Annotated in this window: 55 protein-coding genes (2 of these 55 only partly in view); 25 read left to right on the top strand and 30 right to left on the bottom strand. The window is 71.4% G+C overall.

Annotation, left to right across the window (positions count from 1 at the left end):
* Positions 1 to 1,402: the 5' portion of an aldehyde dehydrogenase (NADP(+)) gene (locus CP984_RS31540; protein ID WP_030180543.1), read on the bottom strand. Its footprint begins 176 nt before the window's first position; only the first 1,402 of its 1,578 coding nucleotides appear in the window; its start codon is at positions 1,400 to 1,402; its stop codon lies off the left edge, out of view.
* A gap of 139 nt (positions 1,403 to 1,541) precedes the next feature.
* Here CP984_RS31540 and CP984_RS31535 point away from each other — a divergent pair, with 139 nt between their 5' ends.
* The 5 genes from CP984_RS31535 (at position 1,542) to CP984_RS31515 (ending at position 6,083) form a co-directional block, all read left to right on the top strand.
* Positions 1,542 to 2,312 (top strand): IclR family transcriptional regulator, encoded by a 771-nt coding sequence (locus tag CP984_RS31535; protein ID WP_003985682.1) that lies wholly within the window; start codon positions 1,542 to 1,544, stop codon positions 2,310 to 2,312.
* A 17-nt stretch (positions 2,313 to 2,329) separates the two neighbouring features.
* The gene (locus CP984_RS31530) at positions 2,330 to 3,589 is read left to right on the top strand and encodes a sensor histidine kinase (protein WP_003985681.1); all 1,260 of its coding nucleotides are present in this window, start codon (positions 2,330 to 2,332) and stop codon (positions 3,587 to 3,589) included.
* Positions 3,586 to 4,284, top strand: coding sequence for a response regulator transcription factor (locus CP984_RS31525; protein ID WP_003985680.1), 699 nt, complete (start codon positions 3,586 to 3,588; stop codon positions 4,282 to 4,284). Before CP984_RS31530 ends, CP984_RS31525 begins: the two co-directional genes overlap by 4 nt.
* A 375-nt stretch (positions 4,285 to 4,659) precedes the next feature.
* Positions 4,660 to 5,163 (top strand): hypothetical protein, encoded by a 504-nt coding sequence (locus tag CP984_RS31520; protein WP_003985679.1) that lies wholly within the window; start codon positions 4,660 to 4,662, stop codon positions 5,161 to 5,163.
* 200 nt (positions 5,164 to 5,363) lie between these two features.
* Entirely contained in the window at positions 5,364 to 6,083 is a 720-nt protein-coding gene (locus CP984_RS31515) for a class F sortase (RefSeq protein ID WP_003985678.1), read from the top strand.
* A 24-nt stretch (positions 6,084 to 6,107) separates the two neighbouring features.
* Here the strand turns inward: CP984_RS31515 and CP984_RS31510 are convergent, their stop codons facing one another.
* The 3 genes from CP984_RS31510 to CP984_RS31500 form a co-directional block, all read right to left on the bottom strand.
* Positions 6,108 to 7,016 carry a DUF7916 family protein gene (locus CP984_RS31510; protein ID WP_003985677.1) on the bottom strand — a complete coding sequence of 303 codons (909 nt, stop codon included), beginning with the start codon at positions 7,014 to 7,016 and terminating at the stop codon, positions 6,108 to 6,110.
* A gap of 232 nt (positions 7,017 to 7,248) precedes the next feature.
* Positions 7,249 to 8,499 carry a hypothetical protein gene (locus CP984_RS31505; RefSeq protein ID WP_003985676.1) on the bottom strand — a complete coding sequence of 417 codons (1,251 nt, stop codon included), beginning with the start codon at positions 8,497 to 8,499 and terminating at the stop codon, positions 7,249 to 7,251.
* Positions 8,499 to 9,446, bottom strand: a complete 948-nt coding sequence (locus CP984_RS31500; RefSeq protein WP_030180554.1) for a 5-dehydro-4-deoxyglucarate dehydratase — start codon at positions 9,444 to 9,446, stop codon at positions 8,499 to 8,501. Before CP984_RS31500 ends, CP984_RS31505 begins: the two co-directional genes overlap by 1 nt.
* Positions 9,447 to 9,752: 306 nt before the next feature.
* Between CP984_RS31500 and CP984_RS31495 the strand changes: the two genes are divergently transcribed.
* From CP984_RS31495 to CP984_RS31485, 3 genes are all read left to right on the top strand, one after another.
* On the top strand, positions 9,753 to 10,562 hold the full coding sequence (locus CP984_RS31495; protein WP_003985674.1) for an NAD-dependent epimerase/dehydratase family protein: 810 nt from the start codon (positions 9,753 to 9,755) through the stop codon (positions 10,560 to 10,562).
* Positions 10,563 to 10,675: 113 nt separating this feature from the next.
* Positions 10,676 to 10,948 (top strand): GlsB/YeaQ/YmgE family stress response membrane protein, encoded by a 273-nt coding sequence (locus tag CP984_RS31490; RefSeq protein WP_003985673.1) that lies wholly within the window; start codon positions 10,676 to 10,678, stop codon positions 10,946 to 10,948.
* An 82-nt stretch (positions 10,949 to 11,030) separates the two neighbouring features.
* Positions 11,031 to 12,284 (top strand): TerD family protein, encoded by a 1,254-nt coding sequence (locus CP984_RS31485; protein WP_030180558.1) that lies wholly within the window; start codon positions 11,031 to 11,033, stop codon positions 12,282 to 12,284.
* 167 nt (positions 12,285 to 12,451) lie between these two features.
* Here the strand turns inward: CP984_RS31485 and CP984_RS31480 are convergent, their stop codons facing one another.
* Positions 12,452 to 13,390 carry an alpha/beta fold hydrolase gene (locus CP984_RS31480; RefSeq protein WP_003983991.1) on the bottom strand — a complete coding sequence of 313 codons (939 nt, stop codon included), beginning with the start codon at positions 13,388 to 13,390 and terminating at the stop codon, positions 12,452 to 12,454.
* Positions 13,391 to 13,624: 234 nt separating this feature from the next.
* Here CP984_RS31480 and CP984_RS31475 point away from each other — a divergent pair, with 234 nt between their 5' ends.
* Both CP984_RS31475 and CP984_RS31470 read left to right on the top strand, forming a co-directional pair.
* A complete protein-coding gene (locus CP984_RS31475) occupies positions 13,625 to 14,209 on the top strand; it encodes a TetR/AcrR family transcriptional regulator (RefSeq protein ID WP_003983990.1) in 585 nt (194 codons plus the stop codon).
* Positions 14,210 to 14,348: 139 nt separating this feature from the next.
* Positions 14,349 to 14,708 carry a flavoprotein gene (locus CP984_RS31470; RefSeq protein ID WP_226048720.1) on the top strand — a complete coding sequence of 120 codons (360 nt, stop codon included), beginning with the start codon at positions 14,349 to 14,351 and terminating at the stop codon, positions 14,706 to 14,708.
* Between the two features lie 155 nt (positions 14,709 to 14,863).
* Here CP984_RS31470 and CP984_RS31465 read toward each other — a convergent pair whose 3' ends face one another.
* Complete coding sequence (locus tag CP984_RS31465) at positions 14,864 to 15,949, bottom strand: DUF5937 family protein (protein ID WP_003983988.1); 1,086 nt, start codon at positions 15,947 to 15,949, stop codon at positions 14,864 to 14,866.
* A 101-nt stretch (positions 15,950 to 16,050) separates the two neighbouring features.
* On the opposite strand from CP984_RS31465, the gene CP984_RS31460 reads away from it, so the two are divergent.
* Entirely contained in the window at positions 16,051 to 17,295 is a 1,245-nt protein-coding gene (locus CP984_RS31460; protein ID WP_003983987.1) for an MFS transporter, read from the top strand.
* Positions 17,296 to 17,383: 88 nt separating this feature from the next.
* Here CP984_RS31460 and CP984_RS31455 read toward each other — a convergent pair whose 3' ends face one another.
* Positions 17,384 to 18,367: an LLM class flavin-dependent oxidoreductase gene (locus CP984_RS31455; RefSeq protein WP_030180567.1), complete on the bottom strand. Its 984-nt coding sequence runs from the start codon at positions 18,365 to 18,367 to the stop codon at positions 17,384 to 17,386.
* Between the two features lie 310 nt (positions 18,368 to 18,677).
* The gene (locus CP984_RS31450; protein WP_003983978.1) at positions 18,678 to 20,129 is read right to left on the bottom strand and encodes an alkaline phosphatase PhoX; all 1,452 of its coding nucleotides are present in this window, start codon (positions 20,127 to 20,129) and stop codon (positions 18,678 to 18,680) included.
* 473 nt (positions 20,130 to 20,602) lie between these two features.
* Here CP984_RS31450 and CP984_RS31445 point away from each other — a divergent pair, with 473 nt between their 5' ends.
* The gene (locus tag CP984_RS31445) at positions 20,603 to 21,766 is read left to right on the top strand and encodes a chymotrypsin family serine protease (RefSeq protein ID WP_003983977.1); all 1,164 of its coding nucleotides are present in this window, start codon (positions 20,603 to 20,605) and stop codon (positions 21,764 to 21,766) included.
* A 23-nt stretch (positions 21,767 to 21,789) separates the two neighbouring features.
* Entirely contained in the window at positions 21,790 to 22,230 is a 441-nt protein-coding gene (locus tag CP984_RS31440) for a hypothetical protein (protein ID WP_003983976.1), read from the top strand.
* Between the two features lie 100 nt (positions 22,231 to 22,330).
* On the opposite strand, the gene CP984_RS31435 is transcribed toward CP984_RS31440, so the two are convergent.
* Positions 22,331 to 23,821 (bottom strand): hypothetical protein, encoded by a 1,491-nt coding sequence (locus CP984_RS31435; RefSeq protein WP_003983975.1) that lies wholly within the window; start codon positions 23,819 to 23,821, stop codon positions 22,331 to 22,333.
* A 248-nt stretch (positions 23,822 to 24,069) separates the two neighbouring features.
* Here CP984_RS31435 and CP984_RS31430 point away from each other — a divergent pair, with 248 nt between their 5' ends.
* Complete coding sequence (locus CP984_RS31430; protein WP_003983974.1) at positions 24,070 to 25,935, top strand: endonuclease/exonuclease/phosphatase family protein; 1,866 nt, start codon at positions 24,070 to 24,072, stop codon at positions 25,933 to 25,935.
* A gap of 69 nt (positions 25,936 to 26,004) precedes the next feature.
* A complete protein-coding gene (dapA, locus tag CP984_RS31425) occupies positions 26,005 to 26,910 on the top strand; it encodes a 4-hydroxy-tetrahydrodipicolinate synthase (protein ID WP_003983973.1) in 906 nt (301 codons plus the stop codon).
* Here the strand turns inward: dapA and CP984_RS31420 are convergent.
* The 7 genes from CP984_RS31420 to CP984_RS31390 form a co-directional block, all read right to left on the bottom strand.
* Entirely contained in the window at positions 26,867 to 27,688 is an 822-nt protein-coding gene (locus CP984_RS31420) for an EI24 domain-containing protein (protein ID WP_003983972.1), read from the bottom strand. The two genes, dapA and CP984_RS31420, sit on opposite strands and share 44 nt — an antisense overlap.
* 57 nt (positions 27,689 to 27,745) lie before the next feature.
* Positions 27,746 to 28,468, bottom strand: a complete 723-nt coding sequence (locus tag CP984_RS31415) for a hypothetical protein (protein WP_003983971.1) — start codon at positions 28,466 to 28,468, stop codon at positions 27,746 to 27,748.
* Complete coding sequence (locus tag CP984_RS41585; protein ID WP_156100262.1) at positions 28,465 to 28,629, bottom strand: hypothetical protein; 165 nt, start codon at positions 28,627 to 28,629, stop codon at positions 28,465 to 28,467. The genes CP984_RS31415 and CP984_RS41585 overlap by 4 nt, the downstream gene beginning before the upstream one ends.
* A gap of 208 nt (positions 28,630 to 28,837) precedes the next feature.
* Entirely contained in the window at positions 28,838 to 29,863 is a 1,026-nt protein-coding gene (gene dapD / locus CP984_RS31410; RefSeq protein WP_003983970.1) for a 2,3,4,5-tetrahydropyridine-2,6-dicarboxylate N-succinyltransferase, read from the bottom strand.
* A 99-nt stretch (positions 29,864 to 29,962) separates the two neighbouring features.
* Positions 29,963 to 30,976: a lipase chaperone gene (locus CP984_RS41580; RefSeq protein ID WP_003983968.1), complete on the bottom strand. Its 1,014-nt coding sequence runs from the start codon at positions 30,974 to 30,976 to the stop codon at positions 29,963 to 29,965.
* Between the two features lie 191 nt (positions 30,977 to 31,167).
* Positions 31,168 to 31,707, bottom strand: coding sequence for a TetR/AcrR family transcriptional regulator (locus CP984_RS31395; RefSeq protein ID WP_003983966.1), 540 nt, complete (start codon positions 31,705 to 31,707; stop codon positions 31,168 to 31,170).
* The gene (locus CP984_RS31390; RefSeq protein ID WP_003983965.1) at positions 31,707 to 32,027 is read right to left on the bottom strand and encodes a DMT family transporter; all 321 of its coding nucleotides are present in this window, start codon (positions 32,025 to 32,027) and stop codon (positions 31,707 to 31,709) included. The genes CP984_RS31395 and CP984_RS31390 overlap by 1 nt, the downstream gene beginning before the upstream one ends.
* Positions 32,028 to 32,136: 109 nt before the next feature.
* On the opposite strand from CP984_RS31390, the gene CP984_RS31385 reads away from it, so the two are divergent.
* Together CP984_RS31385 and CP984_RS41575 are read left to right on the top strand one after the other, a co-directional pair.
* Positions 32,137 to 34,434 (top strand): tetratricopeptide repeat protein, encoded by a 2,298-nt coding sequence (locus CP984_RS31385; protein WP_129820752.1) that lies wholly within the window; start codon positions 32,137 to 32,139, stop codon positions 34,432 to 34,434.
* Positions 34,435 to 34,586: 152 nt separating this feature from the next.
* Entirely contained in the window at positions 34,587 to 34,745 is a 159-nt protein-coding gene (locus CP984_RS41575) for a hypothetical protein (protein WP_156100263.1), read from the top strand.
* Between the two features lie 13 nt (positions 34,746 to 34,758).
* Here CP984_RS41575 and CP984_RS31380 read toward each other — a convergent pair whose 3' ends face one another.
* From CP984_RS31380 to CP984_RS31340, 9 genes are all read right to left on the bottom strand, one after another.
* Complete coding sequence (locus tag CP984_RS31380) at positions 34,759 to 35,121, bottom strand: VOC family protein (protein ID WP_003983962.1); 363 nt, start codon at positions 35,119 to 35,121, stop codon at positions 34,759 to 34,761.
* A gap of 121 nt (positions 35,122 to 35,242) precedes the next feature.
* Complete coding sequence (locus tag CP984_RS31375; protein WP_003983961.1) at positions 35,243 to 35,578, bottom strand: metal-sulfur cluster assembly factor; 336 nt, start codon at positions 35,576 to 35,578, stop codon at positions 35,243 to 35,245.
* Positions 35,575 to 36,033, bottom strand: coding sequence for a Fe-S cluster assembly sulfur transfer protein SufU (sufU, locus tag CP984_RS31370; protein WP_003983960.1), 459 nt, complete (start codon positions 36,031 to 36,033; stop codon positions 35,575 to 35,577). Before sufU ends, CP984_RS31375 begins: the two co-directional genes overlap by 4 nt.
* A 20-nt stretch (positions 36,034 to 36,053) precedes the next feature.
* On the bottom strand, positions 36,054 to 37,310 hold the full coding sequence (locus tag CP984_RS31365) for a cysteine desulfurase (protein WP_003983959.1): 1,257 nt from the start codon (positions 37,308 to 37,310) through the stop codon (positions 36,054 to 36,056).
* Positions 37,307 to 38,071: a Fe-S cluster assembly ATPase SufC gene (sufC, locus tag CP984_RS31360; protein WP_003983958.1), complete on the bottom strand. Its 765-nt coding sequence runs from the start codon at positions 38,069 to 38,071 to the stop codon at positions 37,307 to 37,309. The genes CP984_RS31365 and sufC overlap by 4 nt, the downstream gene beginning before the upstream one ends.
* Positions 38,072 to 38,077: 6 nt before the next feature.
* Positions 38,078 to 38,413 carry a non-heme iron oxygenase ferredoxin subunit gene (locus CP984_RS31355; protein WP_003983957.1) on the bottom strand — a complete coding sequence of 112 codons (336 nt, stop codon included), beginning with the start codon at positions 38,411 to 38,413 and terminating at the stop codon, positions 38,078 to 38,080.
* Positions 38,410 to 39,594: a Fe-S cluster assembly protein SufD gene (gene sufD / locus CP984_RS31350; protein ID WP_003983956.1), complete on the bottom strand. Its 1,185-nt coding sequence runs from the start codon at positions 39,592 to 39,594 to the stop codon at positions 38,410 to 38,412. Before sufD ends, CP984_RS31355 begins: the two co-directional genes overlap by 4 nt.
* A 55-nt stretch (positions 39,595 to 39,649) precedes the next feature.
* The gene (gene sufB / locus CP984_RS31345) at positions 39,650 to 41,071 is read right to left on the bottom strand and encodes a Fe-S cluster assembly protein SufB (protein WP_003983955.1); all 1,422 of its coding nucleotides are present in this window, start codon (positions 41,069 to 41,071) and stop codon (positions 39,650 to 39,652) included.
* The gene (locus tag CP984_RS31340) at positions 41,068 to 41,916 is read right to left on the bottom strand and encodes a helix-turn-helix transcriptional regulator (RefSeq protein WP_030180591.1); all 849 of its coding nucleotides are present in this window, start codon (positions 41,914 to 41,916) and stop codon (positions 41,068 to 41,070) included. The genes sufB and CP984_RS31340 overlap by 4 nt, the downstream gene beginning before the upstream one ends.
* A 316-nt stretch (positions 41,917 to 42,232) precedes the next feature.
* On the opposite strand from CP984_RS31340, the gene CP984_RS31335 reads away from it, so the two are divergent.
* The 3 genes from CP984_RS31335 to CP984_RS31325 all read left to right on the top strand — a co-directional run bounded on the left by CP984_RS31335 (position 42,233) and on the right by CP984_RS31325 (position 45,109).
* A complete protein-coding gene (locus CP984_RS31335) occupies positions 42,233 to 43,192 on the top strand; it encodes an ABC transporter ATP-binding protein (RefSeq protein ID WP_003986207.1) in 960 nt (319 codons plus the stop codon).
* Positions 43,192 to 43,998 (top strand): ABC transporter permease, encoded by an 807-nt coding sequence (locus CP984_RS31330; RefSeq protein WP_003986206.1) that lies wholly within the window; start codon positions 43,192 to 43,194, stop codon positions 43,996 to 43,998. The genes CP984_RS31335 and CP984_RS31330 overlap by 1 nt, the downstream gene beginning before the upstream one ends.
* A gap of 85 nt (positions 43,999 to 44,083) precedes the next feature.
* Entirely contained in the window at positions 44,084 to 45,109 is a 1,026-nt protein-coding gene (locus CP984_RS31325) for a COX15/CtaA family protein (RefSeq protein WP_003986205.1), read from the top strand.
* Here the strand turns inward: CP984_RS31325 and CP984_RS31320 are convergent.
* From CP984_RS31320 to CP984_RS31310, 3 genes are all read right to left on the bottom strand, one after another.
* Complete coding sequence (locus tag CP984_RS31320) at positions 45,079 to 46,128, bottom strand: hypothetical protein (RefSeq protein ID WP_003986204.1); 1,050 nt, start codon at positions 46,126 to 46,128, stop codon at positions 45,079 to 45,081. The genes CP984_RS31325 and CP984_RS31320 overlap by 31 nt on opposite strands.
* A 182-nt stretch (positions 46,129 to 46,310) precedes the next feature.
* Positions 46,311 to 46,682 (bottom strand): hypothetical protein, encoded by a 372-nt coding sequence (locus CP984_RS31315; protein WP_003986203.1) that lies wholly within the window; start codon positions 46,680 to 46,682, stop codon positions 46,311 to 46,313.
* Between the two features lie 113 nt (positions 46,683 to 46,795).
* Entirely contained in the window at positions 46,796 to 47,767 is a 972-nt protein-coding gene (locus CP984_RS31310; RefSeq protein WP_202480045.1) for a heme o synthase, read from the bottom strand.
* Positions 47,768 to 48,284: 517 nt separating this feature from the next.
* Here CP984_RS31310 and tkt point away from each other — a divergent pair.
* From tkt to pgl, 5 genes are read left to right on the top strand one after another with little or no spacing between them, the layout of a single operon-like run.
* Positions 48,285 to 50,363: a transketolase gene (gene tkt, locus CP984_RS31305; protein ID WP_003986200.1), complete on the top strand. Its 2,079-nt coding sequence runs from the start codon at positions 48,285 to 48,287 to the stop codon at positions 50,361 to 50,363.
* 35 nt (positions 50,364 to 50,398) lie between these two features.
* Complete coding sequence (gene tal, locus CP984_RS31300; protein WP_003986199.1) at positions 50,399 to 51,517, top strand: transaldolase; 1,119 nt, start codon at positions 50,399 to 50,401, stop codon at positions 51,515 to 51,517.
* Positions 51,518 to 51,523: 6 nt separating this feature from the next.
* The gene (zwf, locus tag CP984_RS31295; protein WP_003986197.1) at positions 51,524 to 53,047 is read left to right on the top strand and encodes a glucose-6-phosphate dehydrogenase; all 1,524 of its coding nucleotides are present in this window, start codon (positions 51,524 to 51,526) and stop codon (positions 53,045 to 53,047) included.
* Positions 53,044 to 54,162, top strand: coding sequence for a glucose-6-phosphate dehydrogenase assembly protein OpcA (gene opcA / locus CP984_RS31290; protein ID WP_003986196.1), 1,119 nt, complete (start codon positions 53,044 to 53,046; stop codon positions 54,160 to 54,162). The genes zwf and opcA overlap by 4 nt, the downstream gene beginning before the upstream one ends.
* The gene (pgl, locus tag CP984_RS31285; protein WP_003986195.1) at positions 54,159 to 54,941 is read left to right on the top strand and encodes a 6-phosphogluconolactonase; all 783 of its coding nucleotides are present in this window, start codon (positions 54,159 to 54,161) and stop codon (positions 54,939 to 54,941) included. The genes opcA and pgl overlap by 4 nt, the downstream gene beginning before the upstream one ends.
* A 584-nt stretch (positions 54,942 to 55,525) precedes the next feature.
* Here the strand turns inward: pgl and CP984_RS31280 are convergent.
* Both CP984_RS31280 and pgi read right to left on the bottom strand, forming a co-directional pair.
* On the bottom strand, positions 55,526 to 55,789 hold the full coding sequence (locus CP984_RS31280) for a hypothetical protein (RefSeq protein WP_003986540.1): 264 nt from the start codon (positions 55,787 to 55,789) through the stop codon (positions 55,526 to 55,528).
* A protein-coding gene (gene pgi, locus CP984_RS31275) for a glucose-6-phosphate isomerase (protein ID WP_003986539.1) crosses the window boundary here: on the bottom strand, positions 55,789 to 55,875 show its final stretch. Its footprint extends 1,563 nt past the window's final position; only the last 87 of its 1,650 coding nucleotides appear in the window; its start codon lies off the right edge, out of view; its stop codon occupies positions 55,789 to 55,791. The genes CP984_RS31280 and pgi overlap by 1 nt, the downstream gene beginning before the upstream one ends.

Raw genomic sequence — 55,875 nt, 5'->3', positions numbered from 1 at the left:
CGTGGTGCTGGGCGGGGGCGACGGCGACGCCGGTCGGCCAGCCGTTGACGACCACCCGCCCGGCCAGCGGGGTGACCGCGGCCAGCAGCCGCGCACCACGCCCCGTACCGTCCCCGGACGGCACCGGCGATCCGTCAGGCACCCCATCCTCACCCCCGCACTCCCCCGCCCCCAGCTGAAGCGTCGCCGTGAGGTTGCCGGGGAGCCGGGCCAGTACGGCGCCGATCTCGGCCTCGTCGGTGTAGCGCGCGAGGACGGTGACCGGCCCGAAGCACTCCTCCAGGAGCAGGTCGTGGGTGCCGCCGCCGTCGGCGAGCCGGTCGGCGGGCACGGTCAGGAAGCCCGCGCCGACGGTGTGCTCGCCGCCCGCGCCGGGTGTCACGGGCGCTTCGACGCCGGGCAGCGCGGCACGTTCCCGTACGCCGTCCACAAAGGCGTCCCGCATACGGTGGTCCAGCAGCACCCCGGCCTCGGTGGCGCTGACCGCGTCCGCCAGCGCCCGTTCCAGCCGGTCGCCCGCCGGGCCCCGCGGCGCCAGGACGAGGCCCGGTTTGACGCAGAACTGGCCGGTGCCGAGGGTCATGGAGCCCGCCAGGCCGGCGCCGATCTCCTCGGCGCGCTCCTCGGCGGCGGCCTCGGTGACCACGACCGGGTTGAGGCTGCCCAGTTCGCCGTGGAAGGGGATCGGGTGCGGGCGGGCGGCGGCCGCGTCGTACAGCGCGCGTCCGCCGCGTACCGAGCCGGTGAACCCGGCCGCCGCGACGAGCGGGTGCCGCACCAGCTCGATTCCCGCCTCGAAGCCGTGCACCAGACCGATCGCGCCTTCCGGTACGCCCACCTCGGCGGCGGCGCGGCGCAGCAGCGCGGCGACCAGTTCGGAGGTGGCCGGGTGGTCGGGATGGGCCTTGACGACGACCGGGCAGCCCGCGGCGAGCGCGCTGGCCGTGTCGCCGCCGGGTACGGAGAAGGCGAGCGGGAAGTTGCTGGCCGCGTAGACGGCGACGACGCCGAGCGGGATCTTGTAGCGGCGCAGGTCGGGGCGGGGCGGGGTGAGCGCGGGGTCGGCGTGATCGATCCGTACGTCGAGGAAGGCGCCCTCCTCGACCAGGTCGGCGAAGGCCCGCAACTGGTAGGTCGTGCGGGCGAGTTCACCGGTCAGCCGCGCGGGGCCGAGCGCGGTCTCGGCGTCGGCGGCCTCGACGATCCGCTCGCCGGCGCCGTCCAGTCGATCGGCGGCCCGGCGCAGCAGCGCGGCCCGTACGGTGCGGTCGGCGAGCGCGCCACGGGCGTCGTGCGCGGCCCGTACGGCGGCGTCGACCTCGGCGGACGTGGCCTCCACCGCAACCTGCTCGCGCGGCTTCCCGGTTCGGGGGTCGACACTCCAGACTGGTGCTGCTGCCACCGCGCATTCCTCCCAGTGAGCTGTCCGGCGAACTGGTGCCGCACCCAGGAGTCGTTCGATATGCTGAACGCCGTCCCAGGTGGTGAATGTGACCGTCCGCCGGGACTCTATGGCTGTCCGAACTGAGGGGTCAAGGCCGATGCCCGCTGCCGAGACCACCGGAGCGCAGGTCAAGTCCGCTGTGCGCACGGTGGAGTTGCTGGAGTACTTCGCCGGCCGCCCCGGCATGCACAGCCTGGCCTCCGTCCAGGAGGCCGTCGGCTATCCGAAGTCCAGCCTGTACATGCTGCTGCGCACCCTCGTCGACCTGGGCTGGGTGGAGACCGACGCCACCGGCACCCGGTACGGCATCGGCGTGCGCGCCCTGCTGGTCGGCACCTCGTACATCGATGGCGACGAGGTGGTGGCCGCCGCCCGCCCCTCGCTGGACCGGCTCGCCGACGACACCACCGAGACCATCCACCTGGCCCGGCTGGACGGCACCAACGTCGTCTATCTCGCCACCCGCCAGTCCCAGCACTATCTGCGCCCGTTCACCCGTATCGGCCGCCGGCTGCCCGCGCACTCCACGTCCCTGGGCAAGGCGCTGCTCGCCACGTACACCGACGAGCAGATCCGCGCCCTCCTCCCGGAGAAGCTGGACGCCCTCACCGAGCACACCGTCACCGACCGCGAGCAGCTCATCGAGGAACTGCACCTGGTGCGCGAGCTGGGCTACGCGGTGGACCGCGAGGAGAACACGCTGGGCCTGCGCTGCTTCGGTGTGGCGATCCCGTACCGCACCCCGGCGCGGGACGCGGTCAGCTGCTCGGTGCCGGTGGCCCGGCTGACCCCGGCGCACGAGCAGCTGATCAAGGACGCGCTGTTCGACGCCCGCGACCGCCTGACGCTGGCCACCCGACGCCTTTGAAGCCGGGCACCTCACGGATGCGCGGGGCCCGGCTGCTGCTCGGCCGCTGGGTGCATCTCATCCTCGGCGGCGCCCTGCTGACACCGTTCTTCCTCCTGGCGACGATCCTCATCCCGCTGGTCTTCGACGAGGTGAACCCCTTCAACGACTTCCCCTGGCAGTTCGCCGCGTTCGCCGTCGCGCTGCCGCTCGCCGCCCTCGGCGCGCTGCTCTTCCCGCTGCTGCGGACGCTGGAGGCGGCGGCGGCGCGGTCGCTGTGCGGCCTGCCCGCCGACGTGGCGGCCGAGCTGGCCGAGGAGCCCGCCGACTCGTGGGCGGCCCGGCGGCGTACGGCCCTGTGGTTCGTGGCGCATCTGACGGCCGGCGGCATCGTCAGCGGCATGACGCTGGCGGCGCCGCCCGCGGCCGTGGCGCTGCTCCTGCTGCCGGTCGCGGACCCGCTGCGGCACGAGGAGCTGGGCTGGCCGAATCTGGCCGGCGGCCTGCTCGGCCCGCTGACCGGAATCGGCCTGCTCGCCCTGGTGGCGGGCACCACCTGGGTGGGCGGGCGGCTGCTGGCCCGTGGGGCGCCCGCGCTGCTGGGCCGGACGCCCGCCGACCGGCTGGCCGCGGCCGAACGCCGGGCCGCCGACCTCGCCTCCCGCAACCGCCTCGCCCGCGAACTGCACGACTCCGTGGGGCACGCGCTCAGCGCGGTGACCCTCCAGGCCGGCGCGGCCCGCCGGGTGCTGGACCGCGACCCGGAGTTCGTACGGCAGGCGCTCACCGCCATCGAGGAGACCACCCGCGACGCGGTCGCCGAACTCGACACCGTGCTGGGCCTGCTGCGCGAGGACGGCGACGGCCGGTCCACCGCGCCCGCGCCGACGCTGGACGGCCTGGACGGACTGCTGGCCCGCACCCGCGCCGCCGGGCTCCGGATCACCGCGGACATCGACGACGGCTGCGGGCGGCTGCCGCCGCTGGTCTCACGGGAGGCGTACCGGATGGTGCAGGAAGGGCTCAGCAACGCGCTGCGCCATGCCGGGGCCGTACCGGTCGGGCTGCGGATCACGGTGGGCGCGGAGGAGTTGACGATCACGATGGAGAATCCGGTGAAGGAAGCGGTGACGTACGTGGAGGGGGACGTCGCGACGGGCCGGGCGCGTCCCGGCGGCGGGCGCGGCCTGCCCGGCATCGCCGAGCGCGCCCGCCTGCTGGGCGGCGAGGCGCGGGCCACCGGCCGGGACGGCGTGTGGCGGCTGACCGTACGCCTCCCGCTGGGAGCGGCCCGGTGAGCGGCGCGGACGGCACCGCCCCATCGGAAGGCCGCGGCCCGCTGCGCATCGTGCTCGCCGACGACGAGCGGATGGTCCGTACGGCGCTCCGCGCGATCCTCGGCGCCGAGCCGGACATGGAGGTGGTCGGCGAGGCGGCCACCGGCGCCGAGGCCGTGCCGATGATCCGTGAACTGCGCCCGGACGTCGTGCTGATGGACGTCCGGATGCCGGAGATCGACGGCATCCGCGCGACCGAACAGGTACTGGCGGGCATGGCGGAACCACCCCGCATCCTGGTGGTGACGACCTTCGAGAACGACGCGTACGTGTACGACGCGCTGCGCGCCGGAGCGCACGGCTTCCTGCTCAAGCGGGCCGGGGTGGAGGACCTTGTACAGGCGGTACGGATAGTGGCGCGCAGCGACTCGCTGCTGTTCCCCGCGGCCGTACGGGAGCTGGCCGCCCGGTACGCGGGGGCGCGGGCCGCGCGGGAGTCGGCGCGGGCGCTGCGGGCGCGGCTGTCCGACCGCGAGGCGGACGTGCTGCGCCTGATGACCAAGGGCCTGACGAACGCGGAGATCGCGGACCGGCTGGCGGTCGGCCCGGCGACGGTCAAGACGCATGTCGCGGGGGTGCTGGCCAAGCTGGGGGTACGGGACCGCACCCAGGCGGTGATCGCGGCGTACGAGAGCGGGTTCGTGCGGCCGGGGTGAGGTGCGGGAGGCGGCCGGTGTCACGTACGGGAGGCGGCCGGGGTGAGGCGCGGGAGACGCCCCGCGTTCACCCGTCCGAGCACCCTCCGTAACACCTGATTACGCAGCGCCACTATCACATTCCACGGGAAAAAGCTGTCACCCGTTCATCCCAATTTCCCCGGTCACCGAACGTCAACGCCGCCTCGCCGCTGACCTGCCCAAACGTAGCCGATCATGCGCGACACGCCGGTAAGCGCCGGGAGTTCTGACCCCACGTCAGCAGGCTCCCGGACCGCCCGGCCGCTTACCTCGGATTCAGGAGGCGCGGAACTCCCCCAACTTCCCTTGCGGTGCGCTCCTGTGCCGCGTCCGCGCTTCGTGGAGGTTCGTGTCATGCGATCCACTCGCGTTCTCACCGGTGCCGCCCTGTCCATAGCCGCCCTCGGACTGTCCGCGAGCTCCGCGTTCGCCGGGGACTTCGGCAAGATCGAAGTGACCCCGAACCCGGTCAAGGCCGGAAACTCGGTCAACCTCAACAGCAGTGACTGCGGGAAGAACGGCTCGGCCACCGTCGATGCCAGCACGCTGGGCGCCGGCAAGGTCACCCTGTCCTCGAAGGGCCAGACGCACACCGAAAACGTGCAGGGCTCCCTGCGGGTGCCGTCGAGCACGAAGGCGGGCAACTACGGCATCGGCGGCAAGTGCTCCAACGGCCGGGAGATCACCGGCACGGTGCGGGTCGGCTCCGGCCCGAGCGGCAAGACCCGGACCGGCATCGGTACCACCAGCGAGGGCTCCGACACCACGGAGATCGCCGCGGGTGTGGGCGTACTGCTGGCGGCCGCCGCCGGTGGCGTATGGATGGTGCGCCGCCGTCGTGCGGACGACTCGGCCTGACCGGTACGCCCAGCAGCGCTGGACCGGCACCGCCGGACCGGCCGCCCCCACCTCCCGGACACGCCTGCCGTGACCGGGAGGCCGGGGCGTATCCGGCGTGATCGCCGCCCGCTTCGTCCCGGCACGTCCCGGACCGTACGACCGCACGTCCCGCACCCCGGACGCAGTCCGCAGCAACGCAACCCCGGAGGCCGACAGCCATGGGAACCACCCGCCGCTTCCGCGGTGACCAGGGCCTGATAGCCCTCCTCACCGCGGCCGCGATGTGCACCGGCATATGGATGATCGGCCACGGCGCCGAGGCCCAGGCGCCGCCGCCGCAGCCCTCCGCCGACCAGGGGTTCGCCGGTTCCGGGGCCGCCCGGCCGTCCGCGACCCCTGCTCCGCCGCCCCCGCCGATGCCCGCCTCCCGGCCGCTGCGGGTCCGTATCCCGTCGCTCGGCGTCAACGCGCCGCTGACCGGCCTCGGCCTCGACGAGAACGGCAGCCTGGCCACCCCGCCGGAGGGGGACAGGAACCTGGCCGGCTGGTACGAGAACGGCACCACCCCCGGCACCACCGGCACCTCGCTGATCGCCGGCCACGTCGACACCCGGTCGGGTCCCGCGGTCTTCTACAACCTCGGCGCGCTGAAGAAGAACCACACCATCGAGGTGGTCCGCGCGGACGGCCGGACCGCGGTCTTCTCCATCGACGCCGTCGAGGTCTACGACGGCAACGACTTCCCGGACAAGAAGGTCTACGGCCCGGCCGACCGCCCCGAACTACGGCTGATCACCTGCGGCGGCGGCTTCAACAAGGCCCGGCAGGAGTACCTGGGCAACGTGGTGGCCTTCGCCCACCTCACCGCCACGAAGCGGGAACCGGGGAAGCACAAGCCGGTGCCGCACAGCAGCGGCAACCACAACGGCAGTGGCTGAGCCGCCTGCCGCGGGCCCCGCCCCTCAGGCCGGGATGCGGTTGCCGCGCCCGTTGAGCGCCATCCGGTTCCAGGTGTGGCGACGGCCGCGTACCGCCACGGAGTAGCCGTAGAGCAGTTCCGGATCGCACATGCCCGGCAGGAAGGCGTCCCCGAAGTGGTGCGCGTCCACCCCGATCTCCTTCGCGGTCAGCGCCAGTTGGGGCACGATGTCGGTGTGCGCGCCCTCCTGGCTCGTACCGATCGCCCCCATCACCACCGCCCCCGCGTCCTGCACGGCGGCGACCGCCTCGGCCGCCCGCTCCTTGGTGAGGCCGGGCATGGTGCCGGGCAGCGGCAGGACGACGCCGTCGGCGCCCGCGTCCACCAGCGCGGTCAGCCGCCCGGCGGTGACCCGCTCCGGGTGACCCGCGTGGTGCATCTTGCCGGACCACAGCGCCACATCGTCACCGAGCGCGCGGCGCAGCTCGCCGGTGACACGGGCCAGGCCGTCGAAGCTGCCGCCGGTACCGGGGTTGGCGGTCAGACAGAGCAGGGCGGCGCCCATGTCGACCAAGCGTCGGGCCTGCTCGGGCCCGGCCCGGCGGATCTCCGGCACGTCGCCCGGTTCGAGGTTGACGCCGATCGGACGTCCCACGTACGAGGCCAGGTCGGCGAAGCTGGTGAACGTGCCCAGGCCCGGTAGCCGCAGACACTCCCCGTCCCAGGCCCGCTCGATGAGGTTGAGGATGACGATGTCCGCGCCGAAGGCGGAGACCAGCTCGATGTTGTGCACGCCCGCGTCGCCGCCTGGGTGCGGGGAGAGGGCGGCGCGCTCGGCGAAGACCTCGGCGACCATCGTGCGGCCCTCCGCCGCCGCGACCGCCTCGGTCAGCTCCCGGCCCCGCAGCGAAGCCAGTTCCTCCCGGTCGAGGTCGAGGATGCGCTGTGTCATGGCGTTCCTTCCAGGGTCTGTCGTGGTCGTGCGCGGCCCGGGGCATGCCGCGTGAGGCACGGGGCCGCGGTACGGAACGCGTTGTAGTAGATCACCGCGCGGTACGGGACGGCCGGAATGGGCGGGGCGGTTTTCGTTGGCGTCCCGGGGCGGTGATCCGCGCATTCACCGTGCGACGGGATTTCGTACGTCCGGCGAGTTTTCGCCCTTTCACCACCGCTCGACGGGAATTTCAGGCCACGGAATTCCGGGCGGTATTCCGCCGTACGGTTGCCAGCTCGCGCCGTACGGCCGCCAGGTCGCCGTCACCGGCCAGGCCCGCGTGGTAGAGCCGGAGTTCGCCGGCGCCGAGGGCGGCGGCGTGCGCGGCGTCGGCGGCGAGGGTGCCGGGGCTGCCGCCCATGGCGGTGACGATGGTGAGGTTGGCGGCGAGGACGGGAGCGTCGGGCGCGGCCGGCTGCGCCCGTACCTCCGCGAACGGCGCCAGCGCGTCCGTACGGGCCGCCTCGTCACCCGTACACGGCACCACCACCCCGTCGGTGTCCGCGAGGACGTCCGCCGGGTCGGCGCCCACGTTCGCGCCGCAGCGGTGCGGGGCCGGGTCGGCGTGCAGCAGTACCCGGAAGCGGTCGCCCGCTGCGCCGCGTACGGCGGCGACGACCTCCCGCCGCAACGTGCGCGCGGCAGCCTCCCGCCAGCCCCGTACCAGCCCCGACAGCTCACCCCCGAGCAGCTTCTCCACCTCGCGCCACTCCCCCGCCCGGCCGCCGCCGGACGGCCCTTCGCTCCCACCCGCACCCGTCCACACCGGCTCCAGCGCCCGTACGACCGCGCCCCGCACGTCCCGCGCCCGCACCCCCAGCCCGTCGTACCCCGCCTCGCAGACCTCGCAGAAGCACAGCGACATCAGGTACTGGGCGGCGCCGGAGAGCGGCACGCCGGAGATCTTGTCGTGCGCGTGCAGGTGCGCCAGCCCGTACCAGCCGCAGGACTCCAGCTCGGTGCCGCGCGCGCCGGGACGCGTCGCCGCCTCCGCCGCCAGGTCGCGGAGGTAGGCACGCACCTCGGGACGGGCGATGCAGGGCGCCCAGGGGTAGCGGTCTCCGTAGGCGTTGCGTACGGCGATGGCGGGACGCTCGGCGCCCAGACGCCCGTTGTGGGCCAGCACGACCCAGCTGTGCACCTCCAGGCCCGCGTCCGTCAGCGCGCGCGCCGCCTCGCCGAAAGGGTCCGGCCCCGCCGTCCACTCCTGCGGGTACGGGCGCAGGGCGCGGCCCGCCCAGCGGTCGGCGTCGGGCGGGTACAGGACGGCCGCGTGCCTTGCGGTGACCACGCGGTGGCGGGGGTGACGCGGCGTCAGCGCGCGGGTGGAGTGGTACGCGGCGGCCAGGGTGACCTGCTGGACACCGAGTTCGGCGATGCGGCGGGCGGCGTCCGGGTCGCCCACCACGTCCCACGGGTAGAGGAACGCGGCGGTCCGCATCACCGGCCGCCCGACGGCGCGCCGACCAGCTCCAGGCCCCGTTCGATCAGTTCGGCCAGTGCCTCGACGTGCTCGGGGGCCGGTTCGCTCAGCGGCGCCCGTACCGTGCCGACGTCCGTCCCGCGCAGCCGTACCCCGGCCTTGACCAGCGAGACCGCATAGCCCTTGCCCTGGTTGCGCAGCTCGACCAGCGGCCGGTAGAAGCCGTCCAGCAGCCGCGCGACCGTCTTGTCGTCGCCGTCGGCGAGGGCGCGGTGGAAGGCCGTGGCGACCTCGGGGACGAAGGCGAAGACGGCGGACGAATACAGGCGGACGCCGAGGCCGCGGTAGGCGGGGCCGGTGAGCTCGGCGGTCGGCAGCCCGTTGAAGTACAGGAATTCCCGCCCCGGCGCCTCGGTCCGCACGGCGCTGATGGTCCGTTGCAGCAGGTCGAGGTCGCCGAGGCCGTCCTTGAGGCCGATGATGCCGGGGGTGCGCGCGAGGGCGACGACGGTGTCCGGGGTGAAGACGGCGTTGTCGCGCTGGTAGACGATGACCGGCAGGGCGGTGGCGGCGGCGAGCTCCGTGTAGTGCCGCAGCAGGCCCGCCTGGTCGGCGACGACGAGGTACGGCGGCATGGCCAGCAGGCCGTCGGCGCCCGCGTCCTCGGCGAGGCGGGCGAAACGGGTGGCGAGCGCGGTGCCGTAACCGGCGCCGGCCAGCACCGGGACCCGCCCGGCCGCCTCCTGGACCGCGGCGGCCACGCAGTCTCGAAACTCCTCGGGCGTCAGCGCGTGGAACTCGCCGGTGCCGCAGCAGGCGAAGACGGCGGCGGCACCGGCGTCGATGCCCCGGCGTACGTGGGCGCGGAAGGCGGTCAGGTCCAGGGCGCCGTCGGGCCCGTACGCGGTCACGGGGAAGAACAGCAGGCCGTGGAGGCGCTGGGCGAGCGGCGGGGCTGGGGTCACGGGCTCTCCCTGGCATGCTCGTACCGCAGGCGCGTACGTCGTGGTGACGCCACCACATGTGCACGTCCCTGACTGGTGTCCATACTCATGAACGCGCTCACGCTAGGGCAGCGCTCCCGGGCCGGTCAAGGACCCGAAACGGCCCCGGCGGCTCCGAAAACGCCTCCCCGCAACCGGATTTGGCCGACCCGTCAAGCATCTTGACCTTGCCCGGCGCGCCTTCCTACCGTGACGGCGATCGTCCACTTACCTGAACGCCGTCCGCGGATGAAGCCGTACGACCGAGCCCGCCCGGAGGAGCCTTCCATGCCCGCACCCCGCACCGTCCTGCTCACCGGCGCCGCCGGCGGTATCGGCACCCTGATGCGCGGCCTGCTGCCCCCGTACGGCTACCGGCTCCCACTGCTCGACCAGCGCCCCATCGAGGACGCGCCGGACGCCATCACCGCCGACCTCTCCGACAAGGAAGCCCTGCGCGAGGCGGTACGCGGCGTGGACGCCATCGTCCACCTCGCCGGCATCTCCCTCGAAGCGCCCTTCGAGAAGATCCTGCGCGCCAACATCGAGGGCACGTACAACCTCTACGAGGCGGCGCGCGAGGCCGGCGTACGCCGCGTCGTCTTCGCCTCCTCCAACCACGCCGTCGGCTTCACCCCGCGCCCCGCCGACGGCTCCGGCGCGATCCCGGTGGACACCCCGCGCCGCCCCGACACGTACTACGGCCTCTCCAAAGGCTTCGGCGAGGACCTCGCCTCCCTCTACTGGGACCTGCACGGCATCGAGACGGTCTCCGTCCGCCTCGGCTCCTGCTTCCCGCGGCCCACCACCGTCCGCATGCTGTCGATCTGGCTGAGCCCGGCCGACTGCGCGCGTCTGCTGCACGCCGCGCTCACCGCCGAGGGCGTCGGCCACACCGTCGTCTACGGCTCCTCCGCCAACACCCGCCTGTGGTGGGACCTGACCACGGCCCGCTCGCTCGGGTACGAGCCGCAGGACGACTCCGAGCCGTACGCCGCCGAACTGATCGCCGCGCACGGCGAACTCGACCCCGCCAACCCCGAACACACCCACCTCGGCGGCGCCTTCTGCGTGGACCCGCCCATCTGGCCGTACTGAGCGGCCGTGGCCTCGGCCACGCCGGGCCGGCCGACGCAACCCGCGTCCCCCTCGCGGCGTCCTTGTGTGCGTATCAATCATTTGCGCAACTACGCAGGAACGAGGGACGCACCATGGGCATCCTCAGCTGGCTCGTACTGGGACTGATCGCGGGCATCATCGCCAAGGTCCTGCTGCCCGGACGGGACCCGGGCGGCATTGTCGGCACCACCCTCATCGGCATCGTCGGCTCCTTCATCGGCGGCTGGCTCTCCACGAAGTTCCTCGACAAGCCGATACCGAAGGACTTCTACGACCCGTCGATGTGGATCGCCGCCATCGCCGGCTCCCTGGTGCTCCTGATCGCCTACCGCCTGCTGTTCGGCAACTCCCGCGAACGCCGCTGACCACCGGCCGGCAGTGGCCCCATCCGGCCCCCGGTAATGGAACCGCAAAGAAAGGCCGCTCGTTATCCCCGGCATGACCGCTATGACTCCTGGCTCGAACCTCCCGCTCACCGCCTCGCGGGTGGCGGTGGACGTCACCGCGCCCGTGCGGCTCGATGTGTCGGGCCTGCTGCTCACCGCCGACGGCAAGGTGCGCTCCGACGAGGACTTCGTCTTCTACAACCAGCCGGCCGGCCCGGGTGTGACCCATACGTCCGGAGCGGGCGGCGCCGGTGACACGATCACGGTGGACACCGCCGCGGTACCGGCCGGCATCGAGAAGATCGTCGTGACCGCCAGCCTGGACGCCCCCGGCGCCACCTTCGCCGGCACCGAACCGACCGGCACGGTCCGCAACGCCGACGACGGCAGCGTCATCGCCACCTTCACCCCGCCGCAGCTCGGCCCGGAGACCGCCCTGGTGGTCGTCGAGGTCTACCGCCGCAACGGCGCCTGGAAGGTCCGCGCGGTGGGCCAGGGCTACGCGAACGGCCTGGCCGGCATCGCCACCGACTTCGGCGTGAACGTCGAGGAACCGGCGGCGCCCGCTGCCGCCGCCCCGCAGGCACCCCCGGCTCCGCAGGCTCCCCCGGCCCCGCCGGCTGCCGCGCCTCAGCCTGCCCCCGCCGCTCAGTGGGGTCCGCCCACCGGCGCCCCGGCGCCGATGGCGCCGCCGCCCGCGGCAGCCGCTCCCGCGCCTGCTCCCGCACCGGGCTCCGGCAAGATCAACCTCGACAAGGGCCGCGTCAGCCTCCAGAAGAACCAGACCGTCTCCCTGGTCAAGGGCGGCCGCCCGCTCCTGTCCTCCGTCCGCATGGGCCTCGGCTGGGAGCCCGCCTACCGCGGCAAGGACATCGACCTCGACGCCTCCGTGATCGCCTACGGCCCGGACCGCAAGAAGGTCGACAACTGCTTCTTCGGCAAACTCCAGATCCTGAACGGCGCGATCCAGCACTCCGGCGACAACCTCACCGGCGAGGGCGCGGGCGACGACGAGTCCATCACCGTCCACCTCGGCGGCATCCCCCCGCAGGTGACCGGCCTGGTCTTCACCGTCAATTCCTTCTCCGGCCAGAAGTTCTCCGACGTCGCCAAGGCATACTGCCGCCTGGTGGACGCCCAGACCGGCGAAGAACTCGTCCGCTTCGACCTCACCCACGCCGAACCCCGCACGGGCGTCATGATGGCGAAATTGATCCGCCAGTTCTCCGGGGAATGGGAGATGACGGCAATGGGCGAATTCGTGGACGCGCGGACGGTCCGGGGGATGGTCAAGCCGGGAGGCGCAGCACTGTAGGAAAACTACGGGTCGGCGGACGAAGCCTCCGGCCCGTGGACGGTTCATTCACGGCCCCGGCGCGAGGCGCGCCGGGGCTCGCTGTTTACCGACCGGCGGGGTTCTTCCGCACCTCCCCAACCGCACAGCCCCATCCTCCGGCCCTTGCGTCTCAGCCCGGACGGGTATCAGTCGTCGACGGCGATGAAGTCCGTTATCGCGGCAGCGACGGCTTCGGGCTGCTCGTCGGGGATGAAGTGCCCGGCGTCGGGCACGATGATCCGGGTGGTGTTGTCGGCCCATGGGCTGATGGAGGCGGCCATGTCCGGAACGGAGCCGTGGCTGCTGGAGATTCCGAGGATGGGCACGGTCATGTGCCGCCGTTCGAGCGCCTCGCGGTTCTTGCGCGCCGATTCCGCGGCGTCCCGGTAATACGCGAGGGAAGCGCGCAGGCCGCCGTCGGCGGCGACGGCCGCCGCGTAGTGGTCGACTTCGGCGTCGTCGAACGTGTCGGGAGACAGGGCCTTCATCTTCAGGAACCAGCCGACGTACTCGCGTTCGCGGCCGGCAAGCAGCGTCTCGGGCAGGTCGGGCACCATATGGAACGCGAAATGCCAGGTTTTCCACGCACGGTCCGGGTCGGTGGGAATCGCCTCCGGGAGAGTGATACCGGGAATCCCGGCGTCGAGCAGAGCGACCCGGCGCAGATGGCTCTCGAAGTCGAGGGCGAGGGAGAAAGCGACCCAGGCGCCGATGTCGTGGGCGACCAGGGAGTAGGTCGACACTCCGAGAGCCTTCACGGCGGTGTGCACGTGCGCGGCGACCGCGTGCGTGTCGTAGCTGCGCTCCGGACGCTCGGAGTGGCCCTGCCCCGGCAGATCGATCGCGATGACGCGGAACCGGTCGGCGAGGCCGGGCATCACCTTGCGCCAGGCCCACCAGGTCTGCGGGAATCCGGCGAGCAGGACGACGGCCGGGCCGCTCGGGCGCCCGCCTTCGACGGCGTGAAGACGGACGCCGTCCGCGTCGACCCAGCGGTGGGTGAATCCGTCCAGATGCTGCAGGGGCAGGTCGCGAACGGGGTTGCTTTCGAAGGCATGCGGAGTGCTGGTTGCCGGGCCGGTCACGGGGATCCTCCGTCGGTGTCAGGTGTGCGGTTGGGGCGGTGTGGCTGAGGGGCGATGGCTGGAACCACGTGGTGTGTTTCTCGCGCGATCGCGAAGTACGCGCGGCGTGCCTGCATGCCTGCATGCCGGCCCAAGACCACGCTCGAAGGCTAACGCATCTTGAACTGTTTAGTTCAAGATAGGATGGGGCGCACCGCAGTCCGAACCATCGACGCATCGGCGAGGAAGTGCCGCGTGGCAGGCAAGAAGCAGTTCGACATGGACACGGCGCTCGACGCCGCGATGATCCAGTTCTGGCGCGTCGGCTACGCCGACACCTCCTTGGACGATTTGTCCCGGGCCACCGGCCTGAACCGCAGTTCCATCTACTCCTCCCTCGGCGACAAGGACACGCTCTTCCTGCGCTGCCTGAACCTCTACGCCGCGCGCTACGGCGAGAAGTACGACGCCGCCCTGTCGTGCGCAGCCTCGGATCCCGTCGCCGCTCTTCGCGCTTTCTTCGACGTCACCCTCAAGCGCATCGCTGATCCCGAACTACCTGATGGATGCCTGATTGCCCAGTCGGCCATGGCAATTCCTGTGCTGAGTCCGAGCGTCGCAGCGCACACCAAGCAGGCACTCGGCTTCCAGCGCCGGCGCCTGCGCGCCGCGCTGAAGGCCGGCCGACTGACCGACCAGGACGCCGAGACTTTCGCTGTCCACGCGGCGGCCGTGAACCAGTCGCTCGCCGTGATGAGCAGAGCCGGGGCGAGCCCGGCACAGCTCCTGGCCATCGTGGGCGTGACGGTTGACGCGCTGTCGCGGGCGTTGCGTCCGTAAGGGCCCCGCGTTGAGCCGGATGCGGCCTCAAAGCCGCCCTTTTGTCGACCGCTTACCGTGCCCGGGGTGGCGACGCTCCACCCCCACCGGCCGTATGCACGGTCCCGATCACGGTCACGTCCCGTGATGCGGGACCTGAGTGGGTGAGGAGAAGCGCGATCCGCCGCCCGATGCCGTGATCGTGGCGCCGCTGACGATGAACTCGGTGAACAAGTGGGCCGCGGGCATTGCCGATACGTACGCGCTCGGGCTGCTCACCGAGGCGGTGGGGCCGGGGCTTCCGGTGGTCGCGCTGCCGTTCTGGTCGACGGCGCTGGACGCGCATCCGGCCACCCGGCGGTCGGTGCGGGTGCTGCGGGATCTAGGGGTGCGGGTGCTGTATAGGCCGGGGGCTTGGGAGCCGCATGCGCCTGGGACTGGTGGTGAGCAGGTGGATGGGTATCCGTGGGGGCTGGCGTTGCGGGCGGTGGGTGAGGTGGTCAAGGGGCGTAGGTCGTAGGTGGGGTTGGGGAGCATGGCAGCCCGCAGAGGGGACGGGCCGAGAATAGGCACGCCCGGGCGGGTCCGCGATACCGCCGCAGTGGCCGCAGTACGGGATCGAATGGCGAGGCGTTGCTGCTCAGGCGGCCAGGGCGCGACCGACGAGAGGTGGCCTCAGCGCAGTACGGCCGCCAGCAGGTCGGTGCCCAAGTCCGCCAGGTCGGGCAGATTCAGGGTGTAGCGCACGTAACGGCCCTGCCGCCGAGGCGTGAGCAGGCCCGCGCGGCGCAGGACGGCAAGGTGGCGGGGCACCTCCGGGGGTGAGAGTTCCCAGAAGTGGGCCAGTTCGCCGGTGGTGTGCGGGCCGCGGGCCAGGGTGCGTAGCAGTCGCAGCCGTACCGGATGCGCGAGCGCCTCCAGACGGAGGGTGACCGTCTCCAGAGAGACCGGCTCCGCCGGGCCCGGTTCGGCCACGGGGTACTGCACCACCGGATGCCACCCGGGGGCATGGACCGCCACCAGGTGCGGGCGGCCGAAGACGCTGGGGATGAAGGTGACCCCGGCGTCACGGGCGGCGGTCGCCTTGTCCTGCACCTTGTCCACGATGATGCAGTCACCGTCCGGTGCCAGGGTGACCGCGCCGGAGACCGAGGCGAGTGCCGCCCCGACGCCGTGGCGCCTGAGCAGTTCGTTCTTCAGGCGCAGATCGGTGGCGAGCTGCACCGCGACACCCGCCCAGGCGGCGTCGAAGAAGGTCTCGGCGCACTCTTCGAGGGTGCGGCGTACCCGCGCCCGCACCGCGGCCGGGTCCGCGAGCAGCCGTTCCGCGAAGGCTTCCTGCAGCGCGCCGCGGGCCTGGGCCACTTCCAGGGCACGCTCGCGCGCGGTGGTGTCGGTGAGCGGCGACGCCCCGGGGGGACGGTCCCGGTTGCTGCCGCACGTGGTGACGAGCGCGGCGGTCACATACCTCTCGTCGTCGATCCGGTCCACGTCGTCCAGTTCCTCGGCGAGGGTCGGCCGGGGCCGCGCGGGGATCAGGAAGTCGGCCTGTGAGGAACGCCAGAGGAACTCCGCCTCCCTGAGCCGCTCGGCCGACTCCGGACGGAGCCCGGCCCAGACGTCCGCGGCCCAGCCGGCGAACTGCGGATGATGACCGGGTTCGGCCAGCACGTGCAGCATCGCGGTCAGCTCGGCCAGCGGGGAAGCGGCGAACCGCACGCGCTCGGACGGCAGACCGCCGATGTCGATCCTCAGCGTCATCCCCTCATCATCACCGCCCGGACGGCCCGGCGGTGTCGTCGATTGACGATGTACGTCAACCGGCGTGCCTGCCCCAGCGGCCGAACGCACTGTCTGTCGCCATGGCAACCCTCACCGGAATCCGGCCCCGCGCCCTCGTCCGCGCCTCAGGAGGCCCTCGCTATGCCGTCGCCCTGGCCGTGGACGCGCTGGGCACCGGCCTGCTGCGGCCGTTTCTGCTGCTCTACGGCGTGACGGTGCTGAGGCTGTCCGCACCGGTCACCGGCATCGCCATGACGGCCGGCATCGTCACGGGTCTGGTGTGTATGCCCGCGGTGGGCCGATGGCTGGACCGGGGCGCACGCAGCACGGTTGTGGCGGCGTCGATGCTGGTGCGGGTGCTGGGCGTGGCGCTGCTGCTGGCCGCCCCGGCGGGGCACATGTGGCTCTTCGCGGCGGCGGCGCTCTTCCTCGGCGTCGGCAACCAGGCCTGGCCTGCCGCCCACGCCGCGCTCGTGGCCACGGTCGCCCACGGCAGAGAACGCGACACCGCCCTGGCATGGGCCCACGCCCTGCGCAACGCTGCCCTGGGCATCGGAGCGCTCCTCGCGACCGTATGCCTGGCGGGCGGCACCACCGCGCTGCGGGCGCTGGCGGCCGTCACCGCGCTCGCCTACCTCGCAGCCGCCGTCCTGGCGTGGTCGGTCCATGTGCACGCGCATCCGGCAGGGGCCGCTCCGGCCAGGGACCAGGGCGACCGGGCCGCACCCCGGATGTCCGCGCTGCTCGCCGCCAACGTGGTCTACGTCTTCTGCCTCAACGTTCCCGAGATCGCGCTCCCTCTGGTCCTGGTCACGCAGTTGCACGCGTCACCGGTGTGGCCGGCGGCCGTCTTCGTGGCCAACACGGTGCTGGTCGTCACCCTGCAAGTGCCGGTCACCGTCCTCATGTCCCGCTTCTCCCGGCGGACCGTGCTGGCCCTTTCCGGCGTGGTGCTGGCCGCGTCCTACGCCGGCTTCCTCGCGGCCACCTCGCTGGGACACGGCTGGGCCGTCCCGGCCGTCGCCATGGTGTCCGTGGTCTGCACGATCGGCGAGATCATCTACGCAGGCAGCGCCACCGCGCTCGTCACCGCGCTCGCCCCGGCCCATGCCCTGGGACGCGCCCTCGCCCGCCTCCAGCTCTCCACGGGCTTCGGCCTCGCCGTCTCCCCGGCAGTCATCACCGCGCTCGCGCCGCTCGGTCCGGTCGCCCTCTGGGGCAGCGTCGCGGCCGCGACGCTGCTCTCCGCCTCCGCCGTTGCCACCGAGAAGGACCGGGGAGCGCAGCCCAGCAGTCACGATCCCCGGAGGGGAGCAAGCTTGTGAGCTGGGCAATCGCCTCCGGCGACGGTGGACAACGCCGACTGGTCCGTGGCTCTCCGAGCCGCCCGGGACTGACCGCGCGCCGCCCGGCTCACCCCTTCAGTCCCGCCACCCGAGCCAGCCGCTCGTACGACTCCAGCAACCCCACCCGCTCATACGTACTCGTCGTCACCAAGAACTCGTCGGCGCCGGTCTGCGTCAGAAGCTCGTCCAGTTCGGCCGCCACCTCCGACTCCGTGCCGTGGATGTGGCCGGCCAGGGCGGATTCGTAGAAGGCGCGCTGCTTCGGGGAGAGGTCAGGTTCCCCGGCGGTGATGGCATCGGCCGGTTCCAGGGGCGGGAAGACGCCGTGGGTGCGGGAGTAGGCCATCGACCAGGCTTCGGGGAGGAGGAGGCGGTGGGCCTCCTCGGGGGTTTCGGCCACGGCCACCGTGCCGGAGACGATGACGTACGGCTGGGGCCAGAGGGGTGAGGGTTCGAAGGTGGAGCGGTAGCGGTCGATGGCGGCCTGCATCGCTTCGCGGCCGCGCAGATCGCCGATCACCAGGGCCAGGCCCACGCGGGCGGCGATGTCCGCGCCGGCGCCGGTGGCCAGGACGAAGGCGGGGACGCGCAGTCCCTCGGCCGGGCGGGCGTGCACCTGGGGGTGGGGACGTGGGCCGTCGGTGAAGTAGGCGGTCAGTTCGGCCAGTTGGGTCGCGAAGGAGCCGGCTGCTTCCTTGTTGGTGCCGAGGGCGCGGCGGATGCCGTCGGTGAAGCCGACGGAGCGGCCCAGGCCCATGTCGATACGGCCGGGGAAGAGGGCTTCGAGGACGCCGAACTGTTCGGCGACCACCAGCGGGCGGTGGTTGGGCAGCATGACGCCGCCCGTACCGACCCGGATGCGGGAGGTCGCGGAGGCCACCGCGGCGGCGAGCACGGTCGGTGCCGAACCGGCGACGCCCGGCACGCTGTGGTGTTCGGAGACCCAGAAGCGGTGGTAGCCGAGCGCTTCGGCGTGCCGGGCGAGGTCGATGGTGTCGCGGAGTGCCTCGGCGTCCGGGTGGCCCTGGCGGGTCCGGGAGCGGTCGAGGATGGAGAAGGGGGTGGACCGGAGACGGGGGTAGCGGGTGGCCTGATCCCCGGCTGCAAGCGTGCCGGTCTCCCCGGTTGCGAGCCTGTCGGTTTCCCCGGCTGCAAGCCTGTCAGTCTGCCCGGTTGCGAGCCTGCCGGTTTCCCCGCCTCCCAGCCCGCCGGTCTGATCCCCCGCTGCAAGCCTCCCGGCCTCCCCGGCCGCCCGCCCGGCCCCCTGCGTCGTCGTAGTCCTCGTCCGCGTGCTCACCCTTCGTGCAACGTGACAGCCGGTACCGGGATTCCTGGCGGCAGCGCACCCGCCCCCGCAACGCTCACCTCTGCCGCCGCCAAGGCCCCCTGATCGCCAGCATGATCCCCGGCTCCTGGATGTTCGCGTACAGCGTGCGGCCGTCGGGCGAGAAGACCGGGCCGGTGAATTCGCTGTACGCGGGGGCGTCGGCGGTGCCGATGTTGAGGTCGTTGCGGGCGATGGGGTACGTACGGCCGTCGTCCGTGGCGCCGAACAGGTGCTGGATGCCCTCGCCGTCCTCGGCGATGATCAGGCCGCCGTACGGGGAGACGGTGATGTTGTCGGGGCCGTCGAACGCGCCGTCCTCGTCGGGGTCCGGGTTGATGCCGAGCAGGACCTTCAGGGTCAGGGTGCGGCGGCGCGGGTCGTAGAACCAGACCTGGCCGTCGTGGCGGACGGGGCTCTCCTCGCGGGCGTACGAGGAGACGATGTACGCGCCGCCGTCGGCCCACCACATGCCTTCCAGCTTGCGGGCGCGGGTGATCTCCCCGTCGGCGAACTGTTTGCGTACGGAAGTGGTGCGCGCGTCGCGGTCGCGGACCTCGATCCAGTCGACGCCGTAGACCGTGCCGGTGTTCGTGGCGCGGGAGAGGTCGTCGACGAACCGGCCGCCGGAGTCGTAGCAGCGGAACGCGGCCAGGACGCCCGCGTCGTCGGCCAGGGTGCGCAGCCGGCCGCGGCCGTGCTCGAAGTCGTGCGGCGGGGTCCAGCGGTAGAGGAGGCCGTTGGGGCGGTCGGCGTCCTCGGTGAGGTAGAGGTGGCCGCGCCGGGGGTCGACGACGACGGCTTCGTGGGCGTAGCGGCCCAGCGCCTTGATGGGGCGGGGGGCGCGGGCCGCACGAAGATCGTGGGGATCGACCTCGAAGACGTAGCCGTGGTCCTTGGTCATGCCGTTCTGGCCGGCCTTGTCCTCGGTCTCCTCGCAGGTCAGCCAGGTGCCCCAGGGGGTTCGGCCGCCCGCGCAGTTGGTGGAGGTGCCGGCGATGCCGACCCGTTCGGTGACGTGCGTACCGTCCCGGGATACTTCGACGACCGTGCAGCCGCCGGCTGCGGCCGGGTCGTAGACCAGGCCGTCGGCGAGCGGGACCGGGTGCGGCCACTTCGCGCGCGGGCCCTTCAGTTCGTGGTTGTTGACGAGCAGGGTGGTGCCGCGCGGGCCCTCGAAGGTGGCGGTGCCGTCGTGGTTCGAGGGGGTGGACTCGCCGGTCTCCAGTGTGGTGACGCCGGTCCGGGTGATGATCTTGTACGTGAATCCGGCGGGCAGGGCCAGGAGGCCTGCCGGGTCGTCGATCAGCGGTCCGTAGCCGGGCGCACGCCCGCGTACGCCGCCGTCCGGTCCCGGCAGCCCCTGCTCCGGGAGTTCCTGCCCGACGGCGCCGGGCGCGGTGGCCAGGACACCCGCACTGCCGGTCAGTGCGATGCCGGCACCGGCGACGGCGGAGCGCTTGGCGAAGTCTCTGCGGGTGAGCGGCATGTCATCTCCTGTACGGACCGGTGCGGGAGTGCTGTGCGCTGTGCGTCACACCCTGGCGCGCCGGGGCGAACCGCGGTTGAACCCGGTACGACGCCACGATGTCCGGGAAGCGTTTCCCTCCACCCCGGAAAATCATGGCAAACAAGGTCATCAGGGGCATCTACGCAGTAAGCGCAAGATTTATCGCGTACCTCCTTGACCGCCGACCGGCCTCCGCAATAGACAGTCCCTACCTGCATCACCCGTAGGGAGAGCGGTGCGCCCGGGGCCGTACGGAGCTGTTCGGGGAGCTGTTCCGTGCCGGGTTCCCGTCCTCCCCTGAGAGCCCGCCGCCGCAGGCGGCCCGGGCTCGTGAAGCGAACGCGGTCCCGCCCCGCAGCCGTAGCCGCCCGTACGCGGGAGCCTTCGCGCGTACCACCGGACGCACGGCTGAGAGCCGCGCGGGACGCCCACCGGGGAAGAGGTGGTCTGGTGTGAACCAGCCCGAGTTGATGCGCGGACCCACTGGAGGCCAGGTCAGCGACACCTCCCGCCAGCAGGCACTTTCCGACTTCATGCACCCGCAGAACCCGACCGCGAACGTGGTCGGGTTCGGGCACGGCGTGAAGTGGACCAACGGCGAGCCCACCGGCGAGGAAGCCGTGCTGGTCTTCGTCACACAGAAGGTCCCGGAGTCGATGCTCCCGGAGCGGGACGTGATCCCGCACCAGATGGACGACGGCACCCCGACCGACGTCCTGGCCGTCGGCCACATCTCCGCCCAGCGGCAGCAGCGCGTACCGGGCGGGCAGCAGGGCCGCTCGCTCGCCGAGGAGCAGGGCCGTTCCATGGGCGACGGCGGCCGGATGGGCGCGCTCGCCCAGCCGCTGCTCGAAGAGCTGAGCCAGCTCGGCAGCGCCCTGGAGCCGCAGCTGCTCAAGCGCCGGATGCGGCCCTGCCCGGCCGGCTTCTCCGTCGGCAACGTCCAGGTCACCGCCGGCACGCTGGGCAGCGTGGTGTACGACTTCCTGCCCGGCGCCGCGACCAACCCGCCGGCGCCCGGCCTCGGCGTACCGGGCAAGTTCTACATCCTGAGCAACAACCACGTCCTGGCGGACTCCAACCGGGCGCCGCTGGGCAGCGCCGTACTGCAGCCGGGCAAGTTCGACGGCGGTACGGACCCCGCGGACCGGATCGGCACGCTGGACCGGTTCATCTCGATCCAGTTCGCCCCGCAGATCCCGCTGACGCAGCACAACAACGTGGTGGACGCGGCGCTGGCGAAGATCGAGTTCGAGGACGCCACGCGCCAGACGTACTTCAGCGGCGCGCCGCGCGCCTGGCGCCGCAAGTCGGCGGTGGCGGTGGGCGACCTGGTGAAGAAGACCGGCCGGACCACCAACATCAGCTTCGGGCGGATCGTCTCCACCGACGCCACGGTCGACGTGAACTACGGCACGGCCGGTACGGCGCGCTTCAAGGACCAGATCATGACCACGAACATCTCGGCGGGCGGCGACTCCGGTTCGCTGGTGACCTCGCTCGACAACGTCGCGCTCGGTCTGCTCTTCGCCGGCTCGTCGACGGTCACCATCGTCAACCACTTCGAGACCGTCCGCGCGCTGCTGCGCGTCGAGGTCGCCGAGCAGCTGGCCTGACCCACCGAGCCCGAGGGAGAGCCATGACAAGCGCAGCACCGAAGAAGAAGGGTCCGGGCCACGAGCACCAGTTCATCAACGCCCAGGGCTCCGAGGTCAAGACCCGGGACGAGGCGTTCGCCGTCCAGCGCGACGTGTCCGCCGAAGCGCTCCAGGTCACCCAGAAGATGGCGCTGCACAACCAGGCGCTCACCTTCGACATGGAGGTCAACTACAACCCGAACACCAACGTCGTCACGGGCGGCCGGATCACCTCCGGCATCTGCGGCGCTCCGTGGGACATCACCGGCGGCTCGATCGGCAGCTCGCTGCGCATCGACGCCAAGCGTCCGGGCACCGGCGGCAACTGCGCCGAGACGGTCACCATCATCGGCCAGTTCCAGGTCCCGCTGTCCTACCGCGGCACCTACGGGTTCAACGGCCAGTCCACCTCGTTCAACCACACGACGCAGATCGTGTGCTGACGGCGCACCTCCGCCGGAAAAGGCCGGCGGGCGGCGGGGGCACCGAGGTGTCCCGGCCGCCCGCCGGTCGCGGCAGCTCGCGGGAGCCGCCGTAAAACCCTCAACTCCCCTGTCGCGAGCGGGCCTTGAAGGCGGCCTTGCGGGCCTCCTTGGCGGTCTTGCGGTCCGGGTGGAGGCGCCCCATGGCCTCCAGTACGTCGGCGGTCGCCGGGTGGTCCACCCGCCAGGCCGTCTCGAAGAACCCGCTGTGCTGGCCGACCAGGCCCTCGACCAGGGCACGCAGCTCGGCCGCGCTCTCCTCGGCGGCGTCGGCCGCGCCGAGCTGGGCCGCGATGGTGTCCACGGTCAGCCAGAAGATCATGTCCTGGGACGGTTCGGGGACGTCCGTGGCGCCGTGCTCGGCGAGCCACACCCGGGCCAGACCGCCGAGCTGCCGGTCGTCGAGCACCTCGCGCAGCGCGGGCTCGGCCTCCGGCCCGCACAGCGACAGCGTCTGCTGGCAGGCCAGCCGGCGCAGCGGCGCGTCCTCGTCGTCGCCGCGGGCGGCGGCGAGCAGGTCGCGGGCCGCGTCCAGGGGGCTGCGGGCCGCGAGCCACTGCTCGGACTCGGCCTGGGCCAGCGGCTCCGGATAGCCGGGCAGGGCGTCCAGCAGGACGTCGGCGCCCTTGTCGGTGAGGTCGCCGACGGCCGGGGCGTCCACGCCCGCGTCCAGCATCCGGGCCCGTACGGCGTAGACGCCCAGCGGGGTGAGCCGGACCATGCCGTACCGGGAGACGTCCTCGTCCTCCAGGGGCTCGGAAGACTTCACGGTGGCGCCGTCCTCGTCCAGCTCCTCGATCAGCGCCTCGTCCACCGGCCGGTACGCGACCAGGCCGATCGGCTCCAGCACCCGGAACTGGTCGTCGAGCCGCATCATCGCCTCCGACACCTCTTCGAGGATGTCGTCGGTCGGCTCGTCCATGTCGTCCGGCACGATCATGGAGGCGGCGAGCGCGGGCAGCGGCACGGCCTGCTCGGGGTCCTCGTTCAGCGCGGTGAGCAGGTAGAGGTTGCCGAGGATGCCGTCCAGCAGCTCGGCCTCCTCCTCCGGGTTCCAGTCGATCGCGTCCAGGTCCAGTTCGCCGCCGTCGGCGATCTGGTCGGCGATCTCGGAGAGGTCGGGCGCCACCGCGTCGGCGAGCACGGTCTCCATGCCGCCGAGCCAGATGTCCAGGATGTCCCGCGGGCTGCCGGAGGTCAGCAGCGCCAGCTCCTCGCCGGGCGCGGCGGTGCCGGCCGCGGCGTCGTCGGGCAGCTCGTCGCCCTCCTCGGCGGTCTCCTCGATCTCCACCAGTCCGGTGTCGACCGCCAGCTGCCACGCCTCGGCGGCGTACCCGGCGCCGTCCTCGTCCGCGCTCAGGCCGAGGTGCTCGACGGCGGCGGCCAGCTGCTCCTGGAGGAGTTCACCGCCGACGCCGACGGGCACGCCGGGCTCGGCCCAGCGGGCCAGCTGCGCGGCCCGGGCGAACAGCGGCGCGCTCAGCGCGTCCCGCGCCAGCTCCGCGTCGGAGTGCAGCCGCACCGGCGGCAGGGTGGGGCGCTCTGCGGACATCTCGGGTTCAGCTCCTCGTCGGGACTACGGCTCGTGCGAAGCCCCAGCGTAGACGGAATTCCGCGCATCTCGGGCGGTTCACCTGGGTTTCCGCGCCCGTACACCCGGCGAACCTTGACAACTGCGGTGGCCACACAAGAGATTGACGCGCGTAGAGGCGGCCGGACCGTTTCCGCTCCACCGCTGTTCCGCCTTCTCCCGCTCATCCGCTCATCCTCGCCCCCTCGCCCGCCTTCCGGAGGCCCGCCGTGTCCGCGCAGATACCGCCGCACCATCCGACCCGTACGCCCCGCCGCCGCGCGCTGCGCAGGCCCGCCACGCTGACCGCGGTGGTCGCCGCCGCGCTGACCGGCGGGCTGCTCGCGGTCCCGCAGTCTGCGTCGGCCGCCGGCACCCGTATCCACGACATCCAGGGCACCACCCGCCTGTCGCCGTTCGCGGGGAAGCAGGTCGCGGACGTGCCCGGCACGGTCACGGCGGTACGGGCCTTCGGCTCGGCCCGCGGCTTCTGGGTGCAGGACCCGCGGCCGGACCGGGACCCGGCCACCAGTGAGGCGATCTTCGTCTTCACCGGCAAGCAGACGCCGAAGGCCGCCGTGGGTGACGCGGTACGGGTCTCCGGTACGGTCAGCGAGTACTACCCGGGCGGCGAACGGGCCGGCCTCCAGTCGGTCACCGAGATCACCGACGCCACCTGGACCGTCGACTCCTCCGGCAACCCGCTCCCGGCGGCCTTCAAGCTCAACGCCTCGTCCGTGCCGGATCGTTACGCCCCGTCCGCGGGCGGCAAGAGCATCGAGAACCTGCCGCTGCGCCCCGACGCATACGCCCTGGACCGCTACGAGTCGCTGGAGGGCATGCGGGTCTCGCTCACCGACGCGTCCGTCGTCGGACCGACGAACACGCACAACGAGCTGTGGGCGACCGCCGAGCCGCGCCACAACCGCACCGTGCGCGGCGGCGCACTCTACGGCTCGTACCAGGACCCCAACCCCGGCCGGGTCAAGATCACCTCGCTGATCCCCTTCTCCCAGCGCCCCTTCCCCGTCGCCGACACCGGCGACCTGCTGACCGGCACCACCGCGGGCCCGCTGGACTACGACAACTTCGGCGGGTACGGGATCGCCGCCACCGAACTGGGCACGCTCACCGACCGCGGCCCGGCCCGCGAGACCACGCGCCGGCAGCGCGCCGACGAGCTGGCGGTGGCCACGTACAACGTCGAGAACCTCTCGCCGAAGACGCCGCCCGCCAAGTTCGCGCGGCTGGCCGAGGCCCTGGTGAAGAACCTCGCGTCGCCGGACGTCGTGGCGCTGGAGGAGGTCCAGGACGACAACGGCCCCACCGATGACGGCACCGTCTCCGCGAACGCGACGCTCAAGCAGCTCACCGACGCCGTGCAGGCCGCCGGCGGCCCCTCGTACGCCTGGCGGCAGATCGACCCGGTGAACAACCAGGACGGCGGCCAGCCCGGCGGCAACATCCGGACCGCCTTCCTCTACAACCCGGCCCGGGTCTCGTTCACCGACATCGCCGGGGGCGACGCCTCCACCCCGGTCAAGGTGACCGGCTCCCACGGCAAGCCCCGCCTGACCGCCTCGCCGGGCCGTATCGACCCCGGCAACGCGGCCTGGGCGAACAGCCGCAAGCCTCTCGCCGGCCAGTTCTCCTTCCAGGGCCGCCCGGTCTTCGTCGTCGCCAACCACTTCAACTCCAAGGGCGGCGACCAGGGCCTCGACAGCCGCTTCCAGCCCCCGGCCCGGACCTCGGAGACCCAGCGGGTCCGGCAGGCCGAGGCGGTGCGCGGCTTCGTGGAGGACGTCCTCAAGGTCGACCCGAAGGCCGACGTGGTGGTGGCCGGCGACCTCAACGACTACCAGTTCTCCCCCGCCCTCAAGGCGCTCACCAAGAACGGCGTGCTCACCGACCTGGTCGGCCGGCTGCCGCGCGGCGAGCGCTACGGCTACGTCTACCAGGGCAACTCGCAGGTGCTGGACCACATGCTCACCAGTCGCCACCTGCGCCGCGTGGACTACGACATCGTCCACATCAACGCGGAGTACGCGGACCAGTCGAGCGACCACGACCCGCAGGTGCTGCGGTTGAAGCGGTAGCGCTGCTAACCCATAGCGGGAGTACATCTAAGTAGACCTGAAGACCGCGGTGGCGACAGACTCCGCTCCATGACCTCAACGAACAGCGTCCCGTCGCCACCGCCCTTCGGCCGCACCGCCGTCGCCATGGTCACCCCGTTCCGCGCCGACGGCACGCCGGACCTCGACGGCGCCCGGCGCCTGGCCGCGCACCTCGTCGCCGAGGGCTGCGACGGCATCGTCCTCAGCGGCACCACCGGCGAGTCACCGACCACCACCGACGCCGAAAAGGAAGCCCTGGTACGGGCCGTCGTCGAGGCGGTCGGCGACCGGGCGCGGATCACCGCCGGGGTCGGCACCGGCGACACCCGGCACGGCACCGAGCTGGCCCGCGCCGCCGAACGGGCAGGCGCGGGCGGCCTGTTGGTGCTCCCTCCGCCGTACTCGCGCCCGGGCCAGGAAGCCGCCGCACACCACCTGCGCACGATCGCGGACGCCACCGGCCTGCCTGTGATGCTCTACGACATCCCCGGGCGGACCGGCACAACCCTGGCCGCCGACACCCTGCTGCGCCTCGCGGAGCATCCGCGCATCCGGGGCGTCAAGGACTGCGCGTACGACCTCATGAAGACCGCGAAGGTGCTGGCCGCGACCGATCTCGCGTACTACGCGGGCTGCGACGAGCAGACCCTCCCGCTGCGGGCCATCGGCGCCGTCGGCTGCGTCAGCACGGTCGCCAACGCCGCGCCCCGGGAGGTACGTGCGGTCCTCGACGCGTACGACGCCGGCGACCCGGCAAAGGCCACGCGCCGCCACCTCCGCCTCGTCCCGCTCATCGAGGCGATGATGGACGGCGGGCACCCCGGCGCGGTCACCGCGAAGGCGCTGCTGAACGCCCTCGGGCTGCCCGCGGGACCGGTCCGCGCGCCCCTGCTGGCGGCCGGGCCGGAGGTCACCAGCGAGCTGATGGCGGCGCTGAAGGCTGCACAGCAGTAACCTCGTCCGCCACCTGCGCGTCCTCTTCCCCCGCCGCCCCGCCGTCGCCGGTGAGGTCGCGGACGAGCAGCGTCGCCCCGGCCACCGCGCCGGGCATCAGGAACACGGCCACGAACGGCACCAGGAACGCCAGCACCAGCGGCGTACCGAACCCCACCGCGAGCCCCTTGCGGCCGCGCAGCATCCGCAGCCGCTCCCGTACGGGAATGCCGCGCCGCTGCATCGCCACCGAGGTCAGCTCCACCGTGAGGAAGAAACCGGAGACGCAGAAGCCGATCGCGGGCACCACGGTCTGCCCGACCACCGGCAGGAAGCCCAGCACGAAGAACAGCACACCGAAACCGGCGGCGCGCACCAGGACGTGCACACTGTCCTTGAGCGAGATCCACAGCTCCCGCCACAGCGGCAGGCCGGGGTCGGGCGGGCCGCCGCCCTCGGACTTCTCGACCTGCTCCACCAGCGCCTCGTAGAAGGGGTCGCCGACCAGCAGCGTGACGGCGGTGAAGGTCAGCACGGACAGCAGCAGCCCGCCCGCGAAGAGCAGCGCGACGAACAGCCCGCGCAGCAGCCCCTGCCAGGGCGAGCCCCAGCCGTCGGCGAAAGGCGTCGCCCAGGCCGCGAGGTCACCCGCGTAGAAGGCGAGCGCGCCCAGCGCCGCCGCGTACAGCACCAGGGTGATGAGCGCCGGGATCAGCCCGAACCCCCACCATCTGCCGTGCCGGGCAACCCAGCGTTGCCCCTTCCCCAGGTACCCCGTTCCCGCCACAAGATCGCGCATGCCGGTCAGCGTAACCGGCCGGTGGCAAGCGCCCGTCTCCGTACCGTACGGATACGGTTACGAGGTGCGGTCCGCGCCGTCCTTGCCGGTGAACCGGGCCAGCTGGCGTTGCAGCCAGTCCAGCCTGGCCTGCATCAAGGTCGCCTCGGCGGCCAGCTCGGGGACGGTACGGGCCTCGGACGCCGGCCGCTCCCCGGCGGGCTCCGCCCCGGCCTCCGGATCACCGCCCGCGACGATCCGCAGCGGCCCGCCCCCGCGCCGTACGAACTCCGGGAAGCTCACCGCCGTCCAGGCCGCGAACGCCGTACGCCCGCGCCGGGCCGCGCACCCCGCGCAGACGGCCGTCAGCACCCGCCACCCGGTACGCCCCCACCCCGCGTCCGCGAACGCGCACGGCACCCCGCCGCACGCACACGCGCCGACCCGCGCCACCCGCACCCGCTGCCGCTCGTACCGCATGCCGCGCTCGAAGCGGATGTACGCGCCGAGAACGGTGACCTCCAGCAGTACGGCCTTGCGGTACTGGCCGGCGCACGCCAGGGCCAGCGCCTGGTCGAAGGTGTGCACACAGTAGAAACCGCAGTCGCAGCGCAGGGCGGGGCAGCGGTGGCGCCTGCCGTACACACAGCGCGCCTCGTCGAAGAACCCGTACGGAAGCGCACCGCCGAGCGAGACCCCGGCGAACCCGGCCCGCTCACCGTCGTGGGAGATCACGGCATGGGCGAGCTTGTACCCCTCGGGCGGCGCGGCGGGACGCTCCTCCGGCAGCCGCAGCCTCATCGCCCGGCGGGGACCGGATGCCGCTCCGGAACTTCGACGGACACCGGCTCCGAAACCTCGCACTCCGCGACCGTCTCGGGCACCACCACGTCCCCTTCGGCGTTCGTCACGGCCGCCACGTCCTCCGCGACACCGACAGCAAGCGCTTTGCCCAGCCTCATGACGCCTCCCGGTACGGACCGGTCCGTTCGAGTCCTCGCCGCCGGACTCCCCGGACTCCGATGGACATCGTCCCGCCATGGTGCCCACGAACGGCCGGGTTGGCACGGTCCGATACCGGCCACAGCGTGCGGTGGGCATGACTGTGGCCCGGCGGGACTCACCCGCCGGGCCACGGTGTTACGCACGTTTCTGGTGCGGCAGCGCGCCTCAGTTGTGGCTGTGCAGCACCTCGTTGAGACCGCCCCAGGTGGCCTTGTTCGGGCGGGCCTCGACGACGCCGGTGGTGGAGTTGCGGCGGAAGAGGATGTTGTCGGCGCCGGAGAGTTCGGCGGCCTTGACGACCTGGCCGTCGGGCATGGTGACGCGGGTGCCCGCGGTCACGTACAGGCCCGCCTCGACCACGCACTCGTCGCCCAGCGCGATACCGATGCCGGACTCCGCGCCGAGCAGGCAGCGCTCGCCGATCGAGATGATCTGCTTGCCGCCGCCGGAGAGGGTGCCCATGGTGGAGGCGCCGCCGCCGATGTCCGAGCCGTCGCCGATGACGACGCCCGCGGAGATCCGGCCCTCGATCATCGAGGTGCCGAGCGTGCCGGCGTTGAAGTTGACGAAGCCCTCGTGCATCACGGTGGTGCCCGCGGCGAGGTGGGCGCCCAGGCGCACCCGGTCCGCGTCGGCGATCCGTACGCCGGCCGGGGCGACGTAGTCCGTCATCCGCGGGAACTTGTCGATGCTGGTGACCTGGAGGTGCAGGCCCTCGGCGCGGGCGTTCAGGCGCGCGGTCTCCAGCTGGTCGACGGCCACCGGGCCCAGCGAGGTCCAGGCGACGTTCGCCAGCAGGCCGAACATGCCCTCCAGGCTCTGGCCGTGCGGCTTGACCAGCCGGTGGCTGAGCAGGTGCAGGCGCAGGTACACGTCGTGCGCGTCCAGCGGCTTGTCGTCCAGCGAGGAGATGACCGTACGGACGGCCACGACCTCGACACCGCGGCGCGGGTCGGGACCGACCGCCTTCGGCGCGGCCTCGCCGAGCAGTTCGGCGGCGCGCTCGGCGGTCAGCCGCTCGGTCCCGGCGGGGCCGGGGTCGGCCACCAGTTCCGGCGCGGGGAACCAGGTGTCGAGGACGGTGCCGTCGGTGGTGACGGTGGCGAGCCCGGCGGCGACGGCGCCGGTGATGGGGGCACCGCCCAGCCCGTTCGGGGTCTGGGGGAGAGGGGAGGTAGCAGCATCGGTCATGCCGAAAACCTAACCGGAGGGGGGCTGCCGAGGCGAACCGGTCCGGGAGGCAGGACGCCCGGCGGGCGCGGGGACCGGTCATGCCACCCGCCCCTGGTCCTAGATGCGGCTCACCGTGCCGCAGCCGGTGCTCTCGTCCTCCTTCATCTCCTGGCTCCGGTCGTACGGGTCGGTGGCCGGGCCGGACGCCTCGGCCGCCGGCCGGCTGTCCGAGAACTGCGGGTGCAGGAATCCGTCGTACACCTCGCAGGCGGTGTTGGCGACCTCGTGGTGGTACCCGGCCAGGGCCGGCTTCCCCGGGGTTGCCTGAAAGCGCCGCGGGTCGTTGACCTCGAAGTCCACCACCCGGCGGACCACCGTACGGGTCACCTCGGAAGCGCCTGCCGCGGCCTTCACGACCGGGTGGACGAAGGTGTGGTCGGTGTGGACGGCCAGCGCGCCGTCCCGGCCCTCCTTGAACGTCATCCGGCCGCGCGTCTTGACGACGTCACCGGCGGGCCGCACCTCGTGCGGGTCGAAGCGGGTGAACAGTTGCAACGGATCGTGCTCCCGGTCCGGCTTCGTCAGACCGGCCTCCAGTTCCTTCCGCACGTCCGGCTGGAGCGGATCGACCAGGTTCAGCGCCACCGCGGGACGCTCGCCGCGCAGTGTCCGCCGGTTCAGGTTCGCGTCCGCGAGCAGCTCCTTCACCTGCCGCAGCACGCCTGCCACCTCGTCCTTCGACAACCGTCCCACCGGTTCGGCGTCCGGCAGGACGATGCCCGCCGCGCCGTCCGCGTACCGTACGGCGGGCGAGCCCGCGAAGGGCGCCGCCAGGGTCGGGGTGGCGGGGAACGCCTCGTCGGCGGGCGCCGCGCCGGGCGCCGCGGTCTCCGGCGGCAGCGGCTCGGCGGCCGTGGTGTCACCGCCGAGCCGGCCGGGGAGCTTCGAGCGGACGTCCCCCGGGTTCAGGACCAGGACCGCCGCCCCGGCCGCGACGACCACCGCGGCGCCGATACGTATCCGCTTCCGGCGCCGCGCGGCCCGTCCGTCCCGGTCCCGCCAGGCGGGTCCGGTGAACCAGTCCTCGGTGCCGTCCGCCTGCTTGCCCGCGCCCTGGGGCTTCCTCTTCACGTGTGGTTCTCTCACCTCGTACCGCTGGGCGACAACAGGCGCAGAACGCCGCAAGGCCCCCCAGGTGATCAATAAAGATCAAGACCTACACGGGGGCGGACACACCTAACAAGTTGAGCGATAAAGGATTGATAACCGGGCGGTCGCCGAACGATCACCGACCGACCACCGAGCAACCGCCGGGAGCCCCCTCAGCCGATCACCCGCGCCACCGCGTCCCGCACCTCCGCGCGGTCGAACTCCCGCCCCGTCAGCAGATGTTGCAACATCAGCCCGTCGATCAGCCCGACCAGCGCCCGCGCGGTCCCCGCGTCGCCGGTCCGCCGCCGCAGCAGCTCGGCCATCGTGTCGAGGCATTCGGCCGCGAGCGGCCGCACCGCCTCGTGCCGCAGGGCCGCGAGGTACAGCTCGTACTCCAGCTCCACCCGCGACCGGTCCCCGCCCAGCGACTCCTCGACCAGCCGCGTCAGCTCGTCCGCGAGCGGAACGTCCGGGTCCACGCCCCGCACCCACGCCTCGATCCCGGCCAGCCACTCCCCGTTGACCTGTCGCAGCGCCGCGATCAGCAGATCGTCCAGCGAGGCGAAGTGGTACGTGGTCGAACCGAGCGGTACGTCCGCCTCGGCGGCCACCGCACGGTGGCTGAGCCCGGCGATGCCCCGCCCGGCCACCACCCGGATCGCCGCGTCGATGATCCGCTGCCGCCGGTCGGGATCGTAACGGCGGGGCATCAGTGCGCCCCGCCCAGATTCAGCACCACGACGCCCGCGATCACGAGCAGCACCCCGATGATCCGCGCGGCGGTCGCCGCCTCCCCGAGGAACACCATCCCGATCGCCGCCACGACGGCCGTCCCCGCCCCGGACCAGATCGCGTACGCCGTCCCGACATCCATGGTCTTCAGCGTCTTCGCGAGCAGCGCGAACGCGACGACGTACCCCAGCGCGGTCCCGAGCGAGGGCCACAGCCTGCTGAACCCGTCGCTGTACTTCATCGCGGTCGTCGCAAGAATCTCGGAGAGGATCGCCCCGGCCAGCGTCACGTACACCATGCGTACGAGCGTACACAACGTTGCGTACGGCTGTACGCATCATTGACCCCGGAACGGCTGCGGCATCTCGCACCTGACTCCTGTCAGTGCCGCACGGCACCATCGATCCATGGAACACAGCAGGCAACCGTCGGGCGCTCGCGCAGCTTTCGCCGACGCCGTCCGGGACGCGATGAACAAGATCGCTTGCGAAGGAGCGGGGAAGCCCACACAGGAGCAGATCGCCAGAGCCACCCAGCACAGGAACCGGCACCCGGTGAGCAAGAGCGCCATCAGCGCTTGGCGCAGGGGAGACAGACTGCCTTCGTCCTTAGCCGCCCTCAACTCATTCCTGTCCGCTCTCGAAGAAGTGGCCTCGCTCCCTCCAGGCCGGCTCGAACGTGCTGGCTGGGCTCGGCTGTACCAACAGGCCACCAACGAGGGCGCTCCCGAACAGCGCCCGCAAGCCGCGATTCTACGAGTTCGGGACGCGGACCCACTGCAGCTCATGGTGCATCGAGCCCGCACAACCGCAGACGGGGACGCCGTACCTCCGTACATCCCCCGAGACATCGATCCTGCCGTACGCAGCGCCCTCATCCGCTCCGCCGAGCACGGTGGGGCGGTTCTACTGGTTGGCGATTCAACAGCCGGCAAGACTCGCTGCGCCTTCGAAGCGATGGCCAGCACTCTGCCCCGGCATCTGCTCATCGTGCCCAGGTGCGCGGCAGATGCCTCCGAAGCGGCCGCGACAGTCGTCCGGCTCTCCAACGAGGGCGAGCGGTGCATTCTATGGCTCAACGATATGGAGCGGTACCTCGGCTCCGGGAGGCTCGGGCTCAGAGAGATACACGCTCTGCTCACCTCCCGGGCCGTTGTTCTCGGGACTATGCGATCACGCGTCAGGCAGAATTTTCCAGAGGATGAACTTCTTCGAATCTCGGAGGAATTCGAGGTACGACGCCTGTGGTCGGAAAATGAGCTTGAGCGCGCACGCCAGCAACTACGCCGCCATCGCGACGCGCGACTCCAACTGGCTCTCACCCAAGCGGATAATTTCGGCATCGCGGAAACTCTGGCCACGGGCCCTCAACTTTGGAAGGAGTTGAAGGCTGCGGCAGTGGTCAATGGAAACCCCCGTGGTGCTGCTCTGGTGTGGGCAGCCATCGATTTGACACTGGCAGGCTTGACCGATCCGCTACCCGTCACGTTGCTGGAGGCGCTTCATGAAGACTATCTCCCTGGACGAAACAAGAGCCTGATCGGGCCTGAACCATTCGAAGAAGCACTTTCCTGGGCCACCACTCCGCGGGACGCGGTTACCCGCCTCCTCATACAGGAAGATGACGGGTTACGCCCCTTCGAATACCTGCTGGACGCCCACCTACGGGAACATAAGCCTTCTCCGCAACTGCTGCCAGAGAAAGTCTGGCAAATCACACTGGAAGCGGGCACAGCAGATCAGCAGCGCTTCAGCGTCGCTTTCGCTGCTTACGCCAACTCCCGCGTGGATGTCAGTCGGCGCGCGCTGCAGCCATTGACCGAGGCCGGTGATGTCCAGGTCATACGCACCCTGGGCTTGCTGTACGAGAAGGATGACCGAGCAGAGGCCGCTCGGTGGCTCCACCTCTCAGCCGATTCCGGCGACACACTCTCTCTACGGCTCCTCGGGGATCTCCATTTCCGAGGACAGGAAAGAAGTGAAGCAAACAACTGGTACAGAAAAGCCGCCGAGGCAGGTGACGAACTCGCACAATCCTACTTCAACGGCCCCGCAGCCCCCCTCACTCCGACTTCTCATTCACCCACCTCTGGCTCCCCGCAAAGCGAAATGATAGAGGATGACGAATGGAGTGAAGATGACTATGGCCCTACGCCACGAACACTGCGTATCCTTCAAGCGGCATTTACCATACTCGCCGACATGGCCTATGACGAATTGAAAAACATTGGTGACACGCGAGTCGACCTGAATGGTAACTATTCATTCCCTTACAGCAGGATGCCTGTACTGACCTGGAGCCAGGACCACAAGTGGCGTCGTCAAATGGCTCGCTGCTTCGACGATTTGGCCGGCGACATCCAGGCAGGAGAATGGCCACTCCCCACGTGCACTGCCGAGGAAATCGCGATGCACTTGACTGTGGAGCTAGCATCTTCCTTGGTGGTGGATAACCCTGAACTCGTCAACGATCTTGTGCAAGGAATAGACGAAGAGCCAGGCGATTATGATTGGCATCAGTGCTTGGACTCATTCCTGGAGGACACCGATGTCCTCTTTCTGTTCCAGCCTTGGGCGCAAGGCATCGAAGACCCTGACAGTCACATCAATCAGATGCTCGGTATCGCGAGTTTGGAGGCCGACCAATGGTTCGTCCCGTTCCGCGATGGCGACACCCGTGATCCCGGACGGGGCTTCCGCCGCTGAGCTCACGTCCCGCCGGGATTTCCCGCGAACGTCCCTGACCTGCAGAGATACGGCTTGGGGAACTGAGCGGCATGGCGCCGCCAGACCTGATCGTGTGTCGTGATGCGCACCGCATCCGTTCGCACTCATCACAGGAAAGGCAACGCACACTCATGTCAATCCCTGCGGAACTTCTGCTGCTCGCGGGCTTCCCGTTGCTCGTGGTCGTCGCCCTCTTCGTCGGACACCTCGTCACGCTACGAGGGCTACGAGGCGATCAGCGCATCACCGTCTTCCGTATCTTCACGGAGGCGGTGAGGCGGCGCCGCTGATACGCCTTGGCAGTCAGCCCAGCAACGACTTCTTCGGCCTCAGCACGCAGAATTCGTTGCCCTCGGGGTCCGCCAGCACCACCCACGACACCTCCCCCTGCCCCACGTCCACCCGCCGCGCCCCGAGGCCGATGATCCGCTCGACCTCGGCCGCCTGGTCGTCCGGGGCGAGGTCGATGTGCAGGCGGTTCTTGCCTGCCTTTTCCTCGGGGACGGACAGGAAGATGATGCCGGGGAGGGCGTTCTCGTCGGCGGCGATGATCACCTCTTCGTCGTCCTCGTGCACGATGCGCCAGTCCAGGACGCGGGCCCAGAAGGTGGCGAGTCCTTTGAGGTCGTGGGCGTCGACGGCTAACAGGTAAAGAGAAACGGCCATGACCGTCAGTGTGCCGGGTGGGCATGGCCGTGTCAGGGGAACGGGCGGCCCCGGCAGACGAAACGGCGGCGCCCGCCGGGTTTCCCCGGCGGGCGCCGCCGTTGGTGCGCGGAGGGGCCGGTCAGACGTTGAAACCCAGCGCGCGCAGCTGCTCGCGGCCCTCGTCCGTGATCTTGTCGGGGCCCCACGGCGGCATCCAGACCCAGTTGATCTTGAGTTCGCTGACGATGCCGTCCGTGGCGGACCGTGCCTGGTCCTCGATGACGTCGGTCAGCGGGCAGGCCGCCGAGGTGAGCGTCATGTCGACGGTGGCGATGTTGGCGTCGTCCACGTGGATGCCGTAGATCAGGCCCAGGTTGACGACGTCGATGCCCAGCTCGGGGTCGACGACGTCGTACAGGGCCTCGCGGACCTCTTCCTCCGAAGCCGGCTTCGTGGTCACTGCGTTCTCGGTCATGCGGTCTTCGCCTCCTCGGAGAGGGCCTTGGCGGTGGCGTCCTTCCAAGCCATCCAGCTCAGCAGGGCGCACTTGACGCGGGCGGGGTACTTCGAGACGCCGGCGAACGCCACCGCGTCCTCCAGCACCTCCTCCATGGCATCGTCCGGCTCCAGCTGGCCGCGGGACTGCATCAGCTCCAGGAAGGTCTCCTGGATCTTCTGCGCCTCGCCCAGCTCCTTGCCGACCAGCAGGTCGTTGAGCACGGACGCGCTGGCCTGGCTGATGGAGCAGCCCTGGCCCTCGTACGACACGTCTTCCACGGTCGCACCGTTGAGCCGTACGCGCAGGGTGATCTCGTCACCGCAGGTCGGGTTGACGTGGTGCACCTCGGCGTCGCCGTCCCGCAGACCGCGCCCATGGGGGTGCTTGTAGTGGTCCAGGATGACGTCCTGGTACATGGAATCCAGCTTCACGGCTCAGTCAGTCCTCGTCCTCATCCGAAGAAGTTGCGGACGTGCTCCAGCCCCTCGACCAGGGCGTCGACCTCGGCCGGAGTGGAGTACAGGTAGAAAGACGCTCGCGTGGTCGCGGGAATTCCGTAGCGCAGGCACACCGGCCGTGCGCAGTGGTGGCCGACCCGGACCGCGATGCCCTGCTCGTCCAGCACCTGGCCCACGTCGTGCGGGTGGATGTCACCGAGCGTGAAGGAGATCGTCGCGCCGCGGTCCTCGGCCGTGGAGGGGCCGATGATGCGCAGGTCAGGGACCTCCAGCAGGCGCCGGACGGCGTACTCCGTCATGGCGTGCTCGTGCGCGGCGATGTTCTCCATGCCGATCGAGGTGAGGTAGTCCACGGCCGCGCCGAGGCCGACGGCCTGCGCGATCGGGGGCGTGCCCGCCTCGAACTTGTGCGGCGCGGGGGCGTAGGTCGAGGAGTGCATGGACACCGTCTCGATCATTTCGCCGCCGCCGAGGAACGGGGGCAGGTCCTCCAGGAGTTCCTGGCGGCCCCACAGGACGCCGATGCCGGTCGGACCGCACATCTTGTGGCCGGTGAAGGCCACGAAGTCCGCCTGGAGCGCCTGCACGTCCAGCGGCATGTGCGGGGCGGCCTGCGAGGCGTCGATGCAGACCAGCGCGCCGACCTCCTGGGCGCGGCGGATGATCGCCTCGACCGGGTTGACGGTGCCCATCAGGTTGGAGACCAGCGTGAAGGAAACGATCTTCGTGCGGTCGGTGATGACCTCGTCGATCGTGTCCAGGTCGAGCCGGCCGTCGTCGGTCAGCCCGAACCACTTCAGCTTCGCGCCGGTGCGCTGCGAGAGCAGCTGCCACGGCACGATGTTGGAGTGGTGCTCCATCTCCGTGATGACGATCTCGGTGTCCTGGTCGACGCGGTACGGCTCGTCCGCCCAGCCGAGCATGTTCGCGACGAGGTTGAGCGACTCGGAGGCGTTCTTGGTGAAGATCACCTCGTCGCGGCTCGGCGCGTTGATGAACGCGGCGACCTTGTCGCGCGCGCCCTCGTACAGCGCCGTGGCCTCCTCGGCGAGCACGTGCACACCGCGGTGGACGTTGGCGTTGTAGCGCTCGTAGTACCCGTTCAGCGCGTCCAGCACCTGGCGGGGCTTTTGGGAGGTGGCCGCGTTGTCCAGGTACACGACCTTCTTCCCGTCGTGGATCTGTCGATCCAGGATCGGGAAGTCCTTGCGGATCGCCTCTGTGTCGAGGAGGCCCGGCAGCTTCGTCACGCGGTTGCGCCACCCTTCACGTACGCCTCGTAGCCCTCGGCCTCCAGCTTGTCCGCCAGCTCCGGGCCGCCGGACTCGGCGATCCGGCCGTTGGCGAAGACATGCACGTGGTCGGGCTTGATGTAACGGAGAATCCGGGTGTAGTGGGTGATCAGCAGGGTGCCCACGTCGCCGGACTCACGGACACGGTTGACGCCCTCGGAGACGATCCGCAGCGCGTCGACGTCCAGGCCGGAGTCGGTCTCGTCGAGGATCGCGATCTTCGGCTTGAGCAGCTCCAGCTGGAGGATCTCGTGGCGCTTCTTCTCACCGCCGGAGAAGCCCTCGTTGACGTTGCGCTCGGCGAAGGCCGGGTCCATGGACAGCCGCTCCATGGCCTCCTTGACCTCCTTGACCCAGGTACGCAGCTTGGGGGCCTCGCCGCGGATGGCGGTGGCGGAGGTACGCAGGAAGTTGGAGACGGAGACGCCGGGCACCTCGACCGGGTACTGCATGGCGAGGAAGACGCCGGCGCGGGCGCGCTCGTCGACGGACATCTCCAGGACGTCCTCGCCGTCGAGGGTGACGGTGCCGCCGGTGATCGTGTACTTGGGGTGACCCGCCAGCGAGTAGGCGAGGGTGGACTTGCCGGAGCCGTTGGGGCCCATGATGGCGTGCGTCTCGCCCTGCTTCACGGTCAGGTCGACGCCCTTCAGGATCTCGCGCGAGCCGTTCTCGGCTTCGACGGAGACGTGCAGGTCGTGGATCTCAAGCGTTGCCATGGGGACTCAGGACTCCTGGGTGACGGAGACGAGCACGGAAGCGTCCGGGCCCTCTCCTTCGATCTTTACGGGGTATACGGGGACGGGCTGCGTCGCGGGCAGGCCGGAGGGCTTGCCGGTGCGCAGGTCGAAGCTGGAGCCGTGCAGCCAGCACTCGATGGAGCAGTCCTCCACCTCGCCCTCGGACAGGGAGACGTTCGCGTGCGAGCAGATGTCGTTGATCGCGAACACCTCGCCCTCGGTACGGACGAGGGAGACCGGCACGCCGTCGATCTCGACGCGCTTGGGGCTGTCCTCCTCCAGTTCGGCCAGCCCGCAGGCGCGTACGTAGGCGGCGGTCATGCCACGGACGCTTCCAGCTCGGCCTCGATCTTGGCGATCAGGCGCTCCTCCACGTCCGGCAGACCGATCTGCTGGACGAGTTCGGCGAAGAAGCCGCGGACGACCAGGCGGCGGGCCTCGTCGGCCGGGATGCCGCGGGCCATCAGGTAGAAGAGCTGCTCGTCGTCGAAGCGGCCGGTGGCCGAAGCGTGGCCCGCGCCGACGATCTCGCCGGTCTCGATCTCCAGGTTGGGCACCGAGTCCACCCGGGCGCCGTCGGTCAGCACCAGGTTGCGGTTCAGCTCGTAGGTGTCCGTGCCGGTGGCGGCGGCGCGGATGAGCACGTCGCCGATCCAGACGGCGTGCGCGTCCTGGCCCTGGAGGGCGCCCTTGTAGACGACGTTGGAGCGGCAGTTCTGCGCCTCGTGGTCGACGAAGAGGCGGTGCTCCTGGTGCTGGCCGTTGTCGGTGAAGTACAGGCCGTAGAACTCGGCCTCGCCGCCGGGCGCGGCGTACGTGACGCGCGGGTGCAGCCGGACCACGTCGCCGCCGAAGGTGACGACCACGGACTTGAAGCCGGCGTCCCGGCCGACCAGCGCGTTGTGCTGGGCGACGTGGACGGCGGTGTCGTCCCAGTCCTGCACCGAGACGACGGTCAGCTTGGCGCCGTCGCCGATGATGTAGTCGACGTTGGCGGCGAGCGTGGCGTCGCCGGTGTGGTCCATCACGACGACGGCCTCGGCGAACGCGCCCAGCTCGATGACCTGGTGGCCGAAGGCGGTGCCGCCCTCGCCGTGCACGGCGATGCGGATCGGCTCGGTGAGCACCGTCTCCTTGGGCACCGTGACGACCGACGCCTTCTCGAAGGAGCTGTACGCCTGGGCGGCGACCCGGTCGACGGGCTTGCCGGCCTTGCCGACGCGCGGGTCGTCGCGCTCGACCAGTTCGTGGGTGACGCCCTCGGGCGCGGTGATGTCCACCTTCAGGTCGGCGCCCGAGGCGACGGCGGTGCCGTCGTGCAGGCCCTTCAGGCGCGCGAGGGGCGTGAAGCGCCACTCCTCCTCGCGGCCGTGCGGCACCGGGAAGTCCGCCACGTCGTAGGACGGCGGGGCGCTCATCCGGGTGGCGACGGTGGACTCGGCGGCCACCGCGATCGAACCGGTGGTTGTCGAACCCGCCGGGATTGTCTGAGCCTCAGCCATGGCTGTCGTCGTGCTCTCTTCCTCGTGAGAATTCAAGTGCTGCCCGCTGCGGCCGTCAGCCGACCGCGCCTTCCATCTGCAGCTCGATCAGCCGGTTCAGCTCCAGCGCGTACTCCATGGGCAGCTCGCGGGCGATCGGCTCCACGAAGCCGCGCACGATCATCGCCATCGCCTCGTCCTCGGACAGGCCGCGCGCCATCAGGTAGAAGAGCTGGTCGTCGCTGACCTTGGAGACGGTCGCCTCGTGGCCCATGGTCACGTCGTCCTCGCGGACGTCCACGTACGGGTAGGTGTCCGAGCGGGAGATCGTGTCGACCAGCAGGGCGTCGCACAGCACGTTGGACTTGGAGCCCTCGGCGCCCTCGCCGATCTCGATCAGACCGCGGTAGGACGTGCGGCCGCCGGCCCGCGCCACCGACTTCGAGACGATGTTGGACGAGGTGTGCGGGGCCATGTGGACCATCTTGGCGCCGGCGTCCTGGTGCTGGCCCTCGCCCGCGAAGGCGATGGACAGGGTCTCGCCCTTGGCGTGCTCGCCCATCAGGTAGACGGCCGGGTACTTCATCGTCACCTTGGAGCCGATGTTGCCGTCGACCCACTCCATGGTCGCGCCCTCGTAGGCGACGGCGCGCTTGGTGACCAGGTTGTAGACGTTGTTCGACCAGTTCTGGATCGTCGTGTAGCGGCAGCGGCCGCCCTTCTTCACGATGATCTCGACGACCGCGGAGTGCAGCGAGTCGGACTTGTAGATCGGGGCGGTGCAGCCCTCGACGTAGTGGACGTAGGCGTCCTCGTCGACGATGATCAGCGTCCGCTCGAACTGGCCCATGTTCTCGGTGTTGATGCGGAAGTACGCCTGGAGCGGGATGTCCACGTGCACGCCCTTGGGGACGTAGATGAACGAGCCGCCGGACCAGACCGCGGTGTTCAGCGAGGCGAACTTGTTGTCGCCGGCCGGGATCACCGTGCCGAAGTACTCCTTGAAGAGCTCCGGGTGCTCCTTGAGCGCGGTGTCGGTGTCCAGGAAGATGACGCCCTGCTGCTCCAGGTCCTCGCGGATCTGGTGGTAGACGACCTCGGACTCGTACTGCGCCGCGACACCGGCGACCAGCCGCTGCTTCTCCGCCTCGGGGATGCCCAGCTTGTCGTAGGTGTTCTTGATGTCCTCGGGCAGGTCCTCCCAGGAGGCGGCCTGCTGCTCCGTGGAGCGCACGAAGTACTTGATGTTGTCGAAGTCGATGCCCGAGAGGTCCGAGCCCCAGTTCGGCATGGGCTTCTTGCCGAAGAGCTTGAGGCCCTTGAGGCGGAGCTTGAGCATCCACTCGGGCTCGTTCTTCTTCGCCGAGATGTCGCGGACGACGTCCTCGGACAGGCCGCGCTTGGCAGAGGCGCCGGCCACGTCGGAGTCGGCCCAGCCGTACTCGTACGTGCCCAGGCCCTCGAGCTCGGGGTGAGCAGTCTCCGTGGGGAGAGTCATGCGGGGTTCCTCCCGGCCGTGCTTGCAGAAGCTGTGGTGGTCTTGGTGGTGCGGTGGGCGGCCTTGCCGGCGCTCTGTCGGCCCTTCGGGACGAAGGTCGTGCAGACACCGTCGCCGTGGGCGATGGTGGCAAGGCGTTGCACATGGGTCCCCAGCAGGCGGGAGAAGACCTCGGTCTCCGCCTCGCACAGCTGCGGGAACTGCTCGGCGACGTGGGCGACCGGGCAGTGGTGCTGGCAGAGCTGCTCACCTAGCTGATGACTGGGCGCGCTGCGTGCCGTAGCAGCGTACCCGTCCGCGGTCAATGCCTCGGCGAGTGCCTTCGTGCGGCCCTCGGGGGCGGCGGCCTCGACGGCGTGACGGTAGCTCTCGGCGAGGGCCGCGAAGCGGGCGCGGGCGAACGCCGCGATGGCGGCCTCGCCCAGCTCGCCGCCGCCCGCGCTCTCCGCGATCCAGCGCAGCGCGTCGGCCGCGAGCTGGTCGTAGGACTGGTCGAAGGCGTCCCGGCCGCAGTCGGTGAGCGCGAAGACCTTGGCGGGGCGGCCGCGGGTGCGGGCGCCGTAGACGCGCTTCTCGCGGGGCTCGACGACGTTCTCCGCGACGAGGGCGTCGAGGTGGCGGCGGACGGCCGCCTGGGTCAGCTCCAGCCGGAGGGCCAGCTCGGCCGCGGTGGACGGACCGTGGTCGAGGATGGAGCGCGCGACGCGGTTGCGCGTGCCCCGCTGTTCGTCGTGGGACGGCGCGGCGCCGGGGGCGGACCGCGCGGCCCTCGCGGGCGCGGGGCGGTCCGGCCCGCCGGCCGGCCGGGCCGCGGTGCCTTCCTGGTCCTCGCTCGCGTATTTCACAACGCCATTGTTGCGTAATTCCTCAGGCCGATACAACCCTCGACCGGATCACGGACAGGTGGCCTCGATCACTAAGGGTCACCTAATCGGCAGGGACGCCGGATGACCGTACGGACTCGATGGAACCGCCGCTGACCTGCGGGTTCAGGGTCACACACAGCCCTCGGGCGGCCGCCTGCCCCCTCCCCGCCCCGACGCCGGTGATCTACGCCCCGCACAGGACGGCCCGCCTCCGCCGCCCGGGGGAATACCTCCTTGGCCGGGCCTTTTCGCCCCCGCGCCTGCGCGCACCCCCGCGCTTCGTAGACTTCCGGTCATGCGCAGCGCCTCCTCCGGGGACACCCCCCGGGCCCCCGGCCGTCCGCCCGCCGTAGAGATCACCGGCCTGGTCAAGCGGTACGGGAGCAAGACCGCGGTGGACGGCCTCGACCTCCGGGTCGAGGCGGGCTCGGTGACCGCCGTCCTCGGGCCCAACGGCGCCGGGAAGACCACCACCGTCGAGGTCTGCGAGGGCTACCGCCGTCCCGACGCGGGAACCGTCCGCGTCCTGGGCCTGGACCCGGTCGCCGACGCCGCGGCGCTACGCCCCCGTATCGGCGTGATGCTCCAGTCCGGCGGCGTCTACGCGGGCGCCCGCGCCGAGGAGATGCTGCGGCACACCGCGAGCCTGCACGCCCACCCCGTCGACGTCGATCTGCTCATGGACCGGCTGGGCCTGGGCAGCTGCGGCCGTACGAGCTACCGGCGGCTGTCCGGCGGGCAGCAGCAGCGGCTCGCGCTGGCCATGGCCGTCGTGGGCCGCCCGGAGCTGGTCTTCCTCGACGAGCCGACGGCCGGTCTGGACCCACAGGCCCGGCACGCCACCTGGGACCTCGTACGGGAGCTGCGGGCCGACGGCGTGAGCACCGTGCTGACCACCCACTTCATGGACGAGGCCGAGCAGCTGGCCGACGATGTGGCGATCATCGACGGAGGCCGGGTGATCGCCCAGGGCAGCCCGGAGGAGCTGTGCGCGGGCGGCGCCGAGAACACCCTGCGCTTCACCGGTCGGCCCGGCCTCGACCTGGCGACGCTGCTCAAGGCGCTGCCCGCGGACAGCGCGGCGGCCGAGCTGACGCCCGGCACGTACCGGGTGAGCGGGAAGGTCGACCCGCAGTTGCTGGCGACCGTGGCCTCCTGGTGCGCGCAGCACGGCGTCATGCCGAACGCCATTGCCGTCGAACGGCACACCCTGGAGGACGTCTTCCTCGAACTGACCGGCAAGGAGCTGCGCTGATGACCGCCACCGGCACGACGGACCGGGGCGGCGCGGCCGGCGCCCCCGGCACCTTCGCCCCCCGGCCCGGCGCGGCGCCGCTGGGCCGGATGATCCGCGCGCAGGCCCTCCTCGAAACGAAGATGCTGCTGCGCAACGGTGAGCAGCTGCTGCTGACCGTCGTCATCCCGACGCTTCTGCTGGTCCTGTTCTCCGCCGTGGACATCGTGGACACGGGCGCGGGCAAGGCGGTCGACTTCCTGACGCCGGGCATCCTGGCCCTCGCCGTGCTGTCCACCGCCTTCACCGGGCAGGCCATCGCGACCGGTTTCGAGCGCCGGTACGGGGTCCTGAAGCGGCTGGCCGCCTCGCCTCTGCCCCGCTGGGCGCTGATGACGGCCAAGACCTGCTCGGTGCTGGTGACCGAGATCCTCCAGATCGTGCTGCTGACGGTGATCGCGTTCGCGCTGGGCTGGTCCCCGCACGGCAACCCGCTGTCCGTGGTGCTGCTGCTCGTCCTCGGTACGGCGGCGTTCTCCGGCCTCGGCCTGCTGATGGCGGGCACCCTCAAGGCGGAGGCGACGCTGGCGGCGGCCAATCTCGTCTTCCTGCTGCTGCTGGTGGGCGGCGGGGTGATCGTGCCGCTGGACAAGTTCCCCGGCGCGGTGCAGTCGGTGCTCGGACTGCTGCCGATCTCCGCGCTCTCGGACGGCCTGCGGGACGTCCTCCAGCACGGCGCCGGGCTGCCCTGGGGCGACCTGGGCATCCTCGCCGTGTGGGCGGTCCTCGGGCTGGGCGCTGCGGCCAAGTTCTTCCGCTGGGAGTAGCCGTGAGCTGCGGTGACCCGAACGGCCCGCGCGTTGCCCACCCCCCTCGTGAAACTTTGCACAAGCCGCGGCCTACCATGGCTGCGTGCCGAACACGTGGAACCCCTTTGAGCTGATCGCGCGCCGCTGGCAGCCGAGCGCCGCCTTCGTCCGGCGCGCCGCGCTGGCCACCGTCGTGATGTCCGTCGTGATCGTCGTGACGGGCGGCGCCGTCCGGCTCACCCAGTCCGGCCTGGGCTGCTCGACCTGGCCCAAGTGCACCCCGGACAGCCTCACGCCCACCGCCGCGATGGGCATCAACGGCCTCATCGAGTTCGGCAACCGGCTGCTGACGTACGTGCTGTGCGCGTTCATCGGCGTCTTCATCATCGCGGCCCGCGCCCGCGCGCCCCGCCGCCGCTCGCTCACCCGCCTCGGCTGGGCGATGTTCTGGGTGGTCATGGGCAACGCGGTCTGGGGCGGCATCGTCGTCCTGACCGGTCTGAACCCGTACCTCGTGGCCGCGCACTTCCTGCTCACCACCGCCCTGCTCACGGTCTCCGTACTGGCCTGGCGGCGCGCCGCCGAGGGCGACGAGGCGCCGCGCGACCTGGTCTCCCGGCCGGTGCGCCAGCTGTCCGGGCTGCTGGTCCTGGCGACCGGCGCGCTCACCGTCCTGGGTACGGTCGTCACCGGCGCGGGCCCGCACGCGGGCGACGCCAAGAAGGTCCACCGCATCCCGGTGGACTGGCACGAGATCACCCAGCTGCACGTCGACTTCGTCTACATCGTGGTCGGCCTGTCCGTGGCCCTGTGGTTCACGCTGCGCGCCGTCAAGGCGCCGGCCGCGCCGCGCCGGATGGTCCTGGAGCTGTTCGGCTGCATCGCCGTCCAGGGCGTCATCGGCTACGTCCAGTACTTCGCGGGCCTGCCGGAGATCGTCGTCGGCCTGCACATGCTGGTCTCGACGCTGGTGTGGATCTGCGTGCTGCGCATCCACCTCGCGCTGCGCGACCGGGGGCCGGTGCCCGCCGGGGACGGCGAGACCTCCGGTCCCAAGGCCGAGGTTCCGGCCCCCGCCGAGGCCGGCGCCACCGCGCCTCAGCCCGCCGCCGGGGCCTCCAGCCGGTAGACCCGGCGCGCCGTCCCGGACGCGATCATCGCGGTGATCAGCCGCGCGTCCGCGGGCGCGCACATGCCCTCCTCGGTCCACTCCCGTACGACCCGCTCCAGGGCCCGTACGAAGAACCGCGCGCCCGTCACGTACAGCTCGGGCAGCGCCCGCGCCCCCGTGGAGAACAGCAGCTTGCCGAACGGGGCGCGGGCGAGCGTGTCCCCGGGGTACGGCCCGGCGTCCGCGTAGACGTGCGGGTGCACCGCCGCCAGCTCCGCCGCCCGCGCGTGGTGCGGCGGCCGGGGCAGCAGCACCACGTCCGTACCGAGACCGGCGGTGGCCCGCAGGAAGCCCGTCAGCGGCTGCGGATCGGGGCAGTGCAGCTGTACGGGGACGCCGGTGGCCACCGCGCTCCACAGCAGGTGCCGCAGCAGCGTCGGGTCGGTGAGGCGCTCTCCCGGCCTGCGGTCGCGCAGCCACCGGTCGGCGGCGCGCCGCACCTCGCCCGCCTCCGGGGCGCGGCCCTCGCAGAAGGCCGCGGCGGAGGCGAAGGCGGTGGCGTCCTGGGTGGCCGCGTAGACCGCCTCGGCGGTGTAGCCGATGAAGGAGTCGACGCTGCCGGAGGTGTCGGCGATCTGTTCGGCGAGCGGTTCGAGCCGGATGACCTCGTGGGCACCGGCCTCCGCAGCGGCGGCCAGTTCGGCGGCCGAGGTCAGCTCGCTGGGCGCCCCGGCCGCCAGCAGGAACGTAGCGATGCCGGAGCCGCGCAGCAGCAGACGGGTCGCGCGGTAGGCACCCAGCTCCCGCCTGCGGGCGAGGTAGCGGGCGGGCGGGCAGTGGGCCTCCAGGCCGAGCAGCGGCGGGCACCAGCGGCGTACGCCGAGGCCGGTCCAGCTGTCGAAGAAGGTGGTGCCGGCCGGTGCCGGGCCGTGGCCGCCGGAGGCCGCGGCGAGGTGCGCCTCGAAGGCGCCGAGCCCCAGGTCCCCGTGGAGCACGCCGTGGCCGTACTGGTCCACGAGCGGTGGCAGTCGGTCCATCCGCCCCTCCTCCCCGAAGCCTCCGAAGCCGAAGGCGCCCGCGGCGCCGAGAGCCCACCCGGCGCGGCACGGACGCCGCCCCTGGTGGGCTCAACGGACGACGCGGTCGTCAGGTAGCGGGCCCGGGCCCGGCGGGCCGTGGGGCCGTGGGGCCGGGGCCGGGGCCGCACAGCGGTCCGTGCTTACGCGTTGGCCGGACCGCCCACCTGGATGCCCGCCATCCGCGACCATTCGTACGGCCCGGTGCGCACCTTGGCCGCGAACTCGCCGTCGAAGTCCTCGTGCAGCTCGGCCCCCGCCCGCTCGACCGCGCCCCGCGCGATGTCCTGGGAGTCGGCGACCAGGTTGCCCCACTGGCCGTCCGCGCCGACCAGCGCGATACGGACGCGGCCGCGGCCGATGTGGGCCAGCTGGGCCCCGGCGCTGCCGCCGTGCGCGGCGGCGAAGGCGCGGACGGCCTTGGCCAGCGCGGCCGTGCGCCGCTCGTCCCGCTTGGACCGGCCCCCGGTCTCCTGGTCTTCCCGCTGCTCGTCCGCCTGCTTGGTGTCTGCCATGGACAGGATGCTACCCGCCGGTAATCAGCGGGGGAAGAGCCGCCCTGCGTACGCCGAGGGCCCGCCACGAGCGTGTCGTGACGGGCCCTCGGGACGCTACGGGCGCACCGCGGCTACCGCAGGAACGGGTCCACGGCCAGCGCGACGAACAGCAGCGAGACATAGGTGATCGACCAGTGGAACAGCCGCATCTCCTTCAGCTTCGGCCCGGTGATCCCGGCCTTGGCGCGGGACTGGAGGCCATGCGCCTCGATGAGCCAGAAGCCGCCGCACAGCACCGCCACCGCGGTGTAGAACCAGCCCGTGTAGCCCAGCGGCTGGAGCAGCAGGGAGACCAGCACCATCACCCAGCTGTACGCGACGATCTGGCGGGCCACGGCCTTGTTCCCGGCGACGACCGGCAGCATCGGCACGCCGACCCGCTCGTAGTCGTCCTTGGCCTTCATGGACAGCGGCCAGTAGTGCGGCGGCGTCCAGAAGAAGATGACGAGGAAGAGGATGGCCGAGGCCCAGGAGACGGTGTTGGTGACCGCGGACCAGCCGATGAAGACCGGCATGCAGCCCGCGATGCCGCCCCAGACGATGTTCTGGGCGGTACGCCGCTTGAGGATCATCGTGTAGACGACGACATAGAAGAGCAGCGCGCCGAGCGAGAGCATCGCCGAGAGCGGGTTGACCAGGAACCAGAACCACGCGGTGGAGCCGACAGCCAGCGCACTCGCGAAGACCAGGCACTCCCGGGGCGAGACCATGCCGGTGACCAGGGGCCGCTGCGAGGTGCGGTCCATCAGGGCATCGATGTCGCGGTCGATGTACATGTTGAACGCGGCGGCACCGCCGGCGGAGAGATAGCCGCCGATGCAGGTGGCCAGCACCAGGCCCAGGTCGGGGACGCCGCCGGCCGCCAGGAACATCACCGGCACCGTCGTCATGAGCAGCAGCTCGATGACCCGCGGCTTGGTCAGTGCCACGAACGCCTTGACACGGGCCCCGAACGGACGGTGACCTGAACCCTGCGGGCCCTGGGCTAGGACCCCTGCAGGACGGGATTCGACGGCCGTCACGCACACCCCTGGAAGTAACATCAGCGACTCGCGCCGCGAAGATAAGGCCAGCAAGCGTCCCCGGCCGTGAAGACCCGGTTAAGGCTTGCGCGTACCACGCCACTTTAGACGTTGGCCATACGACGGCCTTCGCGGGGGTGGGGTCGTGTTGAGGCCGGTCCCGGGGCCGGCCGGGCCGCATCGTCCGCCGCCCCTCGCGCGCGTCACCCGCCGCACGCCGCCGTTCCGCCGCACGCCGCCGTTCCGCCGCGCGCCGCGGTCCCCCTTCTCCGGCGTCCGGCCCTCCGCGTTCCGCCGCCGTTCACGCCGTTCAGGAGGCGAAGGCGGGCGCCGCCCGGCAGTCTGGAGATGTGGCCGCCCCACCCGGGGCGGGAATGTCCGGCGCATGGATTTGGTTGCTCTAGGCGACTGGTTTCATCATGACGAGCCGTCGACGCTCCGTCGAAAAGACGCGCGTACATGCGGGGGTAGGCTCGACAGCGCCGGGTGGACATACCGTCCCCGGCATTCGACATGTGGAGAGGAGCCCTGACTCAGGGTGAGCACCAAGCCGACCACCACAGATTTCGAGTGGACCGATCTGGACCAGCGGGCCGTCGATACCGTTCGCGTCCTGGCCATGGATTCCGTGCAGAAGGTCGGTAACGGCCATCCGGGTACCGCCATGAGCCTCGCGCCGGCCGCCTACGTCCTCTTCCAGAAGCTGATGAAGCACGACCCGGCGGACGCCAAGTGGACCGGCCGCGACCGGTTCGTCCTGTCGGCGGGCCACTCCAGCCTGACCCTTTACATCCAGCTCTACCTGGCCGGCTACGGCCTGGAGCTGGACGACCTGAAGTCCTTCCGCACCTGGGGCTCCAAGACCCCGGGCCACCCGGAGTACGGCCACACGGTCGGTGTGGAGACCACCACGGGACCGCTCGGCCAGGGTGTCGCCAACGCGGTGGGCATGGCCATGGCCGCCCGCTACGAGCGCGGCCTGTTCGACCCGGACGCGGCCCCCGGCACCTCGCCCTTCGACCACACCATCTGGGTCATCGCCGGTGACGGCTGCCTCCAGGAGGGCGTGTCGGCCGAGGCGTCCTCGCTCGCCGGCCACCAGAAGCTCGGCAACCTCGTGATGCTGTGGGACGACAACCACATCTCCATCGAGGGCGACACCGAGACCGCCATCTCCGAGGACACGATCAAGCGCTACGAGGCGTACGGCTGGCACGTCCAGCGCGTCGAGCAGCTGCCCAGCGGCGACCTCGACCCGGTCGGCCTGGCCAAGGCCCTCAAGGCCGCCCAGGAGGAGACCGAGCGTCCCTCCTTCATCGCGGCCCGCTCGATCATCGCCTGGCCCGCCCCGAACGCCCAGAACACCGAGGCCGCGCACGGCTCCGCGCTGGGCGACGAAGAGGTCGCGGCCACCAAGAAGGTGCTGGGCTTCGACCCGGAGAAGTCCTTCGAGGTCTCCGACGAGGTCCTCGAGCACACCCGCGCCGCCTGGAAGCGCGGCAGCGAGGCGCACGCCGAGTGGGACAAGCAGCTCGCCGCCTGGCGCGCCGCCAACCCGGAGCGCGCCGCCATGTTCGACCGTATCCAGGCGGGCGAACTGCCGGACGGCTGGGAGAAGGCGCTGCCCGCCTTCGAGACCGGCAAGGGCGTCGCCACCCGCGCGGCCTCCGGCAAGATCCTCCAGGCGCTCGGCGCGGTCGTGCCCGAGCTGTGGGGCGGCTCCGCCGACCTCGCCGGCTCGAACAACACCACCATCGACAAGAACTCCTCGTTCCTGCCGGAGGGCAACCCGCTCCCGGAGGCGAGCCCGTACGGCCGCACGGTGCACTACGGCATCCGTGAGCACGCCATGGGCTCGACCATGAACGGCATCGCGCTGCACGGCAACACCCGCATCTACGGCGGCACCTTCCTGGTGTTCTCCGACTACATGCGCCCCGCCGTCCGCCTCGCCGCGCTCATGCAGCTGCCCGTGACGTACGTGTGGACCCACGACTCCATCGGCCTCGGCGAGGACGGCCCGACCCACCAGCCGGTCGAGCACCTGTCCGCGCTGCGCGCCATCCCGGGCCTGAACATCGTGCGCCCGGCCGACGCCAACGAGACCGCCACCGCCTGGGCCGAGATCCTGCGCCGCCACCAGAGCAAGCCGGCGCCGCACGGCCTCGCGCTCACCCGCCAGGGCGTACCGACGTACGAGGCGAACCCGGCCGCGGCCAAGGGCGGCTACGTGCTGTTCGAGGCCGAGGGCGGCGAGCCGCAGGTCATCCTGATCGGCACCGGCTCCGAGGTGCAGCTCGCCGTCGAGGCGCGCGAGGCGCTGCAGGCCGAGGGCATCCCGACTCGCGTCGTCTCGATGCCGTCCGTCGAGTGGTTCGAGGAGCAGGACCAGGGGTACCGCGACAGCGTGCTGCTGCCGACGGTCAAGGCCCGGGTCGCGGTCGAGGCCGGCATCGGTCTGACCTGGCACCGCTACGTGGGTCCGCAGGGCCGGATCGTCTCGCTGGAGCACTTCGGTGCCTCGGCGGACGCCAAGACCCTCTTCCACGAGTTCGGCTTCACCGCCGACGCGGTCGCCACGGCGGCCCGGGAATCCCTCGCAGCGGCCACGCGCTGACGCCCGTACACGATCTAGTAGGAGATGCAAACCCCATGACAGACGCACTCAAGCGCCTCTCCGACGAAGGCGTCGCGATCTGGCTGGACGACCTGTCCCGCAAGCGGATCACGTCCGGCAACCTGGCCGAGCTGATCGACCAGCAGCACGTCGTCGGTGTCACCACCAACCCGTCGATCTTCCAGAAGGCCATCTCGCAGGGTGACGGCTACGACACCCAGCTCACCGACCTGGCCGCCCGCAAGGTGACCGTCGAGGAAGCCATCCGGATGATCACGACGTCGGACGTGCGGGACGCCGCCGACATCCTGCGTCCGGTCTTCGACGCCACCGACGGCCAGGACGGCCGGGTCTCCATCGAGGTCGACCCGCGCCTGGCCCACAACACCCGCGCCACCGTCGCCGAGGCCAAGCAGCTGGCCTGGCTGGTGGACCGCCCCAACGCGCTCATCAAGATCCCGGCCACCAAGGCGGGCCTGCCGGCGATCACCGAGACGATCGCCCGGGGCATCAGCGTCAACGTCACGCTGATCTTCTCGCTGGAGCGCTACCGCGCGGTCATGGACGCCTACCTGGAGGGTCTGGAGAAGGCCAAGGCGGCCGGTCTGGACCTGTCCAAGATCCAGTCGGTGGCGTCCTTCTTCGTCTCCCGCGTGGACACCGAGACCGACAAGCGCCTGGACGCGATCGGCACCGACGAGGCCAAGGCCCTCAAGGGCAAGGCCGCCGTCGCCAACGCGCGCCTGGCCTACCAGGCGTACGAGGAGGTCTTCTCCTCGGACCGCTGGGCCGCGCTGGAGAAGGCGCACGCCAACAAGCAGCGTCCGCTGTGGGCCTCGACCGGCGTCAAGGACCCGTCGCTCAAGGACACCATGTACGTCGAGGAACTGGTCGCGCCGAACACGGTCAACACCATGCCCGAGGCCACCCTGGAGGCCACCGCCGACCACGGCGAGATCACCGGCGACAAGGTGCGCGGCACCTACGAGCAGGCCCGCGCCGACCTCGACGCGCTGGCGAAGCTCGGCATCTCGTACGACGACATCGTGCAGGTGCTGGAGGACGAGGGCGTCGAGAAGTTCGAGGCGTCCTGGAACGACCTGCTCAAGTCCACTGAGGCGGAGCTCAAGCGCCTCGCTCCTTCGGAGGGCTGACCCACTTTGTCCAGCAGCAATCCGCTGCGTGACGCCGCGGACCGACGGCTCCCGCGTATCGCGGGGCCGTCGGGCCTGGTCATCTTTGGCGTCACGGGCGATTTGTCCCGTAAAAAGCTGATGCCTGCCGTCTACGACCTGGCGAATCGCGGGCTGCTGCCGCCGGGCTTCTCCCTCATCGGCTTCGCCCGCCGCGAGTGGGAGCACCAGGACTTCGCCCAGGAGGTGTACGAGGCCGTCAAGCAGCACTCCCGTACGCCGTTCCGCGAAGAGGTCTGGCAGCAGCTCGTCCAGGGCTGCCGGTTCGTCCAGGGCGACTTCGACGACGACGAGGCCTTCGAGACCCTCAAGAAGACCATCGAGGAGCTCGACAAGGCGCAGGGCACCGGCGGCAACTTCGCCTTCTACCTGTCCGTACCGCCCAAGTTCTTCCCCAAGGTCGTCCAGCAGCTCAAGAAGCACGGGCTCGCCGACCAGACCAAGGACTCCTGGCGCCGCGCGGTCATCGAGAAGCCCTTCGGCCACGACCTGGAGAGCGCCCGCGAGCTCAACCGGATCGTCCACGAGGTCTTCCCGCCGGAAGAGGTCTTCCGGATCGACCACTACCTCGGCAAGGAGACGGTCCAGAACATCCTGGCGCTGCGCTTCGCGAACACGCTGTTCGAGCCGCTGTGGAACCGCTCCTACGTCGACCACGTCCAGATCACGATGGCCGAGGACATCGGCATCGGCGGCCGCGCCGGCTACTACGACGGCATCGGCGCCGCCCGTGACGTGATCCAGAACCACCTCCTCCAGCTGCTCGCGCTCACCGCGATGGAGGAGCCCGCCTCCTTCGACGCGGACGCGCTGGTCGCCGAGAAGACCAAGGTCCTCGGTGCCGTACGGCTCCCCGCCGACCTGGGCAAGGAGACGGTGCGCGCCCAGTACACGGCCGGCTGGCAGGGCGGCGAGAAGGTCGTCGGCTACCTGGAGGAAGAGGGCATCGACCCCCACTCCCGCACCGACACCTACGCCGCGGTCAAGCTGGAGGTCGACAACCGCCGCTGGGCGGGCGTCCCCTTCTACCTGCGCACCGGCAAGCGCCTGGGCCGCCGCGTCACCGAGATCGCGGTCGTCTTCCAGCGCGCGCCGCACTCCCCCTTCGACCACACCGCCACGGAAGAACTGGGCCAGAACGCCCTGGTCATCCGCGTCCAGCCGGACGAGGGCGTCACCATGCGGTTCGGCTCGAAGGTGCCCGGCACCTCCATGGAGGTACGGGACGTCTCGATGGACTTCGCGTACGGCGAGTCCTTCACCGAGTCCAGCCCGGAGGCGTACGAGCGCCTGATCCTGGACGTGCTGCTCGGTGACGCCAACCTCTTCCCGCGCGTCGAGGAGGTCGAGCAGTCCTGGCGGATTCTCGATCCGATCGAGGCGTACTGGGACCAGCACGGCAAGCCCGCGCAGTACCCGGCCGGGACCTGGGGGCCGGCCGAGGCGGACGAAATGCTCGCACGAGACGGACGGAGCTGGCGTCGGCCATGAAGATCGATCTGACGGAGACCACGGCCAGCAAGGTCAACAAGGCGCTGGTCCAGGGCCGTCGTACCATCGGCACCCCCGCCATCGGCATGGTGCTCACCCTCGTCATCGTCACCGACGAGGAGAACGCCTACGACGCCCTGAAGGCCGCCAACGAGGCGTCCCGCGAGCACCCCTCGCGCACCCTCGTCGTCATCAAGCGCGTCAGCCGGTCGCCCCGCGACCGCGCCAAGGCGCGCCTGGACGCCGAGGTCCGCGTCGGCGCGGACGCCGGCACCGGCGAGACGGTCGTCCTGCGGCTCTACGGCGAGGCCATCAACCACGCCCAGTCCGTGGTGCTGCCGCTGCTGCTGCCGGACGCGCCGGTCGTCGTGTGGTGGCCGGTCAACGCGCCGGTGGACGCCGCCCGCGACCCGCTCGGCGCGCTCGCGCAGCGGCGCGTCACCGACATGTACACCGCGGAGAACCCGCTCCGTGAGCTGGCCGAGCGCGCCGAGGCGTACTCCCCCGGCGACACGGACCTGTCCTGGACCCGCGTCACCCCCTGGCGCTCCATGCTGGCGGCGGCACTCGACCAGCTGCCGTGCAAGGTGTCCGAGGTCGAGGTCGAGGGCGAGGAGTTCAACCCCAGCGTCGAGCTGCTCGCCATGTGGCTCGCCGACCGGCTGAACGTACCGGTCCGGCGCCTGCTCTCGGCAGGCCCCGGCCTGACTGCGGTCCGCATGGAGACGGACTGCGGCCCGGTCGCGCTCGACCGCGCGGACGGCTCGCTGGCCACGCTCGCCATGCAGGGCCAGCCGGACCGCAACGTCGCGCTCAAGCGGCGCGACACCGCGGAACTCCTGGCGGAGGAGCTGCGGCGGCTCGACCCTGACGACACGTACGCCTCCACGCTGAAGTACGGCGTGGACCGGCTCGGTGAGCCGGAGCGGGCGCAGACGCCGCTGGCCGCGCGGGCGGCCGAGTCCGCGGACGAGCCGGTCACCAGTGCCGCTGACGCGGCGGAGGCCACGGATTCGGCCGAGGCCAAGTCCGCAGCCAAGGCCAAGGCCCCCGCCAAGAAGTCCGCCACCAAGAAGGCGGACTCGAAGGCGGCTCCGAAGGCGGACTCCGAGTGAGCGCGCCGCAGGTCGTCGTCCACCGGGACAAGGAGCTGATGGCCAAGGCCGCGGCGGCCCGGCTGATCACGAAGATCGTGGACGCGCAGGCGGCCCGCGGCTCGGCCTCCGTCGTCCTGACGGGCGGCCGCAACGGCAACGGGCTGCTCGCGGCCCTCGCCGAGGCGCCCGCCCGGGACGCGGTGGACTGGGGCCGGCTGGACCTGTGGTGGGGCGACGAGCGGTTCCTGCCGGACGGCGACCCGGAGCGCAATCACACGCAGGCCCGGGAGGCCCTGCTGGACAGCGTTCCGGTGGACCCGGCGCGGGTGCATGTGATGGCCCCGTCGAACGGCCCGTACGGCAATGACGCGGACGCCGCGGCCGAGGCGTACGCGATCGAACTGTCCGCGGCGGCGGGTCCCGAGGACCACGGCCCCGTGCCGTCCTTCGACGTCCTGCTCCTGGGCGTCGGCCCGGACACGCACGTGGCGTCGCTCTTCCCGGAGCTGCCCGCCGTACGCGAGACGGAGCGCACGGTCGTCGCCGTCCACGGCGCCCCCAAGCCCCCGCCCACCCGCCTCTCCCTGACCCTGCCCGCCATCCGCGCGGCCCGCGAGGTCTGGCTGCTCGCGGCGGGCGAGGACAAGGCGAAGGCCGCGGCGATGGCCCTCTCCGGCGCCGGAGAGATCCAGGCCCCGGCAGCGGGCGCCTACGGCCGCAGCCGCACGCTGTGGCTCCTGGACGAGGCGGCCGCGTCGCAGTTGCCGCGGGGTCTGTACCCGCCGGCTTCGGCCTGACGTCCGTACGACGGCCCCGTTCCCTTGTGGGAGCGGGGCCGTTCGTCGTCCGACGGGGTTTCGTCGGCCGGTGGTGGGCCAGCCGCCGTGGCCGACTCGCTGCCCGTATCCGGTGCCGCCGTCCCGCACTTGGGTACGGGACCGGTCCTCCAGACTCCGTCCTACGGCCCGCCCCCTCCCGCCGTACGGCGACGAACGGCCGGTGGGGGCAGACGTCCCCCCACCCACGTACGTGGCAGCCGAACGCGTACGGGAGGGTTCGGCACCGTAGGACGGAGTCCGGAGGGGCCGGGCCCGCGCCACCGCCGTACCGGGGAGTTTCGACGGCCGGCGGCGGGCCAGCCGCCGTGGCCGACTCGCTGCCCGTATCCGGTGCCGCCGTCCCGCACCCGTGCACGGGACCGGTCCTCCAGACTCCGTCCTACGGCCCGCCCCCTCCCGCCGTACGGCGACGAACGGCCGGTGGGGGCAGACGTCCCCCCACCCACGTACGTGGCAGTCCGACGCGTACGGGAGGGTTCGGGACCGCAGGACGGAGTCCGGAGGGGCCGAGCCCGCGCCCACCGCGACCGGGCCTCAGCCGGTCACGGCCTGCGCTCGCGCTCCTGCCGGACCATCGCGTTGGCGACGTGCGCGGGATCCTGGAGATCCCCCACCGCCACACCCGACACGTCAGTGTCATGCGTGTCGTAGGCGCCCAGGGCGTGTTCCTTGTCGCCCTGTACGGCTTCCAGGTGACGGGTCGCCACCTCGCGCTGCTCGGCCTCCGGGCGCGACTCGAACCACTGCCGGTTCTCCGGGGTGAGGAGGTCCAGGAACTCGGCCAGGACCCCCTCCTCCGCCGCCATCAGCGGCCCCGCATCTCGCGGTACGTGGCCACCAGGGACCGCGTCGAGGCGTCCAGCCCCTCGACGTCCGTGCCCTCCGTGAGCGC

Source organism: Streptomyces rimosus, from assembly GCF_008704655.1.
Taxonomy (GTDB): Bacteria; Actinomycetota; Actinomycetes; order Streptomycetales; family Streptomycetaceae; genus Streptomyces; species Streptomyces rimosus.
Note: the sequence above shows the minus strand (reverse complement) of the source record. Positions and strands in the feature narration are given on the sequence as shown.

Bases quoted from the DNA above. Each gene is read 5' to 3' on its own strand.
- dapD (WP_003983970.1), bottom strand. From the start codon at position 29,863: ATGACCGATGCTGCTACCTCCCCTCTCCCCCAGACCCCGAACGGGCTG.
- CP984_RS31530 (WP_003985681.1), top strand. From the start codon at position 2,330: ATGCGCGGGGCCCGGCTGCTGCTCGGCCGCTGGGTGCATCTCATCCTC.
- opcA (WP_003986196.1), top strand. From the start codon at position 53,044: ATGAAGATCGATCTGACGGAGACCACGGCCAGCAAGGTCAACAAGGCG.
- CP984_RS31380 (WP_003983962.1), bottom strand. From the start codon at position 35,121: ATGGCCGTTTCTCTTTACCTGTTAGCCGTCGACGCCCACGACCTCAAA.
- CP984_RS31465 (WP_003983988.1), bottom strand. From the start codon at position 15,949: ATGACGCTGAGGATCGACATCGGCGGTCTGCCGTCCGAGCGCGTGCGG.
- CP984_RS31385 (WP_129820752.1), top strand. From the start codon at position 32,137: ATGGAACACAGCAGGCAACCGTCGGGCGCTCGCGCAGCTTTCGCCGAC.
- dapA (WP_003983973.1), top strand. From the start codon at position 26,005: ATGACCTCAACGAACAGCGTCCCGTCGCCACCGCCCTTCGGCCGCACC.
- CP984_RS31415 (WP_003983971.1), bottom strand. From the start codon at position 28,468: ATGAGGCTGCGGCTGCCGGAGGAGCGTCCCGCCGCGCCGCCCGAGGGG.
- CP984_RS31395 (WP_003983966.1), bottom strand. From the start codon at position 31,707: ATGCCCCGCCGTTACGATCCCGACCGGCGGCAGCGGATCATCGACGCG.
- CP984_RS31440 (WP_003983976.1), top strand. From the start codon at position 21,790: ATGACAAGCGCAGCACCGAAGAAGAAGGGTCCGGGCCACGAGCACCAG.
- CP984_RS31520 (WP_003985679.1), top strand. From the start codon at position 4,660: ATGCGATCCACTCGCGTTCTCACCGGTGCCGCCCTGTCCATAGCCGCC.
- CP984_RS31375 (WP_003983961.1), bottom strand. From the start codon at position 35,578: ATGACCGAGAACGCAGTGACCACGAAGCCGGCTTCGGAGGAAGAGGTC.
- CP984_RS41575 (WP_156100263.1), top strand. From the start codon at position 34,587: ATGTCAATCCCTGCGGAACTTCTGCTGCTCGCGGGCTTCCCGTTGCTC.
- CP984_RS31505 (WP_003985676.1), bottom strand. From the start codon at position 8,499: ATGCGGACCGCCGCGTTCCTCTACCCGTGGGACGTGGTGGGCGACCCG.
- CP984_RS31330 (WP_003986206.1), top strand. From the start codon at position 43,192: ATGACCGCCACCGGCACGACGGACCGGGGCGGCGCGGCCGGCGCCCCC.
- CP984_RS31310 (WP_202480045.1), bottom strand. From the start codon at position 47,767: ATGTTACTTCCAGGGGTGTGCGTGACGGCCGTCGAATCCCGTCCTGCA.
- CP984_RS31420 (WP_003983972.1), bottom strand. From the start codon at position 27,688: ATGCGCGATCTTGTGGCGGGAACGGGGTACCTGGGGAAGGGGCAACGC.
- CP984_RS31495 (WP_003985674.1), top strand. From the start codon at position 9,753: ATGCCCGCACCCCGCACCGTCCTGCTCACCGGCGCCGCCGGCGGTATC.
- tal (WP_003986199.1), top strand. From the start codon at position 50,399: ATGACAGACGCACTCAAGCGCCTCTCCGACGAAGGCGTCGCGATCTGG.
- CP984_RS31335 (WP_003986207.1), top strand. From the start codon at position 42,233: ATGCGCAGCGCCTCCTCCGGGGACACCCCCCGGGCCCCCGGCCGTCCG.
- CP984_RS31490 (WP_003985673.1), top strand. From the start codon at position 10,676: ATGGGCATCCTCAGCTGGCTCGTACTGGGACTGATCGCGGGCATCATC.
- CP984_RS31515 (WP_003985678.1), top strand. From the start codon at position 5,364: ATGGGAACCACCCGCCGCTTCCGCGGTGACCAGGGCCTGATAGCCCTC.
- CP984_RS31460 (WP_003983987.1), top strand. From the start codon at position 16,051: ATGGCAACCCTCACCGGAATCCGGCCCCGCGCCCTCGTCCGCGCCTCA.
- sufB (WP_003983955.1), bottom strand. From the start codon at position 41,071: ATGACTCTCCCCACGGAGACTGCTCACCCCGAGCTCGAGGGCCTGGGC.
- CP984_RS31315 (WP_003986203.1), bottom strand. From the start codon at position 46,682: ATGGCAGACACCAAGCAGGCGGACGAGCAGCGGGAAGACCAGGAGACC.
- CP984_RS31535 (WP_003985682.1), top strand. From the start codon at position 1,542: ATGCCCGCTGCCGAGACCACCGGAGCGCAGGTCAAGTCCGCTGTGCGC.
- sufD (WP_003983956.1), bottom strand. From the start codon at position 39,594: ATGGCTGAGGCTCAGACAATCCCGGCGGGTTCGACAACCACCGGTTCG.
- CP984_RS41585 (WP_156100262.1), bottom strand. From the start codon at position 28,629: ATGAGGCTGGGCAAAGCGCTTGCTGTCGGTGTCGCGGAGGACGTGGCG.
- CP984_RS31280 (WP_003986540.1), bottom strand. From the start codon at position 55,789: ATGGCGGCGGAGGAGGGGGTCCTGGCCGAGTTCCTGGACCTCCTCACC.
- CP984_RS31450 (WP_003983978.1), bottom strand. From the start codon at position 20,129: ATGCCGCTCACCCGCAGAGACTTCGCCAAGCGCTCCGCCGTCGCCGGT.
- CP984_RS31390 (WP_003983965.1), bottom strand. From the start codon at position 32,027: ATGGTGTACGTGACGCTGGCCGGGGCGATCCTCTCCGAGATTCTTGCG.
- CP984_RS31435 (WP_003983975.1), bottom strand. From the start codon at position 23,821: ATGTCCGCAGAGCGCCCCACCCTGCCGCCGGTGCGGCTGCACTCCGAC.
- CP984_RS31320 (WP_003986204.1), bottom strand. From the start codon at position 46,128: ATGGACCGACTGCCACCGCTCGTGGACCAGTACGGCCACGGCGTGCTC.
- sufC (WP_003983958.1), bottom strand. From the start codon at position 38,071: ATGGCAACGCTTGAGATCCACGACCTGCACGTCTCCGTCGAAGCCGAG.
- CP984_RS31510 (WP_003985677.1), bottom strand. From the start codon at position 7,016: ATGACACAGCGCATCCTCGACCTCGACCGGGAGGAACTGGCTTCGCTG.
- CP984_RS31485 (WP_030180558.1), top strand. From the start codon at position 11,031: ATGACTCCTGGCTCGAACCTCCCGCTCACCGCCTCGCGGGTGGCGGTG.
- CP984_RS31355 (WP_003983957.1), bottom strand. From the start codon at position 38,413: ATGACCGCCGCCTACGTACGCGCCTGCGGGCTGGCCGAACTGGAGGAG.